Here is a 57671-nt window from a genome sequence, read left to right on the forward strand (position 1 = left end):
GCTTGCGCCACAGGCATGCGCCAATTCCTTATTGATTGGGCCTGACTCCCAGGAAGAGGTGAACTTTTCAGAAAAAATGATAAAATTTTCCTCCAGCGCCTTGAAGAGATCGCGCCCGGTACGCATGCCACCCCACTCAATGGCCCGCCCGCCGATGATAAACATCTCGCTGATTCCATCGCCCAGGCCCGGGCAGAATCCACTCTGCTGAGAAAAGCCCCCCGTTTGTGAACCGGGATGCCAATAAGCCCATCGCAATTGCTTCAGTATATCCGGGATGCCTTTGATGAAAAGAGCGGCGCCGTGAAAATTGCCGGCCGGCCCGGCGTAATCAATGCCGATATATATGTGACCGTGACCGCCGGATGGAAGTGATGTGACCTGGGAGCGCGGCTGAGAGGGCAGGCCAGCCCCTCCTGACGGGGATAGATTCATGACCCGGTCGCCAATCGTCAGGAAAACATATCGCACTTCGGCGGTCAGCAGACGTTCCTTTCGAAGCGACGAGAAGAAGAAAGTCTGACCGCCTTCCCTCTTTTCTTTATAGAAGAATCTTGAATGATGGTCCACATCAACCACCGGGTCGGTCGGCCTGCAGCGCATCACCGTATAGGCGGGCACCGGCCAGCGCTTGCTTTCCGGACAGACCGAGCGAATCAGCGAATTGGTAGCCATCTCCCAGACCATATCGATACGCTTGTCGATAATGGAAAGCTGATGAGCGTAAATTTGCAGAAGAATTTTTAGAATCGGATCCAGCCGGTCCGGAGATTCCGGTATTTCCGGATTCCATACCCGCAGTTCCCGATGCATATCGGAGAAAATCTTCTCCGGCGTCCGTGATTCCTTTGTTGTCATTCCTACATCCTGTTTCGGCAGGCACTAACCTAAATAGAAAGTGGCCTCATATTTCATTTCCTCATTGCCATCGCGGTAGTTGCCGGTGACTTTCACCGCCAGCCCGAGAGTATGAAGAGAACCATCATCCATCGGAAGGAAGGAGATCGATACGTTGTAAAGTCTCTTCTCAAACTTGTCAATGGAATTTCTGAGCCCCCCTCTGACATCGGTCTTGTTGGCCGTCTGCAAATCGGAAAATTCCTTGTCCCAGATATTGCATCCGTATTCGGGACTAAAGGGAATGGTGCCCGGCCGGGTGCTCAACAGAAGGCCGATCGAATAGGTTATCGATTCCTCCAGATTGCACCGCCCCAGATAACCCTCTTTCAGAATAAACGGTAAAGCAAGATAGTCCATTATCTGTTCAATTCAACTTGATGGGTGTTCCCTTTACATTCACCATCATTCCTTCAATATTGGAATTTGCCGAAGCTTTCAGACCCATGTTTATACTTTCGGCATTCAGATCGGTCCCCGCTTTCAAGACCATTTTCTGCTGGCTCTCGATAGTGATATTCTGCCCTTTCAGGCTGATATCTCCCTGGCTTTCAATGCTGATCTTGGGGGGGCTGGAAAGCTCCATCACAATGCTATTCTGACCGCCTTTCATGGCAATCTTTATCTGCTCTTTGCCGGATTCATCCATGATATAGATCTGATTTCCCCCCTTGGTGAGCAGCATCTTAACATCATTCTGGGGGTTATTTGTGTCGGAGTGCGGAGAATTGTCTTTATTGGTCAGGGCGCCCAGGGCGACGGGCAGGTCAGGGTCTCCCCTTTCAAATCCGACCAGGACCTCATCGCCAATCTCCGGCAGACAGAACCAGCCGAGGCTTTTTCCGGCGTGCAGTGTCATGAAGCGTATCCAAAGAGTAGTATTATTGCCGCTCCATGGGAATTTTACTTTGATGCGGCCCATTTTATCCGGGTCGTTATTGTCTACAACCACGGCACTTTGAAGATCTGTTATCTGTTTTGGCTCCAGGAGCGTCCGTGGGGCGGCGATATCCAAGGGAAGACATTCGAAATAATTGGCATATTTGCCGCTTTCGTCAAAATTGTGAACAACACCGGTGACCCAATAGGAGCCATCCAGCTTGTCCATTCCTCTGATCTTGACACAGCGACCAACCATTATCTTGGGTACAATCGAATCGCCCCGGCACAAGATCATTCGCCCCAGAGAGCCGCTTTTCTCATTCTGCAGGATGTCATCGAGCGATTGCGCATCAGGGACATGTTTGGCCCTCAAACTGTAACTGGATTCGGAATAGATATTCTTGGAGGCATCGGGCGAAAGCTTGGACAGATTCCCCAGCGCCGACTGCGCTGGAAGCGATTTCGTATCCTGAGTAAGTGTATTGCTTTGCTCGTAATTATAGACATCGGCATGATAGTCGGTAACACCCGTTCCCAGATTATAGCTAAATGACCCGAGGGTTTCTCTCCAGACCAGTTCTTCAATATCTGCGCCGCTGGCCTTGACCAGCCGAAATTCCTTGCCGTTGTAGAAAGCGTATTTCCCCGCTTCCAAAGCCAGTCGGGTGATAAAGGCGTAGTCGGTTTCATGGTACTGAACGGTGAATTTCATCGTCCCTTTGGTTGACTCGATATTTCCCACGGTGATAGGATAATTGCGCACAATGGCGCCGATTATTTCGCTGGCGCTCTGGTTTTCGAAAAAGGCATATTTCCTGGCTCCGTCGAGAGCAATGGTCGGGCCATATCCTTTGATAATGGCCGTATTGAGTCCGTCGATACTGCTTTCCAGACCAACATCGGTTACAATGCCGATGAATTCCAGTTCGCGGGAAGCATCGACCACGCCGCTGGTCACCTTGATATTGACCGCAATGGATTTGCCCAAAAAGCCGGTATATTTGGCAGGATCGTCAATATCTTTGCTGCCGGAGGCTTTCCCCACCTGCCTCAGCCTGACTTCAACACTATGATGATAATCGATATATTGGGCGAGAGTAACCGAGGAAATATCAAATTCTATTTTTTTATTATCCACGCGGATGGTACAGGCAGCTTCTGTTTGAACTCCGGACATATCGCCTCGCTATAATGTGTTTACCGGGCGGAAATATAAGGCTTCCCGCCCGGCAAAACAAGAATGGTTATTCCTGCCAGCGATTATCTATCTCGGCATCGCCGATTATCAGCTTGTGGCAGGAGATTTCAAAGTATTCATATACCTGATCATCCGGCTGATGCTTGACATGAGGGATATGCTCCTCATAGCGGGTGATGAAGCCTTCTTCCCAGGTCAACTCCTTCATGGTGGCATCATCGGGATTCTTGAATGTGACCTTACCGGCTTTCCAGTTCGGCTTGCTCGAATCCATTGCCCAGCGGGCAATATCGGCCTTTTCGTCCGATTCGCGCGTCACCCGGATAACGCCGGCGTGGGCGCGGTCGGCGGGACGGCCGGTTTCGTCTTTGGCGGTGTACAGTTCATAAGAGATCTCATAAACGTTCTTGTAAACAACACCGTCAATTTCGAGAATTGGTCTCCGTGCCATACTATCTCTCCTTAATCTTTATATTAGTTATAGATTCACACTCCATCTGCCAATACGAAAATCCAAATGCTTTTCCCGGACTCGCCTCCTTTCAAACTTAGGCAATGATCTCCTATTTATCTTTGACATTCGTTTGATTGTCCTGATTCCAGGCGACAAACTCGATATTGAAGGTTCGCGCCGGGTATTTCGGGTTGAGGCTGACTTTAACATCAATTTCCTGGCGCCTGCGCATCTCATCGTCAGCGAAGATGACGACATTATAATCCTGAAGGATATTATCGCCGCCGGTAATCGCCTTCATGAATTTATCGATATCTTTCCGCATGGCATCGATAAATTTCTGATCGATGACGGTAAAGGTTTGTTTGTTGAGATAGTTGCGCATGGTCTTGTAAACGTAGTCATAGGTACGCCGGATGGAATAGACATTAAATGTTTCCTTTGAAAAGAGGGTCGCGGCACCCATGGCGACCGCCGTCCCCTCGAAACTGACCAGGGGATTGACGCCCTTTTCGTTAATCTTGCTGGCGTCCGGCTGGTTGGCTTTGAATCGCAGGTATTTGGCATCGCTGATTTTGCCGTACTTAAAACCGGCCATCGGCTGCTGCATGCCGACGATTGTATCACCCTGATACATTTTTCCCGCCACGGCCGCCGAGGGAGGAGTCCACATATCCTCATCCTCATACTGGTTGGCATTGCGGGCCATCAGGTAGTTGGCGAAAACCGAAACATACTGCTTGTAATTGTCGATGCCCATAAGGTTGGCATAGCTGGGATCCTCCAGCATATCCATGACCTCTTCGAATTTCTCAAAATTCGGCAGGTCGGTCAAAATATGCACTTTGTTGGGGAATCCGAGCTGACGACCAAAGGTATCGATATTCTCGACGCTTCCCAGATAACCGGGGACAACGCACATGGCAAAACATTCCTTGATGCTCCATTCGCGATAAAGCTCCGCAATCGCCTTGGTAAGATTTTCGAATTTCTCCTTATCATTGGGATTGGTAAGCTCTTCGGCGCTGATGTTGGCAAAATAGGCATTTACCTTCTCGTCCGGTTCCTGCTGAGCATTGGCAAAGAATTTGTCGACCGCCCGATAGGTGGTCTCCATTTCCCGGGAAGCTTTATGCACTTTGCGCATATTCTTTTCCAGGTTGGTCTCCAGTTTGGCCGCTTCCTCATTGAGGTTTTTGCGGATATCATCCAAACTGCCGCTCCGGGAAAGGAAATCCATCCAGATTTTGAGACGATGCACGAGAAGTTTCCGCTGTTTGGCAAAGTCGGGTTTGCTCAGGAAGTCTTTTCTCTGGAAATCTTTCTTGGGGTCAAGCCATTCAACGCCGCGCACGAGGTCACCATCGGCGGTCTTGAATGACGGTAGAAGGTTGGCCAGTTTGCTGAAATCGGCAAAGGCATCACCCATAATCGAGGCGAACTCTTCATCGGAGACTTTTTCCACGGCCTCTTTCGGGGCGGCGGCCATTGCTTCGGCCTCCTGCGGTTTCATTTCTCTTTTTTCTTCATCAGCCATTTATGTTCACCTCTTTCCTATTCGCTCAGTAGGTCAATGTAATATTTCGCCACTTTTAACAAAGCCTCTTTCTTTTCCTTGTCTTCCAGAGTCTTCTTAAGGGCGTTGTTTTTCTTCAACTGCTTTTCCAGATCGGACAGCATCTCCTTGCCGTAGTAGACCTGCTGGAGATAGTCATTCTTCTCAATCAACTCCTTGGAGGTGAAATCCTTCATTGATTTGACCTCGAAGTTGGCGTTCACCTGCTGCCCGTCGGTCGATTCCAGTTCCGCCGAGAAAGAGGGGCGGAACTTCTCGAATACTTCCTTGAGATTGTTGCACCGCGTCGGCGTCACATCGGGTTCCTCTTCGCTGTTGAGCCGGGCGGCATAGAGGATCTTATTGGAAGGAAGCAGTTCGACCGGAATGGAATCATCCTTCTGGATTTTTTCGGTCGCGCCGAGAATGAATTTGGCCATTTATTCCTCCGTGTTATAAATTAATTATTGGATTTCTCTGCTAGGCTAAAGACATAAGCATCATCTTTGACATCAATCATAACCTGATCGCCGGGGGCGATTATTCCCGTGATAATATCAACCGACAGGCGGTTAATTATTTCCTTTTCAATAATTCTCTGAATGGGGCGGGCGCCCAGCTCGAAAGTATAGCCATCGACGGCCAGCTTATGCCTGGCTTCGGGGCTGAGTGTCGCTTTAATATCCAGGTCCTTCAGCAGACCGCACAGGGTTTGGAATTCCAGCCCGGCGATAACCTCGATCTGCTCCTGGGAAAAGGAATGATAGATAATGATATCATTGAGACGATTGAGAAACTCCGGACGGAATTTCTTGAATAGGAAAGATCGCACCTCATCCAAATTGACCTCTCGTCCTTCACGGTCGGCTTCCAGGATTTTGTCGGCGGCATAATTGGAGGTGAGCACAACCATAGTATTGGAAAAATCGACCGTTCTCCCCTGCCCGTCGGTCAGACGACCGTCATCCAGAAGCTGCAGCAGGACATTGAAAACATCGGGGTGTGCCTTTTCGGTCTCATCAAAGAGGACTATGGAAAAAGGTTTACGGCGAACCGCTTCGGTGAGAACCCCACCGGCTTCATAACCGACATATCCCGGAGGGGCGCCGATCATCTTGGCCACCGAGTGCGATTCCATGAACTCCGACATATCGAGCCTTACCATGGCGTTTTTGTCATCAAACAGAAATTCCGCCAGGAGCTTGGGCAAATAGGTTTTGCCGGTACCGGTGGGGCCGAGGAAAAGGAAAGACCCCATGGGACGGTTGGGCAGTTTCAGACCGGCTCGCGCTTTACGAACCGCATTGGCGATAGCCGAAATCGCCTTATCCTGACCGATAATTTTGGCCGAAAGGTAAGCTTCCATATTGATGAGACGGTCCTTTTCGGCCGTCATCATCTTGGAGAGCGGAATTCCAGTCCGGCGCGCTACGACGGCGGCAATATCGGCATCAAATATCTTGTGTTCAAGGGTATCAACAACTGCTTTAAGGTCATTGAACATTTGGGTTTTGTCGGCTAAATCCTTCTTGATCTCCGCCAGATTTATCTTCTTGGTAATCATTTTTTGGCTCCTGTCAGAGATTCAACCCGCTGCCCCCAGTGACCCTTAAGGCTTTCAATATTGCGCGTGAAATCATCATAGGCGATCTGGAGTTTGTCAAAATCTTCCTTGTCTTTATCAGGATCTTTACCTTCGCAGGCCTGAATCAATTTCTGGACTTCCTCAATCTGTGCGGCCAATGCCGGAATCTTGACCCTGGCAAACTCTTCTTTGACGCTGAATTCCGAGGCGGCTTCATCAACAATATCGATGGCCACATCGGGGAGATTTCGCTCACTCAAATATCTCTGAGCATACTTGACCGAGGCCACTACTGCCTCATCGGTATAGGTTATCTTGTGATGCTCGGCATACTTGGGGATGACGCCCTTGACAATGCGAACCGCTTCATCAAAATTGGGCGGGGCTACTTTGACCTTCTCAAAGCGGCGATCGAGGGCTTTGTCTTTCTCAAGATGCCTAATGTATTCCTCTTCGGTTGTGGCGCCGATGAGACGAATCTGGCCGCGGGCGAGAGCCGGTTTGATGAGATTGGCGGCATCCATGCCGCCCCCGGATCCACCCGAGGCAATAGTATGGATTTCATCGATGAAAAGGATGGTCTTTCCGCCCGATTTAACCACCTCGCTGACCAGAGCCTTGAACCGTTCTTCGAATTCGCCTTTATATTTGGCGCCGGCCACCAGAGAACCCATATCGAGTGACATAACCTTGACGCCCAAAAGGGTTTTGGGGACTTTTCCAGCAATTATCGCCTGGGCGAACCCTTCGACTATGGCGCTCTTGCCTACTCCGGCGCCGCCAACCAAAACGGGGCTGTTTTTGCGGCGGCGAAGCAGTATCTGAATAAGCTGCTGAACTTCTTTCTCGCGACCGATCAGGGGATCGAATTCCCCGGCGGCCGCCTGATTGGTCATATCAATGCAATAGCGAAGCGTCCCGGCAACTTCCCTTTTACCCTCGGCTTCCCCCGATACCCCAGACGGCCCGGTGGTAGTGGCAATTTCCTGTATGGATTTGCTGTCGGCGATCGCCTTATAAATAACCTCTTTACTGATATCGATTTTATCCCGGAGATATGGCGACAATTTCGACCGGGGGTCAAGAATGGCAATAAAAATATGTTCCGGTTCCACCAGAGCATCATATAGCTTGGCTTTTTCCTCGAGCGCCTGAGCAAGAGTATCCTGGACGGCCGGGGCGATGGTCAGACTATCTCTGGCCGTGCTTTTCCGCGGCTGTTCCTTGATAAACTCTTCCACCATTGCTTCTAGATATGCCCGGTTCTTTCCCAACTGATTAAGGATTGTTTCCACCCCGGAGCTCTCATGCCTGATGGCGGCGATGAGAAGATGCTCAATTTCGATTTCGGGATGACGGAAAGCGGCGGCAACCTCACGGGCACTCTTGATAACAGCTCTTGAATCCGACGAGTAGTTGGCGATATCCATAGGAGCCTATATATCCCTCAAAAAGGTTACATGAATCTTCAATTACTGATACAACCTGTTATGGCTAAGTTGCGATATGCCAAAATATTATATCCAAATCCATTTGTTGTCAAGAAGTTTGTTTTCCGATGCCGATTCTGTAAAGCAGCGGCGCCGGAAGGAAGCGATACCCAATGTGAAATCATCACGTGTTCGCTTTCAATTTATCTATATATTCCTGAGTGGCGATTCTTACCGAGCTATACTCTGTCTTATACAATTCCTTGCCGCCCGAATCAAACAGAGTGATCCGGCATTTTATTGTATAATAATCATCTGGCGGGGGCGGTTTGATCATGAAATTGACCTTAGTTTCATCGAGAATCGTTCCGTCGACGTTCAAATTGCGCGCGGTTATCGGAAGATTATTGTTGTCGCTGATCAAATCGTTTGTGAAAAAGCCGACATCAAAGACCTCGACTCTCAATTTCCCCGCGCTTCCATATTTGGTGTAGACATTGATATACATTAGCCCGGAAGCTGGATAGGCGGCATAGAAATCTCCCCGGGTGGCGCTCGGCCCGATGAACGAAACTTGATTGCCATAGGGGCGCCCGAGATTGCCGGCGCTGACAGCGATTTCCTTGAGCAGGATCGGTACCTGCTTAGCAGGAAATGTCACACCGGAGATTGTTTTGTTGAGGGACATATCGTCGATTTTCATAGTAATGTCATCGCTGGGGTCAATTCCAACTTTAATAGTATAGCGAGCACGATCGTCGCGGGCGATTCCAGGCCAAATATCCCACGGGTCATAGATTTCGACATTGGGCGGTTGAAGAAGAGGAAGATTCTTGACCACCCTTCCTTTTTTGGCCACTGAAGTGAGATTGGGGTAAATGGCCTGCACCTGGAGCGAGTTGTTGCTATTATCTTCCTCGAGGATTTCCACAAAAACCGGTGAACCCTCGGCAACGGTCCAGCACTCGGCTCGAAGACAGGAATTGTTGGCGTCAAAATCATTTCTATTGAATGAAAGTTCCAGAGTGAACATCTTCTTAAAATACTCCGAAACAGTGTCCTTGATGGCAATGACTCCGTCCTCGCCCCAATAGGTATCCTCGAGATAATCAATCAATTTAGAATCCAACACAGCGGCCATCACGATTGCCAGAGCGAATGTGAGAACCGCAGCGAAGCCACTTATCCACGAAATATCCATTATTATTCCATAAATACCAAAGCCGGTTATTGCAATGCCGACAACATTAAGACCCATTACATCCCAATCGCGGCTTTTTATTCCTTCGTAGACTTCAAGGAACTGCAGGATTATGGTTGCAATGCCGGCTGCAACGCCCAATCCAATCGCAAGTTTCTTTGCCGCCGCGGCCCGCAATGGCTTATTGCTGTATTCAGCCTGAGTGGCTACGTTGTCAGTTATGGTCTTGGCCAAACCCATCAGATTGCCGTATGCATTCAGGTAATCCTTCCCTTCCGCATTGCGCAAATCAGCGAGTATTTTTACCAATGAAATGAGAAAGGCGCCCATATCGATGGAAAGCCCGATCCAGGCATTATCCAGCGCCTCTTTGCCTTTAATCTTGTCCAGCTCCGCTTTGAAGGCCGGATCGTACCGGGGACTGCCCAGAGTTGTAAATTCATTTAGAATTTCATCGAATTCGTGGGTCGTCCGAAGACGATTCATCATCGCTTCGCCCTTGGTAGCGAAGTATTCGGCTCGCTTCTCAAAGTAATCAGGAATATCAATTTTGAGCTTCTTTTCTAGAAACTTGATCGACTTTGAAAGTTCGGAGCTATTAATTACATCGGGAATTGACTGCACGGATCGATTGGCAATCACTTTCTTAATTTGAATATTGAGGATAGGAAAAGCATTGTAAACGAATTTCCCAACCGGTTCCAGAATCGAATTCACTTTACCGGCATAATCCCATACGTCCGAGAATGCGACATGGCTCTTGACCCAATCCTCGTCAAAAAGGTTCTTGAGGAAACTTTGACCTTGTTCGGTAACAACCAGACGTTCGGTCAACAGGGCAAGGTAATGGTCAATTTCGCGCAGAATAGGCTGATCGGGACTGCTTTGAGGAGGAAGGTGATCAACATCATAATACTGCTTGGCGGTTTCCAGGCTGATCTGGCAGTTACTGTGAAATTGAACCATATGGGTTTCAAAGCTTTGGTCTGTAATGAAATCAATCAGCCGCTGGGCGGCATCGCCTGCCTGCTGTTTCTTCATCTCCATGAATTTCTGCCGCCATACAATCTCCTCATAAATTGCCGTATCCTCGGCAGTCATGGCCGTATCAACGCCCTTCTTGGGACGCATCTCCTTCCAGACCTTACCCTGAAAAGCCTTGGATTGATCGGCATTATCGGCAACCTGCGCCACAAAGTAGGCCATGCGGAGATATTCGGCATGAGCCAGATTCGCCTCGTCAAGGTCACCCAGCGCTTGGAAATAAAGCTCCTTAAACTTGATCGCTTTCTGGATTGGGCATTTGTCCAGAAGAGCGCAGTCGCTCACAATCTTCAGTTTATTGCCGCTAACCGCCGAGATTCCTTCAGCCATAATTTCCCTAATTGCTACCTGTCTGTTGGCTCTGCTGTTGTTGTTGCTGAGGCTCTGAAAATTCCACCTTGCATTCGCCGGGCGGAACATCGGTCACCCGAACATACCCGTTGGCGTCGGTTTTCCCCTTCTTCTGAGTGCCGTCAGGGAGCGTGATCGTGCAATCCCGGTCGGGCAGGGGACGCCCCACCTTGTCAACCACCCGAATTTCCAGCCAGTCCTTGAAAGTCAAAATCCCTGACTCCTGTTTGGTGCCGAATTCCTTCCCTTCCACCTTAATTGTAAAAAAGTATTCCGGGGGGTTATAGTTCTTGCCATATTTCTTCATTTTTTCGTCGGTCGGTATCTGGTCGGTATCTTCGTGATATTCATATTCCCAGAGGAGTTCAATCTTTTTATTCTGAACCGCGGTCGGCAATTCGACGATTTTGTCATGAATGCTATCCCGGTCATATTCATAGACGGTGAGCATGACTTCGGTGCCGTCTTTAACCTGGTCGATGTCGGCCGAGAGAGTCAGGGTATCTCCTCTTCGTGCCTCCTTGGCGCTCCATTTCATGTTAGTGACTTTAATCGCCGGGCGAACCGGTATTCGATTGGAATCACCCTTCACCCCATTCTTGGATAGATCGACCTCGAAAAAGACAAAATCATCAAGCTTGATATCATCGGGGATATCAAATTCACCGATGAATTTATTATTCTTGATTTTATCTTTGATTTTACCCAGGCTTTTCCCGTTGTCGCTCTTGCCGGTGATAGAAATATCGGCTCCCTCGCCGACAAAAGCGGTCAGGACTTCAAAAGGGGCTTTTTCGCCGGCATAGGCGGCGCCGGTCCGCCAGGCGGCCGCAATCAGCGATGACGTCAATTTCTCTTTATGCTCAGAGTCGGCTGCTTTAGTGAATTTTATCGGCACGAATATTTCCTTTACTTCAGTTGGGCTTCAAGCGTTCCATGAAAGAATATAGTATTGGGTCATCTGGCAACACCCCGAATCCTGCATGAGCAATAAGTCGACCCATTAATCCCTTACCAGATTCGAATTTGAAATTATCAAAAGAAATATATCAATCCGTTACAGCCCAAGTCAACCATAATTTCCGGTTATTCGGGCGGCCGAATTGGGGATTTATTTCCCCAATATGGGATCGAAAATGATTCCTTTATCCCAGACCGATCTGCTGCCCGAATAAATTCACTTTTTCTTGTAGTCGGTCGGTACCTCAAATTTAGCGGCATCAATGGTGGCGGCTTCGACTCCCAATACTTCGGTCCCGAACGACATAATGGTGGTCATGCCGTCGGCCGACTTGGGAGCCTGTTTTTTCCCGAACAGGCCGCCGATTTTTCCCATTACCTTGGCTGCCTCCTCGCCCCCCTCACCACTCCCTTCTCCACCAGATTTTTCGACCAGGAATGAAACCTTAATAGGAAATCCGCCAGCCTCTTTGATTTTCTGTGACATTTCCCCGAAATGGGTCGCATATTTGCCGGTCATCTGGGACATTCCCTGCTGTGCCTGGTATTCATCGATGCCGAGGACTTTGGCATAATTGCGGTAGAATTCCTCCATCTCCGCCATCCCGGGGACATCCTTGGCCAGCCAGAAATCATAGGTGATTCGGATCTTATCGGTCGAGTCTTTCTTGTTCACGCCAATTGCTTTCCCGATCACATTCCGGCAGCCGAAGCCATTGACATCCTTGGTCCCATCCGGGGTCAGAATATTGACCGTCCATTCGTAGGTAGTATCGCTGTAATCCTCTTCCCGCCCCCCATACTCTTCCTGAGACTCTTTTGACTGAGCCATCAACTCTTTTAAAGAAGCCAGCGGGGTTTCCTTATAAGTCCTCTTGTCCGGATTAATGTCCCAGAGCAATTCCTTATCAAGGCGGGTTATCTGGATTTCTTCCTTTCCCTTCCCTTTCGCCTTAACGCGTTCGACACTGCAACGGTCGGCCTTGAGATATTCGGTTTCGGTGGCCTCAAAAGCCCCGAAACCCATCACGCCGCCAAAAGTTGATTTCTTTTTAATTACGACATCGGCCTGCGCCGTAAAAACGCAGCCGGCAAAAAGCAATGCGGCCAGCAACCAGTGGATGTTTTTCATTACATCTCCTTTCAAATAGCAGGCTTTCAAAATCAAGCATAGATTTTTTTCAATCTATAATCAAGTTTTTCTTTCAGACCATTCCCGCAGAGAAATATTTTCCCATGACCTCATAAAAAGTACTTGCGATTTATTCAATTAAAGATGTAACTTGGATAAGACCTTGTTGGGAATAGGACTTATACGATTTTCTCAGTTTCTATGCACGATCTTTGCGACATAAATAGTCCCGCTTTCCGGGACCACATTCCTGGAGCCCCATATGCCTGACAATACCGGAGATTCTTTTCGAGAGACCTCCCAGCCCGAGGGAAGCAATGACCCTCTTGGGATTCTCGGCTGGGTAATCGGGGGTAAATACAAAATCCGCGCTTATATCGGCGGCGGAGGGTTTGGTGAGGTTTATGAGGGATTCAATGCCAATCTCCCCGAACAGCGTCTGGTCATAAAATTCTTTAAGAGAGTACAATCACGGGATAAATTCGCCAAGGAAGCCAAAATTCTCTGCCTTCTGGACCATCCCAATATTCTCCGCGTGATCGATTATCTTCCAGAGGAAGGGGCTTTGATTGTCCCCTTTATCGATGGCCGTGACGGGGGGAAAACGCTTAAGGAATCAGGCCCCCTGCGGAAGGATCTCTATCTGCGGGTGGCGCGCACCATGACCGATGCTCTGGCGTATGCCCATGATAAGAAGATTGCGCATCGCGACCTTAAACCGGGGAATATTCTGATCGACAAAAATGAGCATATTTTTCTGATCGATTTCGGTATTGCCAAAGAGATGGGCGGCTCGGCGACGAAAACGGCATATGTGGCGCTGACACCTCTCTTCGCGGCACCGGAAAGACAACGCGGGGATCAGGACTATAATCCATTTCTGAGCGACATATATGAGATGGGTGTGACTCTGTTCAATTTTGCGACCAACGAGATGCCGTATCGCAATCCAAGCAATCCCAACTTTCAGGAATGGGGAGGCCCCGCGATAAAAAAGCTCTCGCCGCAATTGCGACGCATTCTCCGCAAAGCAACTCATCCCGACCCGGCCGAAAGGTACCAGACCGCGGCCCAGATGGCCGAAGAGTTTCGCAGTCTGGAACAGGTCTATGCCCATGCCTCCAAGCCGCGCTATCTGGCCATAGTTGGGGTGATCTTGCTGATCGCGGTGGCGGCCTTTGTCGCCAAACAGATGTTTACCGGCAGCGGTACGGAGCCGCAGGTTTCCCAGACAACCGCCCAGGAAAAGACTAAAGAGGCTCCCAAAATTCCGCCGCCGGAAGAAAAACAGAAACAGGAAATCACGACCCCGGCAAAGAAGACTGAGACGCCTCCCGCGACAACCACCAAGACAGCGGAGGAGAAAGCCGTTCCGGTTGAAAAGCAGGAGGCGGCCAAAACTGAAACACCACCGGTTCCCCAGCTTCCCTCTCTGCTTGTGCATGTAAATCCACAATATAATGTTTCGCTTTTTGTGGACGGCAAGGAACGCAGTCCCGATCGGCGTCTTGAGCTGACCGCAGGAAAACATGAAGTGAAAATTATTCACGCTGACTTCCCAATCGTGATTGATACTATTGATGTTACCGTTGACCGCAGCGCCGAGTACAATCTGACCGCCCGCTATACCGGAGCCCCCAGCGTCAATTTCCGCGTCGGCATTTCACCTTCGGAACTGGCCGACAATATCCTGCAGGTGTCCTTCAATGGCAAGAAGTATCAGTACAAAAACGAGGAACTGCCGATTCTGGACTTCCGCAAAATTGCCGGCACCTGGCAGTTCCGGTTTGATATCTTACCTTCCCGCGGGGGAACCGCGCCTCGAATAGATTCCATAGTCACCTTTCCATACGGCGACGGGCCGCAGGTGCGCTGGAAAGGGACCGGCAGCACAGTAAATTTCGGCGCCGGCGATTGGCGCGACATTGAATCAATAGATATGCTTTTATTCTGGTCAAATCGTTAATTGAATCTTATCTCAGGAGGTTTAATGCAAATCAGGATTCGCTATCTTCGCACGACCGCGTTGATGCTCCTTCTGGCTTACCTTCAGATGGTGTTTTTCCCCATGTGGGGCTTCGCCCAGACGCCCAATTGCGGCTATGACAGTAAAACGCCAACGCTGGAGCACGCACGCAAGAATTTCAAAGGCCTCAACTATAGGTGCGCTGAGGCGGAGTTGAATGACCTGCTCGGACTCCCGGAACTGAGCCTGGAAGACAAATCGAATGCGCATATTCTTCTGGCCGCGGTTTACTACGCCATGCTCAAGGACGACTCGGAAAAGCGCAGTATGGTCATGCAGCAGTTTAAGGCGGCTTTCAAGGCTTACCGCGAGTGGCGGGGTGAGTTGGATATCAAGTCGCCCGAGTTTGTGGAGATGATGAAAGAGGCCCAGCTTGAGGTAGATACTGAAGCGATTGCAACTCCGCCCACGACCACCGAGCCGGAAAAGCCGGCCGAGGATACAACCAAAGCCAAGCCGGCGCCGCCTGTTATCGCCGAAACCAAAGCAGCCAAGACCGGCGGTAAAGCGTGGTATAAGCAATGGTGGGCCATTGGGCTGGGTATCGGTGTAGTTGCCGGGGCCGTTGTTCTTCTCGCAGGAGGCGGCGGCGAAACTACTAAGCCTTTGGACACGCTGCCGACGTTTCCAAATCCGCCCTCAAAAAGGTGATTGGAGAAGGCGAAATGAAATCGGACAGATATCAACGAAATATGCCATATCCCCCAAGGAAAAGGAGTACAAGAATGAACAGAAAATTCTTTATGGTTTTGGCGGCCATGCTGGCTATCGTGTTTGCTTTGAGTTTTAACGCCGCCGCACAGGTGCCGAATACGATCATGTATCAGGGAAGATTAACCGATGCCGCTGGGGCGCCGATTTCCACGGCCACATCGGTTGTGTTTTCAATTTATGCAACCATAGGCGCTGACACCCCGGTCTGGACCGAGACCATAGCTGATGTTGCTCCTGATGTTCAAGGGGTGTTTACCGTTGAACTGGGACTTGTGACACCCCTGCCGGCCAATCTTTTTGACGGCACCAAGAAATATCTGGGCATAAAAGTCGGTGCCGACACCGAAATGAACCCGCGCCAGGTTTTGACCTCCGGGCCGTATTCGCTGAACGCAAATATTGGTGATGGAACGGTCACGACCGCTAAGATCGCCAATGGAGCGGTGCTCGACACCAAATTGGGGACCGGTTCGGTGATCGAGTCCAAGATCGCCAACTATGCGGTGACCACATTAAAGATACTCGACGGCGCCGTAACGTCGGGGAAGATTGCGGATGGAGCCATAAACAGCGCCAAAATAGCCGACTTGAGTGTTGCCACCATCGACATTGCCGACAATGCCATAAATAGTGCCAAAGTGGCTGATGGATCGATCACGACCGCCAAGATTGCGGATGGCACGGTAACCAGCGCCAAAATCGCCGATCTCAGCATCGGCACAATCGATATTGCAGACAATGCTATAACGGGGGCCAAAGTGGCTAATAGCTCACTCGACCATGGTGATATTGGCGACGAAGCGGGTATTAGTAGCATTTATGATGGCACCGATAACTCGCTGACAGGTACTGTAGCAGCCGTGGATTCGGTGTCAATCACCTGTCCATCAGGCGGCTACCTTGTGATAGAAGCAGCGGGGTTTCTCCAAACCTATCATACATTGAACGCCGGCGCGTTTGCACTTCGTGTTTGCCTGTCAACTACTCGGGCATCCATGGATTACACAAATTTCGTCTTATATGAAATACCTACTGGTTCTGCGACAGGAACCTATAACGTGCCCTTCACACTATTAATGACAAGCGTTGTTTCGGCAGGTTCTTATAAGTACTATCTTAATGCAGATGCTTTTTCAGGTGCGGGATATGTGGCCAGTGGCTCAACCGGTCGGATTCATATCGTGGCGACATATTATCCTTCTGCTTATGGCAGTGTTGCCAGCACAAATTCACCGGCACCCTTGAAACCAGGAAACTCTGACGGTTCCACCGAGTAACCTGAAAGAAGGGAAGGTCCAATGAAAGTGCCAAATAAAGCCATGGCGCTGGTGCTCTGCCTGCTCTTTCTTTCCGGCAGTGTATGGGCACAGACTAGCGCCAATTATATATTGCAGGTTGGCGGGCCGGTGGGTGGTGGCGGCAGTGCCGGCAGCAGCGGGTATAATGTAACCGGCGATGTCCCATTAAGTGCCTCGGGCGGCTCCGGTTCGAGTAATTATACGATTGTGGGAGGAATTCTCGGCGCCGCATACCGTGGCGCGGCCTCCTTTTCGGCCATGTACACAGGCAGTGATGAGGAAACCGTTAACATTGCCGCTCGGACTTTGAAAGTAGCTTACAGCGGTGGTACCGGTGCAGTCGCGGGCGTATTTTATTATCGTCTGGGCGGTGATGAGTCTTATTCCAGCGCCGGTATGACAGCAGGTACCGGGGACACCATGCTTTACATCCTGCCGGCCAACTCTCTTACTATCCGCGGTCTGGAGTACTATTTCGAACTGACGCGCAATTCTATTATGGTGTCGCTCCGACATCCAATAGCCCCATATGTCTTTATCACCCGGTTTGATAATACCGTGGGAAAAAGGCCGACCGCTATGCCGAACGCCCAATATCGAATTATCGGGGTTCCGATCGGCTTTTCAACGCGGCAGTCGGTTGATGATGTTTTCCTCGATGATCTCGGCGCCGCCGACAAGAAACAATGGCGGCTGGCCAACTATGACAATACGACCGGGACATATCTGGAGTATCCCGATGCATCTATTGTCACTCCCACCCGGGGATACTGGCTGATTGCCCGGGGCGGTAAGAAATACGGCGCCGCCGGATTCTCTATGCGGCCGAATACGTCTCTTCCTATCCCCGGTGGAATCGGCTGCTACGAAGTGGCGGTAGACTCCGGCTGGAACCTTGTGGCCAATCCTTTTCCATTCAATATCAGTTGGGCAGATGTACGGTTTAAGGATAATGATGTTCTGCAGGATGGCCATCCCGCATCAGTTCTTGATGATTTCGCATACTGGTATTCGGGAACGGCTTATAGTAATGTCGCCACAATTCCGGCATGGGATGGGTTTTTCGTGAAAATCAACAAACGCAACATCAAAATTCTATTCCCATATCGCGTAAGCGGTATTACTCTGATTGACAAACTATTTGCGGGCATGCCATCGGCCGGGGGAACCGCCGGGGCATGGGATATCCAGTTGCAGTTGGCTGTCGGGGATCGTCTGGATGACTGCAATTTTGCCGGAGTAAGAGGTGATGCCTCAACGGGGCCAGACGTATATGATTATTCCGAACCGCCGCCTGCGCCTGAAGGTCCGATGCTTGCCTTCCGCCTCCCGGACGGCGATAAAGGTTTGCACCGTGCTGATTATCGCGCCCCGTTCAGTGACGGCGCGACCTGGGATATTACCATGCTGCCGATGCCGGGGCGTGTCCTGACCCCCGGCGGACTAGGACAGATTCCGGAAGGTATGGAGGCATGGCTGGTTTTGGACAACGGAGCCAAATATAAATTGACCGAGGGTGACGCGATAGGCATCCCCGATGGAGTAAAGTCGGGCCGGTTGCTGGTTGGAACGGAGAAATATCTCGACGAAGAGGACTCTATTTTGATTCCTTATAATTATGCCCTTTTCCAGAATTTCCCCAATCCGTTCAACCCGTCGACAAGTATCAGATTCGCTCTGCCGAAAAGCGGTAAGGTCAGACTGGAGGTTTTTAATCTCCTTGGCCAGAAAGTGAAAACTTTGATTGACGGCGAACTCGAGGCCGGGTATCACAGCGTTTTGTGGGATGGTAACGATAGTCACGGCAAAGCGGCAGCCACCGGCGTATATTTCTATAAGATGACCGCCGGCGCTTTTTCCGAGAATCGCAAGATGCTGCTTCTGAAATAGCGATAAACTGTCTCAGGCCCTGCATGGTCTTAAGGATTCGGATTACTGAAGGGATCGATCATCGGATCGGTCCCTTTCTTTATGGGTAAGTTTACTCTTGAGAAAACAGAATTGCCTTCGTATAATAATGTTGATCTGATTTTAAGGAATTTCGCAGATATGCATGGAGCGAATTAATGAAGCCGGATGAGTCTCCCGATCAGGAGCCGGTTTTGACAAAAGATGCCGCCACCGTGCGCGCCGCCACGGCGATTCTCGACGGCGAATCCAAAAAAGGATTCTTGCGCCGTCTTCTCCCCTTCATGGGCCCGGCTTTTGTTGCCAGTGTGGCCTATATGGACCCGGGGAATTTCGCCACCAATATTCAGGGCGGCGCCAGACTCGGATACATGCTTCTCTGGGTGATTGTGGCCAGCAATCTGATGGCAATGCTCATTCAGACCCTTTCGGCCAAACTCGGTATTGCCACCGGGCTGAATCTGGCCGAGCACTGCCGCGAGCAGTTTTCCCGTCCGGTCGTCCTGGGGATGTGGGTTCTGGCCGAGATTGTTGCCATGGCGACCGACCTGGCGGAGTTTCTGGGGGCGGCCCTTGGTTTCCAGCTTCTTTTTGGCATTCCCCTTTTCTGGGGGGCCATTCTTACGGCCATAGCCACGATGATAATTCTGAGTCTGGAGCGATACGGGTTTCGGCCGCTGGAAGCGGTCATCACCACTCTCGTGGGAGTTATTGCAATCTGTTATCTGGTTGAGACTATTCTGGCCCGTCCCGATTGGGGCGCTATCGCCTATCATGCGGTTGTTCCGCAATTCAGCGGGACAGAGAGCATTCTGCTGGCTTCCGGGATTCTCGGCGCAACGGTCATGCCGCATGTCATCTATTTGCATTCAGCGCTGACTCAGGGGCGAATTGTCACGCGCGATCCGAAACTTCTGAAGCGTCTGTTTCATTTTGAGGTTGTTGATGTCGTGGTTGCACTGGGCGTGGCCGGACTTATCAATGCCGCCATGCTCATTATGGCTGCCTCGACTTTCTTCGATGCCGGATTGAGCCATATTGCCAGTATTGAGGAAGCGCACCTGACCCTGAGCCCCCTTGTCGGGAAAGCCTCGGCATGGGTTTTCGGAATTTCACTTCTCGCCTCGGGATTATCCTCTACGACCGTGGGTACCATGTCCGGGCAGGTGATTATGAAGGGATTTCTCCGCCGTCAGATATCGGTCTGGATTCGCCGCCTGGTGACGATGGTTCCTCCTCTGGTTGTAATAGCCATTGGTCTGGATCCGACACTCACTCTTGTTGTCAGCCAGGTTGTACTTAGTTTTGCCATACCGTTTGCTTTGGTGCCGCTCCTGTTATTTACTTCGCGCAAGGAGATAATGGGGGGCTTGGTAAACTACAAGATTACTACGATTTTGACGGCGGCGGTGGCGGGCTTGATTATTTGTCTTAACCTCTTTCTAATATATCAGACCTTTTTAGGAGGTTGATTTGCATGGCCACGAACGAAAACAAATCATATCCGGAAGCGAACAACAAGAGCATTAAATATTTGGTGCCGCTGGACGGCTCCGGTATGGCCGAATCGGTCATTCCGGTAGTGGAATCACTGGCCAAATCATGCGGAGCCACAGTCATACTGCTGCATGTGATCGAAAAGAAGGCGCCGGCGACAGTCCACGGTGAAAGACATCTCACGGAAGAGGCGGAAGCGGATCGATATCTGAATAGCATAAGTGCAATTTTCCGTTTTTCGGGGGTGGCCGTGGAGAATCATGTTCATGCCAATAAAGAGGGTGATGTCGCCGCCAGCATCGTGCAACATGCCGAAGAGATGAATCCCGACCTGGTGATCATGTGCACTCATGGTCGGGGCGGCCTGAAAGGATTCCTTTTCGGCAGTATCGCCCAGCAGGCGCTGCAAAAGGGAACCTGGCCGATACTTTTGGTTCCTCCGTCCGCGGATGGCAAGAGAGCCGCATTCAAGCCGGCCCGGATTCTGGTTCCTCTTGATGGAACACATCGTCACGAACCGGCACTGGCGCAGGCTTTCCCAATTGCAAACGCCTACAAGGCGGAGATGCACCTGGTGATGGTTATCCCGACTGCGGCCAGGCTTTCGGGCGAGGGGAGCGTGCCGGGAAAATTCATGCCCCGGACCATGAAGGTTGTCCTTGATCTGGCCGAGCAGGGTGCGAATGATTATTTGCGGCAGATAGCGGGCGAGTGCCAAAGTGAAGGAGTAAATATCGTAACCAGTGTCCTTCGCGGAGATGCTGTCCCCAAAGTACTTGATCACGCCGTTGAAATCGCCGCCGATCTGATTGTCATGGCCAGTCATGGAAAATCCGGTCTGAATGCCTTCCTGTCCGGAAGCACGGCTGCCCGTATTGCGGGAAAAGCGGCTCGTCCTCTGCTTCTGGTGCGAACCAGTGATACAGAAAAATCCTGAGAACACGCATCCGATCTGAAACCAGACAGAAAGCCCTCTGCTGCAAATACTGCCTTGCCCGGAAAGTAAAAGCGAGTATATTGTTATATTGATGTGCAGCATATTTGGAATATATTTGCTTTGAAATATGGCCATTCCCAGGGAATCAACCGGTAAATCACTCAGTTGGCGTTTTATCTTAAGGGCACTGAAGTACCGCAATTACCGTCTCTTTTTCGGCGGCCAGGGGATTTCTCTCATAGGAACATGGATGCAGCGGCTGGCGGTCAGTTGGCTGATTTACCGCCTCACCGGCTCTCCGTTCCTTCTGGGGATCGCCGGTTTTGCCAGCCAGATACCGACTTTCATTCTGGCCCCGGTGGCCGGAGTGGTCGCCGATAGATACAACCGGATGCGGATTCTCATCCTGACCCAGACATTGGCGATGTTTCAGGCTCTGATATTGGCGGTCCTGGTTCTTACCAATGCCGTTGAGGTTTGGCATATTATTGCCTTAAGCCTTGCCCTGGGGGTCATCAATGCCTTTGATATGCCCGCGCGGCAGTCACTGGTGGTGGAGATGATTGAAAATCGTGAGGATCTGGGGAACGCCATTGCTCTGAATTCTTCTATGTTCAACGGCGCCCGCCTGATCGGGCCGTCACTGGGCGGGATACTCATTGCGACGGTTGGCGAAGGGATTTGTTTTCTAATCAATGGACTCAGTTTTATTGCCGTGATCATTGCTCTTCTCTACATGAAGATTAACGCCCATCCTGCAGAGAATAAAGGGACACGTTTTTTGCAAGGGCTTAAGGAGGGGTTCGTATACGCGTTCGGCTTCCTGCCGATTCGTTCCATACTACTGCTCCTGTCCCTGGTCAGTTTGATGGGGATGCAGTATGCGGTGCTGATGCCGATTTTCGCCAAAGATATTCTTCACGGCGGCCCCAACACGCTGGGATGCTGCCGATCGGCTTTGGCCTGATGGTGCAGATGGCGGCAAGCAATACGGTGTTGCAGACCATTGTCGATGATGACAAGCGCGGCCGTTTGATGAGCATTTACGCCATGGCCTTCATGGGCGTCACGCCGCTGGGTAGCCTTCTGGCGGGAAGCATGGCCAGCCATTTCGGCGCCCCGGCCACCCTGATTGTGGGAGGGGCGGTCTGTATTTTGGGGGCGGCGGCTTTTGCCCGAGAACTGCCGCGTATCAGGAAACAGATTCGCCCGATTTACCAGAGAAAAGGGATTCTCCCTCTGACAATACCAATCAATGAATCGATTGGGGGGATGCCGGCCCAGCCGGGGCCGGGGGAAAGACCGATATAAAGCTACACCGGCTATTCCGGCGGGTCTGAGGACCCGCGCGGCACAATAAATGTGCAGCGGTGGGGGCCAGGCACCGCGGTAAAATGGGTTTGTCTATTAAATTCTTGTCCCTCCAAAAAATATAATCACTTTCTGCTTATTTGTTGCCGGAAAAGGGCTTGGGTGGTCGGGAGAGGTTTGGTAAAATGGGTTTGTTTCTTCGTTTTTTAAAAGTGTCATTTTGCCCCCTCCGGTAGAAAAAATACAAAAATAGGGTGTTTTGGGAAGTAAGGCCGCTTGGAATTGATCTCTTTTTGTTTTCCGACATATTAATAACCTGAGCATTAGTGGCTCTAATAATGGGGATGGAGGGCAAATCACCATCGATTCGATGTGGATTTTGCAGAGGGTGAGGAAAAGTTCATCCCCAAGCCGTCCGCTCGAAGCGAACGGCCTGGGAATGCCACCCAGCCGTTCACGATGTGGCTGCCGTGGGGGAATGCAACCTCGGCGAGTTTCAGGCTGTCAGGAGAGACTCCCACTGCGAGGGAAGGCGCAAGTGTCGAAACCGCAAGGGTTTCGATCTACCCGACTAGCTTTGTTTCGTACGATACCGCCGGCGAATTGTCCGGGTTATCAAAAGGTCAATCAAACCGATTAGCGGACCACAGATCAAGCCGAGCAGTATCAAAAAGGGCAAACTCAGCTTTTCCATTTGAAAGAAATGATATGGAATAACCAAAGCAAGCCCATATATGATTCCCCTGACCAGGTAGGGCAAATTACCCTGTAGCAATCAATCCTCCTTTGTTGACATTGTTATCTTAACAATTGATCAGCGGCGCAACCAAGCATAGAGCCGAAGGCACTGCCGCCGCAAGCTAAGCCCAAACAACCCAAATATCCGGCGGTAGAGGCAATACAAATAATGCTGGATGCACCGCAACCTGTAATGGCACGTGAAAGACTGCACTTTAGCCATGATTTCCAACGCCACTTTGCGGCCATAGGATAATTAGGGTATAAGTTCATTGAATAGGTGGGCATATAACCATATAGCCAGAGTTGATAATCACCCATGTCCTGCATTTCAAAGCCATCTCTTGCGACGGAAGATAGTAATTGCGACTGGATACACCACCCAATGTCCGGATTGCTGACCTGCGTGACATATGCAGCGATAGTGCTGTCGCCCGGCATCTCCATAGCCAAGATCAATATTTCCACCGATATCAATGAATCTCTGTCCGGATATTCTGCTTCACCTTCGACGATGAAACTGTACTGATATGCCAGACGGAATCCCTGCTCCTCAAAGAATTTGATCTGAGTATTTGCAGGTTCACTTTGTGCCCCCTGCATAAGCCGGGTCGCACCACCGTTGTCCCATGTCACCATGGTGCCTCCGCCTCCCGTGCCATCGGCAAACCAGTCCTGACGATTATGTTTCAGCCAATCACTCTGATTCATTTTACGCGTGCTTTCCATGCCACTCTTGCCACAACTCAGGATCAATGCCACTGCCATTAAGGCAATCATCGATCCAATAAACAACGATCTTCGCCTGCGCATCATGATTTCCTCCTTCATAATAAATAATGATTAAATCTCTTGGCAATATCTAATTGCCATATTTCATTTTTATATTTTCCCATTCTCTCCTTTCCTATGGCGGGTCAAGGCAATTGATCGGACAGATGCCCCATCTCTCGATTTGAACACCGCCCGCCTTTCGGCGGGCGGCTTCCCTGTCAACCCGAATGGAGGTGAGTCCTCTTACCCTGCTCAGGCCGGAGGCACAGAAATGGTTTTGTTCTTTCAGATGCCGAGAGCAGGCTGGAGCCTTGGCCTTAAGCGCTGAACAGCCCGCCCCGGCTATCCTCAATGGTCCGCCAAATTGGGCTCATGACAGACCAGCAATGCTCATATCAAAAGCGATGCCAACCGAAAGCAGGCACGTCGATATCGCGATAATATGTTGAACAATAAAGAATTAGGTTGGTATGTTTGAAGAGAGGGCTATTCCTGAGCCAGGATGCCTGCGTAGTCTACGCAGGCATCCTGGCTCGCGCTGCGCAGACTACGCATCCAAGTTATTCCGAGGCTTGATAATGTATTCGCTGCTGGATAATTACAGATATGACACGATGAGCTGCCCCACCGGCACAATTAGAGAAGCCATTTGACCAGCGTTAGCCCGACACCAATAAGCACGCCACCAGCCGCTACTTTCCTTCGCCCCGTTTCTTCAATCGGCTATCGATTAGTATCGAAACGGTAAGCGCTATATAAATGGCGAAAATAGCGGCTAAGTCATCGCAGAACCCTCTCCTGATGGCGTGCTTAATAAGGAAAAGAACTGGTATGGCAACTATGACACCCAACAAGGTTGAAAGAATGAAACGACCAGTTGCTTTTGCCATTTTCGCATTGCTCCTTTATCAAATAGGATATCACCAAATATTCGAATATTATTCTGGAAACATAATAATATTGTACTAGTCAGCCAGCATGCTAAGCGCACATACCACATATGAGATAGCCACAGCGCTTATAAAGTTAGGACCTAAATGGATGCCAACCTCCCGCCTTTATGATCAATTTCAGCGTTGTTGAGATCAGTCAATATTACACCAATAAATTGCGCCTAATAATGCACCAGACGCCCAAAATCCAATAGCTAATAGATACAATTTATAGCCCTCTGGGGAAAACCAATCCTTCATCTTCCAAACGGGCCTGATATATTTCATACGAATACTTCCGAGCGCAAACGGCGGACAAGATTCAGTACGACGTCTTAAGGCAGGCACTATAGCAATTATACCTGCAATTTCCAATAGCAGTGATAACACAAGCAATAGAATCATATATGTTTCCTGTGCTTAAAGAATCCTACTTTTACTTCATACAAAATATCTATTCATTACCCACATATTCCTTTAATATGGCCGATTCCTTGCATTACGCAATATAATTTAACAATGGCCTCAATCAAAGATGGCGATAAGTACTACGGAAATTGCACATGCCGTCCCTTATTTAAAAGGGAAGTCAAATCCGCCGCTGATGATCAGAAGCACGACTCCTATCATAATACAGGTGTAGCTTGTAAAGTAGAGTTTAACACCTGTCGGCGTAAACCATTCATTTACTTTCCATGGCTGAACCCAATGAATAGGGTTATATGACGGCATTGGTGGCGCATTGGCCGCGCGATGTTTCCGGGCCAGAAATCCGAGCACTAATCCCATCACCAGAAATACTGCACACAACAATAACAGAAAAGTATTCATACCATATCCTCCACTACTCATAATTGTTTCTGATGATCATTTGTCTTATCGCCGTCCTTTTTACAATATTTTCACTAAAACACATACGACCACACCTATTGAACATCCGACACATACTATGTTGGAAAAACCGCCAAATGGGCATTTGAGCACTATACACTCGTAAACCATGTGACAAATGAGTTCCCATGGGATTTCTGTTTCCGGGTACATGGTTTCGCCATGAGGCATTTCAAGCCTGTGTTCGGTATAAATGCGGGAAGCCAATTCCTTGCTCTTAATCAAATCAATTACCAGTTGGGCATCAGAGTTATTGTACAGTGAATTTGATGTGTCGTTAAATTGGTTAAATTCCTCAATGGTCCCGATAATTTCAAGGTCTTGAGCAGCATATTTGGCCAGGTTGCGCTCATTGTAGCGCTCATATGAATATACCTGGTCCCTCAATGATGCAATTCTGCTCACATCATCAGTGGGAAATGCAAATGCCCTGCGCATGCCGTTTAATGTGTAAGTTTCAGTGAAGAGATGCGGCTCTCTTTTCTGTTCGATAACCAGTTCATCAGATTCGGTTTTCTCCGTCACCCAGAAATGCGTGCTGTCGCTGCGATCAAATTCGCACCCTAAGGCCCATTTAAGATGCTCGCGCTCGTCAATCAAGGTGGCACGCCAGCATCGATAGGTCGTAGGAGTGGCATAAGCCTCAATAATCAATTTGCGATTTTGAGGAGACTGGGTGTTCTCATATGCCATTATATTAAAAGTGGCTTTATTAGCTGCAGTGTCAATATTATAGGACAATATATCCACTTTTCCGACCGACAAACTGACGGTGAGCAACGGCGGTTTCTCGCAATCAATTTGTTGCTGCTCTCCGATCGCTTTCATTTGCGTGGCCGAGGTGGCGTTTTTACCACCATCTTTTTCCGTGATCGGCGTTTCATTACAGCCGGTAAGCAATTGCATCATAATGCAAATACTCAATGCGGCGATACAAACCATAGTGGATTTGAGCTTCATGGCAATTCCTCCTTTGTTTAGAGCCATTTCCCGAATTATGCCTAAGCCAAATCCGTACCAAGTTTGGAAGACTATGCCGCCACATTCATAACTCCAATATTGTCATGATGTTAATTATACAAGTCATAGCATTGACTTTAGAACAGCTAAGTTGCACTTGCGTAGTCTACGCAGGCATCCTGGCTCACAGTGCGTAGTCTACGCATCGGAATCATTGCCGATATCGTATTTTCGCATTTGATAGCGCACCCCACCCTCAGTAAGGCCCAGCCGGCGGGCCGCCTCGCGCTGATTCCAATCCGATTCCTGAAGTGTCTTAAGCAGTTTCTCCCTGTCAGTCTGATTCCCTTCAGACAAAAACTCAAGCATCCTGCTTATATCCCCACTGCAGGTCAGGCAGAGACGCCGAACCTCTACCCGCAACTCCCGCACATTCCCCGACCAGGGGCGGGTCTGAAGAATGCTACAGATTTCCTTAAAAGCATCATGATTCCCATCAGACGTAGGATCAAAGCCGCCTTCGGCAAGAAAATGAGAGATTAGAGCCGGGATGTCGTCGCTGCGCTCCGACAGCGGCGGAAGTGAAATCGGTATCTCATTCAGACGGTGATAGAGATCGGCCCGAAACCGGCCGCTGCGAATTGCCTCCTCCAGGTTTTGATTGGTCGCTGCGATCACCCGAATATTCAGTTTGGTCGGCTGCGTGCTCCCCAGCCGACGAACCTCTCTGGTCTCCAAAACCTCCAGAAGTTTCGCCTGAAACTGCGGCGTCGTATCGGCAATCTCATTCAAATAAAAAGTGCCGCCTTCGGCCGTTTCAAACAAACCCGGCTTATCCTGTGGAGCCCCAGTGAATGCCCCTTTCCGATACCCAAACAACTCCGATTCAACCATCCCCTCCGGTATCGCCGCCGCATTCACCGAAACGAATTTGCCCGCCCGCCCCGAACAAAAGTGGATATATTTGGCCAACTGGTCTTTCCCCGTACCGGTCGGCCCGGTCAACAAAACTGTCATCTCTGAGGCGGCAATATTCTCGGCCAACGCCCGGATTTTCCGAGTCGTGGGATGTTCCGCCACAAAAACAGGACACGCCCCGCCGGAGGGACGAGGAGCGGGGCGTGCGGGTGTTACCGTCAACACGGCATTAACTTTCTCTATGTACGGCCGGATATCTTCCGACTCAAAATATTCTTTCGCCAGATAAAGGAGGGCCGCCTTCTCGCCATTGCCATACAATCCGGAGACAGCCGCCAGGTAGCGGGTGGCCGCCAGTTCATACCGGCTGCTTATTTGAGCGAAAAGGTCAATTGCTTTTTTGAACCATTCTTTGGCTTTATCTTTTTCCCCTCTTTGAAGGGCAGTCTGAGCGAACACCCGCCAACAAGCGGCAATTTCGGCCCGCTCGTTGATCTTCTCGGCGACAATTAATGCTTCCTCGGCATATTTCTGGGCCAAATCGTACCTCTTCAGGCCGAGATAAGCATCAGCCAGAAGCCGTTTGGTTTGGGAGATAAGGGCCGACTCGGGGGCGATTTTAAGCGAGAGTTCCAGCCCTGATAGAAGCGCCTTCTCCGCCTCATTGAATTCCCCCGCAAGGATATGTATCCAGCCGAGGAATTCATAATACTGCGCCTTTTCACGCTTTAGATCGCCGGACAATTGTGTCGTCTCAGCTATGAGCTGCTTTGCTGGCCCAATATCACCAACGTGGGCCATGACTAGGGCACAGCGCAATTTATGACGATAGGTGAAATCTGCTGTAGGATTGTGCATATGTGCTGCTGTGCAATTGAATAGTGAAAGTGCGCTTTGCAGTTGGCCCGAAATAAAATATACCATAGCAAGATTATGGGTCAGACTTTTAACTTTTTCCTGGTCATTTGACTGCTGATATAGGTCAATGCATTGCTTGAGAAGATTGATAGAAGCGTCAATTTCGCCGGATAAACCTGCAATAAATGCTAAACGATTTAGTGAGGCTGCAGCGCCTCCGACATCATCGCATCGTTTATAGCTTCCGTACGATTCGAGAAAACATTCGCGCGCTTCGGCATGATTTCCCATCGCGACGTAGACCCTGCCGAGCAGGAATTTGGCTTTGGCGTATCTATCGGTCCGAATACTATACCTGTAATGCCGGATGGCGCTATTGATGATGGGGAGAAGATCATAATCGCCAAGTTGAAGACCTATCTCGGTCTTCAAAATGCAATAATGGGCATAGTCGTCAGGCAACATTGACTTAGCATTGAACTTGGTCAATTCTAAAGAAGCTGCTCCGAAATTCCTGTCTTTCAGGAATTGCTCAATTGCGGAGAATAGAGATATGTATGTCTCTTGTTTCATTTCCCGGCGTAATTACCTTCCAGTAGGAAGGAAAAATAAAGGTTTGATTCGTTATGGCCCTGATAATGTTGATGATTGTATGGCCTTCGTCGCCATTATTTCCGTTATAAATATTGGGCGCTATTCTGCAAGGAGAAGTGGAGTGAGACAGCAAAACATCTTCCCACGGATAATCCCACAAAATCGGATTGTTAATGGGCTGCACATTTCTTATTCTATTGCCGCCATCAGCTAGAACAGGTGGGGAAAACAAAATCCATATCACCGCCCCCAGCAGCAAAGCAAACATTATCTTTTTCATAACTTTCGCCTCTTCCTAAAGGTTTATTAAGGCCACTAAACCTCATCACCGGCGGCCCAAATCGCCGGCATTTATATCTGTGTCGAAACTCCCGACCAAGGGGTCGGGACAGGCGCAGGGGTTTCGACCTATCTTAATCAACGAAAAATCAAATCTTATAGAGAAATATATATAAAGCATATTGCCTATAATGTTTCTCGGGGGAGTAGTCACGCGGTCCTGCGTAGCAATCCTTATGTTTGACAACGCGATGTCAGATAGTGATGGTGACGCACCATCCAATTCCTGCCACGGGTGTTCTTCAAGAGTAGGATCATGGATTGATATCACATTTCTTATTCTATTACCCCCATCAGCAAGAATGGGTGGGGAAAACAACATCCATATCACAGTCCCCAGCAGTAATGCAAACATTATCTTTTTCATAATCATCACCTCATTCAAAAGGTTTATCTTGGCCACTAAACCTCATCACCGGCAATCCAATCCACCGGCATTTATTCTCTGTCGAAACCGCCTACCGCCAGCGGGGTTCGACCTATTGCGCTTCAACATCGCGGGAGGGCCGGGCCAAAAATGCTGAGTCTGAAAACCAGTGTCGCTGATTGCAGGGTAAGGTTGTTGCCACCGGCATTCTCCCATTCGGATTTCTTAGCCTATCTCTATAACTAAGATGATTTTTATTAAGAATTTGTCAAGCAAAAAATCACCTTAAGTGCCTGTCCAGCTTAAAATATAGCCTTTACCCCTGTCAGAACCTGACAGTTGAACTTGGAATTAATCGGCTTTTAAAATCGCGCTTTACTTTTGGGCGGGTTCCGGCGTATCTTGGGGCGGAGTATTAAAGCAAATAGCCTTTTAAACCAAAGGTGTCAAATATGAGACCACAGAATTTAATTGAAAAAATAGCGCAACGTTTCGCGGTCGGCCTCGACCAGGGACATCCGGTGCAGACAGGCGATTATCTTTCCATCCGCCCGGCCTATTGCATGACCCATGACAACACCGGTGCGGTTATCCCCAAATTCGAATCGATTGGAGCGACCAGAATTGCCGACCCGCGCCAGTTGGTTTTCGCGCTCGACCACAATGTGCAGGATACGAGTGAAGAGAATCTGAAAAAATACGCCAAGATTGAAGCGTTCGCCAAGGAACACGGCATAGATTTTTATCCCGCCGGCCGAGGGATTGGACATCAGATAATATGCGAAGAGGGTTACGCCTGGCCGGGGACACTGGTGGTTGCCTCCGACAGCCATTCCAACATGTACGGCGGGCTGGGATGTCTCGGAACGCCGATCGTTCGCACCGATGCCGCCTCTATCTGGGCCACTCGGCGTACCTGGTGGCAGGTTCCGCCGGTAGCTAAAGTGGAATTGATCGGACAGCTTCCGGTGGGGGTGACCGGAAAAGATGTCATTATCACCCTGTGCGGTCTCTATCATAACGATGAGGTCTTGAATCATGCTCTCGAATTCACCGGTGATGGGTTGGCTTACCTTTCCGTAGAACAGCGTCTTACGATTGCCAATATGACGACCGAGTGGGGCGCACTCGCGGGTGTCTTCCCTATCGATGAAGTTACATACGATTATCTCAACAAGCGGGTCGAATATGTCGCCAAGCGAGGACCGGCCGGGGTAGTATCGGATGAGGACGGCGATGGCGCGCATCCGCGGCTCAACGCCCCCCGGATTGCGGCTCTTCGGCGCGATCATACGAAGGCCGATCCCGGAGCTTTTTACGCCAAAGAGCTGACTCTGGATTTATCCATGGTACAGCCTTTTGTCGCGGGACCCAACACCGTCAAAGTGATAACGGCGGTCAGCGATATTCGGAAAAAGAATGTTAAGATAAACAAGGCCTATCTAGTTTCCTGTGTCAACAGCCGCACCGAGGATATTTCCGAGGCGGCGGCCATGGTGCGGGGCAAAAAAGTGGCCGAAGGGGTGGAGTTCTACATTTCGGCCGCCTCGAGTGAAGTTCAGGCGGAAGCCGAGAAGCGGGGCGATTGGCAGGCGCTCATTAAAGCGGGCGCCATTCCACTTCCCTCCGGTTGCGGCCCCTGTATAGGTTTAGGGAAAGGGATTTTGCAGGATAACGAAGTTGGCATCTCGGCCACCAACCGCAATTTCAAGGGGCGGATGGGTTCCAGCAGCGCCCAGGCTTATCTGGCCTCTCCGGCGGTGGTCGCCGCCTCGGCCATAGCAGGCAAAATCGACTTTCCGGGCGATTATCGTTCCAAATTTCCCAAAGGTCAAATACGCAGCGCCCGAAGAGCGGCCGCCGGAACCAGCGAAGTGCAGATAATTGAAGGATTCCAGGAGACAATCGAAGGGGAACTCATTTTCTGTCATCAGGACAATCTCAATACCGACGGTATTTTCCCCGGCAAGTATACTTATATGGATGATTTTACGCCCGAGCAGCAGGCCTCGGTGGTAATGGAAAACTACGACCCGGAATTCGGGAAAATGGTGGAGAAAGGGGATATCCTGGTCGGCGGATTCAATTTCGGAACCGGCAGTTCCCGCGAACAAGCCGCCACGGCACTGAAATATCGCGGCCTGAGTCTGGTGCTGGCCGGCTCTTTCTCTGAGACTTTCAAACGCAATGCACTCAATAACGGGTATCTGGTAATTGAGGCGCCGGAACTGATCGACGACCTGAAAGAGCGACTGGGAACCAAGAGCCTGACAGTCCGCACCGGCATCGAAGCCATGGTTGATTTCCGCCACTCAGTGGTTCAGGCCGACGGTAAGAGATACCGCATAAGCCCGATGGGAGGGGCCGCTCAGGAACTGGTTATAGCCGGCGGGCTGGAAAACTGGGTCAGGGCAAAACTCGAACGATAAGCGGCGTTGAGCGACGTGCAACAGGAAGAGATTGGCTTGCAACCCGACCGGCCACCGGCCGAGATTCCGACCAAACTTCTAAACAAGAATTTTCTGATTCTCTGGCAGGGGCAATTTATCAGCCAGATGGGTAATCAGGTTCATGCGGTGGCAATGATGTTTTGGATCAAGCATGCCACCGGCTCGGCCACATTGATGGGAGCATTGCTGATGCTTGCCAGCCTTCCGGGCGTGCTGTTGGGGCCGCTGGGGGGTACTTTCGCCGACCGGCATTCACGACGTAAGATAATTATTTTCAGCGACCTCTTTGCCGGAGTGGCGGTTCTCTCGCTGGCCATACTGCTGTTTTACCTCCCCACCAGAACCGAATTGATCATTATCTGGCTGAGTTCCGTATCCGTCATTTTGAGCGTAATAACGGCAGCTTTTGGCCCGGCTATCGGAGCCTCCATTCCCGATCTCGTTCCAAGAGATAAGATCGCCGCGGCCAATTCCTGGCGGCAGTCATCATATCAACTCTCATCATTCTTCGGTCAGGGGGCAGGAGGCATTCTATTCAGAGTCCTCGGAGCGCCGGTGCTGTTTCTTTTCGATGGTTTAAGTTATCTGCTCTCGGCGACCTGCTGTCTTTTCGTAAATATTCCGCAGACATTCCCCGAAAAGGCGACCGGTTTCAGGGAAGTCATCCGGGCCTTCAAGAGCGACACTATCGAGGGAATGCACTATGTCTGGAAACGGAAAGGGATGCGCGATCTGTTCTTTGCGGCGACTTTGATAAATTTCTTCTTTTCTCCGTTCGCCACTCTTCTCCCCTTTTATGTCGAGGATAACCTCAAAGCGACTTCGGACTGGTTCGGTTACATGCTGGCCACACTCGGTGTCGGCGCTCTTCTCGGATACTTTTTCGCCGGCTCGGTAAAACCCTCGGGACGGGGCCGAACTATAATATTTGTCAGTTGCCTGATTGGCATTGCCGCTGCCTTTATCGCTTTCGGAATAAACACCGGCACCTATACGGCGCTGTTGTTGATGTTCATATTCGGGTTTCTGAGCGGTACGGTTAATATTTATGTGGCCACTATCCTTCAATCAACGACGCCAAGTGAAATCCGCGGCCGGGTTTTTGGCCTGCTCGGTGCTATTTCGGGCGGTCTAATGCCGATTGGCATGGGTCTGGCCGGGGTGATAGCCGACCTGACAGGCAAGAATATCCCACTCATATTTTCCATTTGCGGTATCATATCGCTGCTTGTAACGATTTTCCTTGCTACTCTAAGGGATTTTCGTGAGTTTGTGGCCTTCGAGCCCGGCAAGGACGACCAATCCGGAAGTACAATAGCACCTGATTCCGTATGACGATTAGAGAATATTTATGTATAGAACATACAATCAGAGAGGAATTATTATGGAGCACTCAATATCACGGCAAATAGCCGAATTCGCGGTCGATTTGCGATACGATGATCTGCCCGAGAAAGTGGTGCACGAAGTCAAACGGTACCTCTATGATTCTATCGGATGCGCCTACGGCGGTTACCATACCAAAGATGTAAATATCCTGCGCGATATTTATCTGGGTATGGGCGGAAGCGGAGAAGCGACCTTGATAGGATTTGGCGACCGGATCCCGGCGGTCAACGCCACGCTGGTAAATTCGCTCATGATACGCGCCCTCGATTTCAACGACATTTATTGGAAAGAGGATCCTTCGCATCCCTCCGATATCATTCCGGCGGCTCTATCCACGGGCGAGATGATGGATGTGTCGATGAAAGATGTCATCACCGCTATTGTCCTGGCGTACGAATTCGAACAGCGTCTCTGTGAATTTGCCGTTCCGGGCGTTCGTGAGCGCAAATGGCATCATGCCACCTTGACCCAATTTGTTTCCCCGATCGTAGCCGGAAAAATACTGGGCCTTACGGTTGACCAGATGGTGCATGCCATCGGCATCAACGGCGCCCATAACCATACGATCGGCTGCCCCACCGCCGGGCAGTTGACCATGATGAAAAATACGGTCGACCCGATGGCGGTGCAATCCGGTGTCTTTGCCGCCCTTATGGCAAAAAAGGGATATACCGGGACAGAGAAGGTTTTCGAGGGCAAAGAAGGGCTGATGGATGTTTTTGGCCCCCAATGGGCGATAGAGAAACTCACGGGGGGACTCGGGGAGAAATATAAAATTCTCGAATGCAGTATGAAAGCATTTCCGACCGAGGCGCTGACCCATACCCATATCACGGCGACTCTGAAAGTGGTCATAGGGCACAATATCAGTTACGATCAGATTGAACGGGTTACCGTGACCACGATCGCCCGCGCCTGCGACATTCTTTTCGACCAACACAAATATCGCCCCCGGTCGCGCGAAACGGCCGACCACTCTCTGCCTTATTGTATCGCCGCCGCCCTGGTCGACCATCAGGTCACCACGCAGTCGTTCTCCGAGGAAAAACTTCAGGATAAGCGGATATGGGAAGTAATCGACAGAATCAAGGGAGAGGCCTCGATGGAGTTCGAAAAGATGTTCCCGGCCAAGCAACCCTCAAAGGTGGTGGTTAGGACCAAGGACGGCCGTGAATTTTCGGAATATCTTGAATATCCCAAAGGGGACCCGCGGGAGCCGATGACCACGGAGGATCTCGAGGCAAAATTTGACGCCCTTTCTTCAAAGCTCCTTTCTCCGGAGCGCCGAAAGGAAATTCGGGAAGTGATTTTTGCATGCGAGAAAATGAAGACGCGGGATTTCATGCATCACCTGACAGTATGATTTATCGAAAAATAAGAAGGCGGTCCATAAATGGGCCGCCTTTCACATCCGGATGATATTTATCGCCGCAGGTCAGATCACAGGATTAATACCAATTTCCCGATCTGATTGCCAAATTCCGATTCGACCACATAGTAATATATGCCGGAAACGGCCGCCTGTGTATTGCGGGTGATCAGGTCCCATTCATCGTGCATACTTCTGGGGGAATCTTTCGGCATATCATGATCGATCTCTCTGACCAGATCGCCGTCAATAGAGAAAATCCTGATTTTGCACTTATGCGGCAGATTTGTAAAATGAATACGGCGCACACGGTCGTCAGCCATTTCCTCCTGGCCTCGTCCCTCAAAGCCTCCGCCTGCCTCTTCACGATAGTTGGCATCGATACGATACGGGTTGGGATAGACGACCACCTCGAGGCCCTTCGATTCAACCAGGCTGCTCTGATACTGGGCATATTCGGCCACCATATTCGCCGAATACTGGCTTTCAAGTGATTCCAGACCGCTGCCGGGAGAGCCGTAATCAAAAGCGGTTACCGTAACATAGTATAACTGCGACGGCAGCAGGTGTTTAATTGAATATTCATATTCATAATATTTGAATTTCCCGTCTTCGGTCAGTTCTTCCGGATGATAAACTCTGGTCGAGTCGAAATTCAGAATGGTCGGAGGATGCTCATCAGGATAAACCTTATGAATCAGAGTGGTGTCGTGCAAATTGGAGACATTCCAGTCCTTCTTAATGAAATAGAAAAACGAATCGCGCCACTCGAAAAGATTGTCGCGGTCAAAGCGCAGCGGGTCGAAATATTCGCCATACAGGGTTCTCAGAGAATCCAGCGAAAAAGGGATATCTTTCAATTCGAAAAATCGCCGAAGCGGATTCCAGATATATTTCTGATAATCGTCAACGTCGCAGGAGGCCACCATGACAAAGTCGGAGGATTTTGGTGAGAGCGATCGGTAAACCCGATATCCCTCGAAATCAACCACCCCGCTGAACACATCTCTTTCTGTCTCCGAACGCAAACCGTTCCAGCGGATGCGCATCTCCCCCTCATTATAACTGTTGATACTTGGGTAGACTTTCAGAACCGGCGCCGGAGGCGGAGAGGCGCCGCGAAAATCGGGGACACCATCCCCCTCATAGAAATTGGTATCGGCCCGCAGATAGACGATGGTTGTTTCAATGACCGGCGAATCCCCGGTAGTATCGATCCGGAGCATCGAGTCTAAAACGCAAATACGATATTTACCCTTATAGCCGTCGCCGTCGGTATCATACCCCGGATTGTCATATATCCATGAGGCCCAAAGAGAATTGCGGCCGAGGTCCTCGAAATTCATGTAGTTATAATAGACTTCCGGAAAACTGGGGTTGAAGAGATTTCTGAACGCATTGCAGTCAGTATAGAGATTTTCGCCGGCGATATAGGCGAGGCTCATCGGAAGAATTTCGCCGGGGGCGATATCGAAGGGGCCCCAGGAGAGAAGATAACGAGTATCATATCCATCGGCAAAATCGGCCGCTTCTTCCGATGGCGGCAGCCAGCCTTCCGCGGTATTATCCTTGGCACTGAATAACTGGTCATAATCAAATTCGACATGCCTCATAACATAATATTTGTTGCGGTCACCTTCCGGAGTCCCCAGAAACCCGCCGAAATCACGGAATGGATCCTCCGGAGTGCCGGCCAATCGGGGACCGAAATCGCTGGCGGCATCACCGTTGGAAATCCACCAGTTGAACGAATATTCGAGAGAATCGGAAGGGGTCCGGATCACCCGCGAACCGGTCAAGGAGGTCAGCGAATTGTTCTCCGAGAAAGGACAGGGGTCACCATTGTCCTGCTTGCCGTCATTATCGGCGATCCAGGCAACATTGATGGTGTCGATAAAACCACATCCAAAAGGAGAAGGAGTAGCCCGCCGGAAACCGCATATATCATCGGCATACCCCGTGGCTCCGCCTGGCGAGTTAGTAACATCGGCATCAACATATACCCCCATACATACTTTTTTCAGCGGCTTGCGTCCGATATTTTTTATGGAATAGTCAAAAAGGACAAAATCCTCGGCATAGGAATAACTCCACGCATATGATCTCTGGGTAACTTCGATATTAAGGGGAATATGCGGGCGGTTGTCATAAGGATCCATCTCGACCAGACTCGGCCGGGTCACGGTATCAGTATATATGGCGATATAATCCTGTTCCGAGACAGCCAGAGAATCGTCCGGATCCGCAATAGAATGATATTCAACCCTTCCTTTCGGCCAGGGATCGGGCCAGAGTTCCTTGGTGAAATGCCAGCCATCGGCTCCAACCGTGACCAGTGTATCACGGTCAACGATGGCACCTATCCAGAAAGCGCCCGCAAAGAGATAATTCAGACGCCCGGGGTAAGGATAGATACAAGAGGGCGCCGGGCCGCCGGTCAGCGGGTCGGCCACTCCCGAAATGAAACCTGTTCCAAAATGCCCCTGATTGGAGACGGTCAGACCAATCTTGCCGATATTGTGCACCCCCACACTGACATACGGCTCATCGGCGGAAATCTTGCCGACAACAGGTAACGGAGAACTTTCGGGAAGAATCGTTCGCGCCGAGGTCATCCAAGGTGATAACCCCCAGATAAAGACCAGTGCAATCAATAGAAATCGCCAGCTATTATATTTTCTCATAAAATTCTTCCCAACCATATATAATTTGCCTGTAAATCAATCCAATGAACTTTCATTCCTCTATCGGATAAGACGACTTTGAAGGGAAATTTAACTAATTGAGGCTTATTTTGCAAGACCGAACAATAACCGGAGGCCGAAAAAACGGCCGGGGCATTGGAGAAGACGGCTCAGCCCCTTTGCAGAATCCGGGAGGAAAGGGCAAAAGAAAGGCAGGCTGATAAGGCCTGCCCGGAAATTGGAAAGTATATTCTATTTTTTGAATCGATAGTAGACGACCATCGCCATCCCAAGGAAAATGACGAATGTCCCCAGCCAGAGGAGGTTAATGCCCGGTTTGATGGAAACATCCAGTATCAGCTGATCCGGCGGAGAAGATTCGGCCAGACCCGGAATGGAAAGGGTCACAGATCCCTCACTGGCGTTAACCCGCTCGAGTATTATATCATAATTCTGCCCGCTGAAAAGCTTGACCGGCTCCGGGATCATATTCGGTCCTCCCTGTTCAGCCGCCAGTGGATTGGAAACCAAACGCGGTGTGACCGTCTCTCTGGTGCCTTTATAATCGACCTCCAGAGTCGCTCCCACCGACATCCCGCCCGAGGTGGCATGGGCGCTCATATCATAATCAACAAATCTGATTATGAAATCCCCCGCGGGGGCCGATTCCCCTTTCCGTAATTGGAGGGCGCCGGCCTGAGGCATTTCCTGAATATCCTGCGGCGAAAGATATAAATCGTAAAAGAGGCCTTTGCGGATATAGGGCTTTTTCATCATCCCTTCCATCCGTTTGGTATAGAAGAATTGAGGCCGGGCATCAATTTTGGTTCCTTTGTCTTCAAGAGTCAGCAGAATTTCATTGTTCGTCTCCTGTATGGAACCGGCCGTACCGTGATAGGTGATGCCGTATTTAAAAGCCGACTGCTTTCCTTCCCGGGGAATTGTGATCTGCTCGCTGGAAGAAAAGGCCGAGGAAGCGAGAATCCCAACCAGCATCAATCCGAACCCAAAATGGCAGAGGTGCCCGCCGACCAGTTCCATTCGGCGCGGAATATACTGGATAATGATAGCGACATGGGAACCGGCGGCGGCTATTGCCGCACCGATAAAAATCAGATATTCGACCGATCTTACCCCCAGAACCAATGCGATAATGATTCCCACCATTCCTACCGCTAAAGCCTGTGAAATCTGTCTGATTAAAGGCCACCCCTGCATGTAAAGAATTATCACGCCCAGATAAATGAAAGCAGTGATTCCTACAGTGAAGCTTAATGCTTTGAGAACGTAAAGCGCCGCAGCCACGATCAAAGCGATTCCAAAAGCAAAAATTGCTTTCGACTTGATATTCTCAATTTTAAATCCGGGTCCGGCCAAGAATGGGCTGAGGGTCAAAAAGAGACTGACGATAATGGCCAGAGGGAACGCAAAAGCGTTATATGTGGCGACATCGGCGGCCGCCGGTGACGAGGTAAGATATCTGGTGATCAAAGGAAGCGATGACCAGAAAAGCACGACCGCACCTATTATCAAAAAGAGCACCATCCCGACAAAGAGCATGAAATCACGGGAAAAAATATTATAGTTGAGCGGGGCGCCAACCTTATCGGGATTCCTCGAAATTAGGAATATGGCCAAAGTCAGGGCAAGAAAGGCCAGAAGAAAACCGACCAGCATGCCATTGATACCGAGGTCGACCAAGGAATGGACCGAAAAATCGGCCAGCACGCCGGAACGAGTTAGAAAAGTGCCATAAATCACCAGGAAAAAAATAGAAGCGGTCAGCAGAAGATTGGCGCGCCGAAGCGCTCCGGAACGGCGCTCGATAAGAAGGCCATGAATCAGGGCAATAGAAATCACCCAGGGGACGAAAGAAGTATTTTCCACCGGGTCCCAGGCCCAGTAACCGCCCCAGCCAAGTGTCTTATAGGCCCAATAGCCGCCCAAGACATTGGCGACTATCAGGGCAAGAGAGGTACTCGCGACATAAGGAAGTGTGATTTTGAGCCACTGCGAGAAATCGCGTTTGACCAGTGCGGCCAGGGCAATAGCAAAGGGAATCCCGGCCATGGCAAAGGCAAGGAACATGACCGGCGGGTGAATCACCATCCAGGGGTCTTGAAGGAGCGGATTGAGCCCGGCCCCTTCAGTAGCGGCAAATTCGAGCGGCCGGAATGGCGATAGACCGAAAACCAGGATACACAAGAGAAATAAATGCACCAGGGAATGGAAAAACATCCCCCAGGTGGAATATCTTCCGGTTCGAGAAAGAATGAAAAATCCGAAAAGGGTGCTCAGGAATAACCAGAGCAGATAGGTTCCCTCCTGCCCGCCCCAGAACGCCGAAAGGAGATAGAAAAATGGGAGGTCGGAGGAAGAGTATTCAAAAACGTACTTTATGGCGAAATTGTGCGTGAAAAAAAGGTAATACAGATATCCCAAAGCAACGGTCGCGAAGGTCATCTGAAGAGCATAAGCTTTGGTTCCAAGATCGGAGAGGTTTCTTTTACCCAGGGCGGTCAACAGAAACGCGACTCCGGAAAGGAGGGTCATGGCAAAGGCCAAGACGAGCGCAAAATCACCCAACTGTCCCGGTGCCATTATCAACCTGCCGATCCCATCGAGTCTTTATTGAGACCCTGATACTTGGAAGGGCACTTGACCAGCAATTTATCGGCGATAAATCCCTCGGAACTCTGTTTCCCCCGCACCACTACCTGAGTCGCCTGTTCGAAATTACCCGGCACCACTCCTTTATAAATAACTTTCATTCTTTCGGAGGTTGAGGCATTTCCGGCGGCGGAATCATATATGGTGAAAATCAGCCGGCGGTTCTCGGCATCAAACTCAACATCATTGAAATCGATATTTCCCACCACCTGAACCGTCTTCCCCATTTTCTTGGCCTCGGCTATTGAGACATATTGCACCGTCGTTTTTAAGAAGGCGGAGGCGCCCCAGAGGACAAAAATCACGATGACTGCGGCTCCGATAATATACTTAGCCTTCATTTTTGCTCCCCAGTTTCTTCACTTTTTTATCCAGGGATAAAAGATAAAGGAATATTCCGACCCAAATGACCAGGGTTACAACCATGACGACATAGTTGGGATTCATTTTAAATATCCTCCAAGAGATTTTCTTCGGCAGCCTTAAAGACCTTCAAAGACAAATTATATATCCATAGAAAGAGAGCCGTAAAGGTCGCCAGCGAAGTGAAAAATATGATGCTGACCATCGGGCCCATCGTGAGTTTGCCGGTTTTATCAACGACCGAATCGGACGGGTGCTGGGAAAAAGTCGGGTAAACTCGGGGCAGAATGAAGATAAGGAAAATCGCCGAAACGGCAAAAATTATCGACAGCACCGCGGAAAGAGTGGCGCGGTTATCCGGGTCGGGCAGCGCCGAGCGGAGAGCAAAGTAAGCGCCATAGATTATCAGAAGGATAAAAATGGAAACCTCGCGGATCTCCGACCAGTTCCAGAATTCACCCCAGGTCGTCTTGGCGAATATCGAACCGGTAATAGCGGCCAGAATCGCAAAGATAAGCCCGAGACGGTTGGCTGTGACCGCTTTCAGATCGAATTTCTTATTTTTCGTCTGCAGGAAGCGGATTGAGAAGAACATCGATATCAGAAAAGCAAGCGAGGCAACCCATGACTGCGGAACATGAAAGTAGAATATCCGGTAGGCATCGGCCGGGCCCAAGGAATTAGCCGGGTCCATTGGTGACGGGGTAGCGAAGGCCATTATAATAACCCCCGACATCGCCAGAAATATCAATATTTTCCACCACATATACTTCATCAAACCGTTTTACGTCCTAAGAGTTCGCCAATCTAATAAAAATAATGGTAAATCCTAATCTTTTTTATCATCTTTCATCATTGCCGCCAGACAAAATCGAACAATAGAAGCGACAGCGTAATCATCACAACATCATAAGTAATAATAAGTTGCATCGGCGGCCAGACCTCTTTATAACCGCCTCCGAGGAAGGCCACTTTTGTGATTTCTATCACAGCCACCAGAAGCGGCATCAACACTGGGAACGACAACACCGTGAAAAGCGCCCCTTTCACGGTTGCCTTGGAAACAATGGCGGCAATGATAGTGGTTGCTCCCGAAAGTCCGATTATCCCCAGAATCACCCCGGTCAGGAAAATCCCCCAATTGGCGGGCGAGGTTTTCAGCAGCACTATAAAAAGAGGGATAATCAAAACGGCCAGAATGCTCAAAAGGATTAAATTGAAAAAGAGTTTGCCGAAAAATATTACGGCCCCTTCGGAGGAAAGTTTAAGAATCATGGCTGTCCCCGATTCTTCCTCCTTGATAAAAACCTGCGCCAGACCCGACATGGCGGCAAAGAAGAGTATTATCCAGAAAAGGGCCGCCATGATCTCTTTGGAGGGTTCCAATGCACCCACCGCGAAAGATATGACGGTCAACGTCACCAGCGCAAACATCAAAATCGCATTCAGGGCGTACCGGGTACGGAACTCGGAAACGATATCTTTGCGGGTGACCGCGATAACTTTAGCCACCCAGCTGACAGAGTTTCTCGGCAAGCGAATACTCCTCCTTTTCATTGGTGGCGATAATAATCAACGACTTTGTGCGGCGTGATTCTATAAGGTCAGAGATCATTTTCTTTCCGGCCTCATCGAGGTTGGAGGTCGGCTCATCGATCATCAGGATGGCCGGATCTTTAAGCAGGGCCACGGCGTACTTGAGACGCTGCATCATGCCTGAGGAATAGGCCGCCACAAAGTCCTCTCCCCGTCCCTTGAGGCCGACCTGAGCCAGAACCTTATCAATCTCCTCATTGGTGACAAGATCGCCGTTGACACGGGCGAAGAAGTCAAGATTTTCGCGGGCGGTCAGAGAGCCATATAGTTTTTCCCCTCGTCCGAGAAAACCACTCTTCCTTTTGTAGGGAATGCAAAACCGATGAGCAGTTTCAGCAGGGTCGATTTGCCGGAGCCGTTCGGGCCGACAATAGCAATCGACTCCCCCTGTTTAAGAGCGAAAGAGATATTTTCGAACACTTTCCTGGAGCCGAACCGCTTGGCCAGATTTTCTACTTCAAGTTTAATCATATTAAGGCTAACAACGACTTACACCAATAAATGTTCCCCAATGCCGATGTCAAGTAAAGAAAGAGAACGGGTATTAGTTCCGATTGGTGATCATGTCGATTGTCAACTGAAAAAGGCTTGCCGAAAGGAATAAGAGTCAATTAACTTGGCACGCATGATGAAAAGCCTTTTGACTATTCTCGCCGCTGCTCTACTTCTGACAACAGGAGAGCTTATTGCGCTTCAAGCACCAGAGGAAAAGGATACTACTCCCGATGTTTTGAAAACCGCGCATGAACTGGCGGGGACAACTTACGCCGGATATAGGTACGGCTCGAATATGAGCAAAAAACAGATTGACTGCACCCAATTCATGCAGAAGGTGCTGGAAAGGATATTGGAGAGAGATTTATCCGAGGCTGAAGCTGAAGCGGTTAATATATCCGGGATTCCGAGCAGATCGGCGGCGCTGGATTCATTTGTCGAGCATAATGACGCCCGGACAAAAGGAGTGGTTTATGCTTTGACTGAGGTAATGAAATTGGGCGAGGAGATCAAACCGGACGATGTTCGCCACGGCGATTTGATACAGTACTGGATAAAGAGCAGGGACGGTCATTATAAGGGACATGCGGCGATTATCGAAAGCTGCTATGTCAGGGATGGAAATCCGGTGGCGCGATTGTTCGGTTCACACAAGACCCTTGGCCGGATTGGAATTGCCGTGGACAAGAGCGGCCGGGTGCTGGAATTAAATTTGATCGGTGAGCGGAGAAGAATCTATATTGTTCGTCTTCTCCGCACTAAACCCGAGTAAATCTTTTCATTTGCGTAGAGACAGCGTCCTGTTGTTCGTTATAGAGAAAGATTGTTCTGTCTGCGCCGGATACAGTAGATTTGCTATTAGAAACTACCCCACCGCATGCGATGACTTCCCGCACCCGTGACAATATTATATCCGTTCGCGTCACCCCACTGCTTGCCACCCTCATACAGTTGCGCGGAGCCGGAATTAAGGAAATCCTCGGCCATCTGTTTGTCACCATGGTGCAGAAGGATAGCATTCAGTTTCGTCTCGGTTCCTATGATACCCAGTTTTGCTCCGAGATAGAGAACACGTAATCTTATTTCCTGGTCCATAATCTGGCGACCCAGTGTTTCAACTACCAGACTATCGCCGATATTTTTCAGAATGTCGTAGATTTGGCGGGCTCTTGATGTATCGATCCAACTGGCCTCGACATCCAGGCAGGAGGCGCCCGAAACAACCAGGCAATTCAGGACGCTGTCTCTGCTGACAGCTTTATTCGAACGTCCCAGTAGTCGGGAAATAGCTTTCAGGGCAGGTTCCTGAAGCCGGCCGCACTCGCTTATCAGAGAATTTTGCATGATGCCGATAAGTTGCTCATCAGTCTCCTGATTGCAGGCCGCGAAGATAAGGGTTAAAGCAAATATTGTTGATAAACATCGATACATGAGATACATCCGGGACTCCTTTCTCGGGGCGTTCATGACTGCAAATCAAAAATACAACATATGATATATTGGCGGCCATAGAAAAATGCGAGAGGACAGAACGATGTTGTCCTGTCCCTACGGAACACGCACAGACAATTTAATGTGGAAACGGATGCTCCAAGGACTTTAGGGAAACAATTTCTCTGCAAAAGCATTGGGGTTTCTAAAAAGAAAAGCGGAGGCCGAATTGATTGACCGGCTTATTCTCAAACGTCGAGATGACCCGCTGGTAATTAATCGACAGACTTGAGACAACCGGCTTGACGACGCCCAGCTCCATATAATAATCATACTTCTTGTATGACATATTCCAGTTGAAATCGGCGCTGAACTCAAAATCAAATTTGGTCAGAATCTTAAGTGTATTTATCGAGACGACCTGGAGGGTCTTGCCGCGATTGCGGCCGGAATCATCGACATTTTGATAAAGGGATACATTATTGTTCACAGGATAAAATCCGACCACCTTGCTGTCAAATGCCGGAAGAGAGAAGATACTTGTTGATAATGAAAGCACTATGAACACCAGAAAAAAGGCCGCCTTACTCATCAGTTGCTCCTTTTATGACTTACCCGGAAATCCCCACAGAACGTGGGGATCGAATACCAATCTGGAATCTATTTATTTTCGATAAATTCTCTTACGTAATAAACCGAAGTGAGTTTTTCGCCGGTCGCCCGCTGAATCATATCGTTCCAGGGATAGCGCGCGCCTGCAAGAAAGATGTTGTCCACCAGAAATTTCCCGATTCGAGGATCGCCGGCATAGGATTCATCAAAGGGGTCAGGTGAATTCAGTACCTTATGGCCGATCGTTTCGGCCAGCTGGGAGGCGAGCAGTTCGCCCATCAGGTAGTCGTGATAATAGACCGGATAAAGTGCGATATGGATTTTGGAGGCCCAATCGGGCTCATCACGCCCCGCCGGGCAGGTCAACCCCTGATATTTCTGCACCAGGTCCCACCAGAGCTTATTCAGATTCTGGTCGGGATTTTCATAGAGGGCGCGCTCGAACAGCACCATCACCAGAGTCCAGCGGCAGAAAACCAACTGTTCCAGACGATGCATCCGTACAATATCGCCGGCTACTCTGTCGACCTCGGCTGCCGGCACTCCGACCACCTGTTTCAGCCACCGCGGATTGGCGGGCAATCGGCCAAAGAAATTGGCCATTGCTTCGGTGGTGAGGCTGTGGGCGGCACCGCGCAAAAGCCACGGCCCCTGATGATCGCCGTAATAATCGTATACGGCGTGCCCCAATTCGTGGAGAAGAGTGCCGGTCCAGGAATAATCGGGGCGGACATTGCAGATGATACGAACATCACCGGAGCGGTCGATGTCATAGCTGACGGCGTGCTGGTACTTACCGGGGCGTTCGTACAGATCGCTGTGCGCCAGGATACTGTCCACCGGGAGACCGATTCCGGCAAAGTAGCTGCGGACGATGGCTATGGGGTCTCTGCCTTGATAGAAGGCATCAATATTCACGTTGTATATCGCGGGAGCTTCCTGGAAAAACCGGTTTTGGTAGTGCCAGGGCTGCAATTGACTCTTGGGCACGTTGTATAGAGCGGCCAGCACGGAATCGATCTGACCTTTGAAAATCACAAACGGTGCGCGGGTTAGGGTGTCGAGCTGGTCAAATAGGGCGGCGATTTCGGCCGGGTCCTGCTCGCTGAGCGTAATCTGCATCTCGTAATAATTCTTGAAGCCCAATTTTTGCGCCGCCCGGTTGCGAAGTTTGACCAATTCCAGCAGCTCCGCGGCTACTTCACGGCCGACCAGCTTGCTGGCTTTCCAGGTCTCCTCGAGTTCGGCCGAATTGGTTGAGTGCCTGAGAATGGAGTCGACCTCATTATCGCTTAAGGTTTGTGCGCCGACTTTGACGCGGAAGGTGTTGAATTTCTGCTCGATGGCAGTCCCGCGGTTGACCAGTTCCTCAAGGGTTTTTGTATCGATCTGACTTCCGAGATAAGAGAGGTACAGAATGTCTAACTGGCGTTTGAGAAGCGGGTCGGTGATCTGCCCTGATTCCCGGAAGGCCTTGATTCTGGCAAAGGCGGCGGTGTCGGAATAAATCTTGCCGAGGGTGATTTGTATCTGCGCCGATTTTTCGTAGTCGGCGGCGTTACCCGAGATTGAGGCATTATATGAGGAAAGGCTGCTTTCGCGGCTGAGCGGGATTACTTTGGTCTCATAGTCCTTCAGGAAAGAGCGGAAATCCTGCTCGGTGATTTGTGAATCTGTGGCCGGGGTCAGGGCGGCAAAGCCGAATAGAATTGTTATTATGGCCAATAGCGCTGTTATCCTCATATCTCCTCCAATAATCAAAGGTGCAGGCGGTCAAAACCTTTTTGGAACAACAGGGTGGAATGTAAGGGATAAATTTGGGTTTGGCAAGGGGGGGCGGATTGGGGTTATGCCGCAGGGTCACGCCGGACAGGGCAAGCGGTATAAGAGCCGGCGGAACAAAGAAATACAGTTGACTTTGAAAGGGCGGCGGCCCTATCTTAAGCACATGTCCATTTTTTTAGGGGAAGATCAGATCACTCAAGACAAAGAGATAAGTTGTCTTTGCTAAACAAGGAGGTTTGAAGACCATGACACAGAGCAAAAGCATCGTTCTGCTGTTACTTTCGGTATCGTTATTGGCGCTGGCCGGCTGCGGAACCCAGGTTCCCTCGGGACATCGCGCCGTTTTCTACAGCACTTTTGGATCCGGCACGGAGTTCGGACGGATCTATGGCGAAGGCTTCACTTTCCACCTGCCGTGGAACAAGATGTTCGTATACCGCACTCAGATTCAGGAGCAGAAGGAAGACCTTACGGTTCTGTCGTCCGACGGCGCTTCGATCAAAATGGAAGTCTCGATTCTCTATTACCCGGAACCGACAAAGCTCGATTCGCTTCAGGTTACGGTGGGAGAAGGCTACTACTCGGATATCGTAGCGCCCAATATCAGAGGTATCGCCAGGGCTGTCGCCGGTCGCTACAAGCCCGAGGAGATCTATTCCACGAAGCGCGAACAGGTGGCCAGGGAGATTATTGACGAACTGAAGGCATCGGTGGCCAAGAAGTGGATTGTCATCGAAAATGTACTGATTCGCAACGTGCAGATACCGGAAAAGATTTCCGATGCGATCAATTTCAAGCTGACCGCCGATCAGGAGACTCAGCGGATGCAGTTTACCATCGAGAAGGAGCGACTCGAGGCTGACCGCAAGCGGATCGAAGCACAGGGTATTGCCGACTTTCAGAAAATTGTCTCGGCCGGGCTGACATCGTCGTATCTGAAGTGGAAGGGAATCGAGGCCACCGAGCATCTGGCGACCTCGACCAACTCGAAGATCGTGATAGTCGGCAACTCGTCCAATTCCATGCCGGTAATTCTGAGCGCCGACAAGTGAGCTAGCCCGGAAATGTCGAAACCCGCGCTCATTCCGCATTCTGCGGAATTCGGGGGAATTTCGACCTACACCTGTATGTGCGACAATGAGATAGGCGATATTCGCTCTATGGCGTAAATTGGGTTCGTTTCTTCGATTTTTAAAATATCACGGTGGCATGTTTGCGCCAAAGGCCAAGAATGAACAATTTCTGTGCATTATGATGAGCTGTGACAATCTCCTTTTGGCGATCAGACTATTTATGGCCGGGGAATTATTATTCATATATAAGGGGTAGGGCGTAAATCACCATCGAAGTTGTAGTGATTTTGCTTGGGTGACGGTGAAAGGCGATGCTCAAAAATGAGACCCGCTTTAATCCTAATTATGCCCTTGACAATTAAGACGGGGTCTACAACGGCTGTTAGAAAAATGTTAGAAAGAATATTTGTGACCTGTGGATTTCGCGGGATATATTATGAGTTTTGTAAGGCAGGCTATTGAAGCCTGCCTTGCCCTATTTCTGTAGTTGCCTATTTTAGAAGCAGCATTTTGCGGGTCTCAGAAAATTCACCCGCTACAATTCTATAAAGATAGATGCCTGTTGAGACCGACTGACCGTCCTTGCTTCGACCGTTCCAAACAACTTGATAAGTACCGGGCGAAAACTCATGGTCAACCAATCTGGCTATTTCGGCACCCAGCAGGTTATAAACTGCAACGGTGACATGAGATCTTTGGGGAACAGCGAATCCAATTGTTGTGGCCGGGTTGAACGGATTTGGATGGTTCTGAAACAGTGCGAAATCCTCAGGCAATTTGCCGGTGTATATATCAGATATGTCTGTGTAGGTGTTCGGGCCCGACCAGCCACTGGGGCCACAAGCGTTGAAGGATCTAACACGCCACCACAAATCGCCGCCTGGCACAGTGAGTTGTACGCTGCAAGAGCTGATAGTTGTGTCCTTCCACAAGTGCAGAAAGCTTGAAGCACTAGTATCTATCTGGAGACTGTAACCAGAGGCTTGTGAGACACACTGCCAGATGAACGATAAGACGACAGGACCGTGTGCGCCACTGCTTGGAATCATGCTTCCGGGATTCGGATTTGCCGGAATCGTGATGATCGTCACGCAAATCTGGTTGCTGAGGTTGCTTGCCCCACAGCTGTTTTTCGCCAGAACATAGTAGCAGTAAGATCCCCCTGAGGCCTTAGTATAGCATCGCTGCGTTACGTTACCAATGTCCGTCCAGCCGCCACCATTCTCCTGAATCTCGTAACTGGTCGCACCCGCAACCGCACCCCACGATATACAATACTGAACATTCGTACACCCGGACGCAGGCCCCGTAATGAACGGTGGCAGAGGAACAGGATCCACCGTCACGCAATGCTGGTTACTGGAATTACTTTGTCCACAGCTGTTTTTCGCCCGAACATAGTAGCAATAAGATCCCCCTGAGGCCTTAGTATAGCATCGCTGCGTTACGTTACCAATGTCCGTCCAGCCTCCACCATTCTCCTGAATCTCGTAACTGGTCGCACCCGCAACCGCACCCCACGATATACAATACTGAACATTCGTACACCCGGACGCAGGCCCCGTGATGACCGGCGGAATAGGAGGGGGCAAGGGGGAACAACATGACTGCGACGATTTGCTGGAATTGTAGTAACAGCCGTATTGAGCATCAACCTGATAGCAGTGCGACCCGCCGGAGTAGTCATTGTATGGCGGACTGAATGTACCTAAGGTTCCGCCGTCCCGGTAGAGGGTATAGCCAGTCGCTCCGGTGACCGTATTCCAATTAATGCTCACATAACCACATTGCGGAGTACAACTGACTATGGGAACATCTTTTGTATATTCCGCAACATACGTGGCTCCCTGACTCGCAGAGATATCGATCCACTGGTCCATGGTAAGGAGGTTACAGACATCCCACCAACCTAGAAACGTCCTTCCCAAGGCGGGGTTTGAAGCTGCTATCCTGACCGATGCACCTTGGCTATAGCGAAAAGTGGCAGGTGTGTAACCGCCGGATTTTCCATCAGCGTCGGATGGAGTTACGAAGACGTACACGCCATTCTCTGGTACACTGATTACACTAAAAGTAACATTTTGGGGAGGAGTAGTCACCACAACCAATGTCTCTGGGAATGATGACGATTGCCTTGATCTCAACTCGGCGATGCCCGTGGTATATTCGGTTATCGGTCTAATCTCGAAGCCATTGTTGCTTTGGCTACCAGTTACCCAGTTCTTGATGTCATAGAAGTTTGGCGCGTCGACTTGTATGTCGCTCCATCCCGGTAAAAGCGTTGACTGGCCGAGTACTACGGAAGCGCTAGGCTGATTATTCCAGGTTATGGTATATTCGTCCCACGCAGCCGAGACCAAGAGAATATAGGATGACTGGTTGGGATTCGACCCTGCATTGTAAATCTTCAATCTGGCATCTGTTATATATGGTGCTTCTCCTGAAGGAATTACTGACAGATCGAATTTTAAGAACGATCGCAGCCGACCATTATTGACATCGTAGCCCACAAGAAGGGCGATACCACCACCATCATTGGTATTGGGGTATTTGATGGAAACATCGGCGTCAGCGACCGACAAAAGCCTGTAAGTTGTCGCGTGCACCTGCATTGTCAATCCAGGCAAAAACAGGAAACTTACAAGAACCAAGAGACCAATTTTGGTCGAACGTGAACAACATTGCATTTGACTCTCCTTTCCAACGTGCTCCAAACCATGACACGTTACCTTATGCCAATGACATTCCGATATTAGGTTCGTAGACGCCATATATACCGTTCAGCATTGGGCTATTCTGTTAACAGATTGTGAGATGTTATCTACAAGTCAGGCTTAAAGACCCCGAGATCGGAAACGGATTCATCTTGCAGTTTCATCCCGGTTCGTTTAAACATATCCTCTGAACTGTCTAAGTTAGGCCGCGCTTTGCCTAATGTCAAGCGCTTTTCGATATAATTCTCTCCTTATCCTGAGTGTTTCTGTCTTGATTCGCTCCCGTTGCTCCAGGATTTAGGTTGATCAGTATGAATCGTCGAAACCCCCGCTCATTCCGCCTGCGGCGGAATTCGGAGGGCATTTCGGACCGCCCCTGAAATAAACCAAATTTAGTCCTCGATTGTTGGCGCCCGGTGGATTTTTCTCATAATTTGGATATTTCTTGGAGAAAATTTAATCATTTTAACATTTGACTTTTGGGGGGAAAGGGGTATATATTACATATCTTATTGAAGGATTTGAGAATGATAAACGACGTAAAAGAGACCATATCTGATTTAAAGACACGACTTTCCAAACTAGGGAGGTTTCTTTGACCTGGAAGGACGTCGTGAAAAAATTAACAAATTGGAACAGCTGACATCCGCCCAGGATTTTTGGAGCGATAATCAAAAGGCTCAGGCGATCCTGAAGGAAATATCCGAGCACAAAAAATGGATGGAGAGGGTCGGGCGCTATAATGCGGAATTATCCGACCTCGATGAGCTGTTTTCGCTTACCAACGGCGATGAAAACTCGCCCGATGTGGTGGAAATAAAGCATTCGCTCGACCAGATGGTCGGCGAAATGGAGAAGCTGGAATTGACCACGCTTCTTTCCGGCCCGGATGACGCCCGCAACGCCATTTTGACGATCCATCCCGGCGCCGGCGGCACCGAATCGCAGGACTGGGCCGATATGCTGTTCCGGATGTATAACCGCTGGTGTGAAATGAAAGGGTTTAAGGTCTCACTGCTGGATTATCTTTCGGGAGAAGAGGCGGGGCTCAAATCGGCCACGATCGAAATCACCGGCGAATATGCGTTCGGGTATCTCAAAGCGGAATCGGGGGTGCATCGGCTGGTGCGCATCTCCCCTTTTGACGCCAACAGCCGGCGGCACACCTCGTTTGTTTCGGTCTATGTTTATCCCGAGGTGGAGGATACGGTCGCGATTGAAATCAAGGATGATGATATCCGGCTGGATACCTATCGTTCCTCGGGCGCGGGGGGACAGCATGTCAACAAGACCTCCTCGGCGGTGCGGATCACCCATTTCCCGACCGGCATTGTCGTTCAGTGCCAGAACGAGCGCAGCCAGCTAAAAAACCGCGAGGTGGCGTTTCGTATCCTGCGGTCGCGGCTGTATCAGATGCAGCTTGAGGAGAAGAAGAAAAAGCGGGCGGAGGTGGAAAAAACCAAAAAGAAAATTGAATGGGGCAGCCAGATACGGAGTTATGTGTTCCATCCCTACAACATGGTGAAAGACCATCGCACCGATGTGGAGACCTCGAACGTGCAGGCGGTGATGGATGGGAATATCGATATGTTTATCGAGGCGTTTCTGGCCAATCCCGATTTGAATGAGACATAAAATAATAATATTCATCATTGAGTGAACAGGAGTTGTTAGATGTTGTCTGAAATTGGAGGGGGCAAGAATATTCTTGATATAATCAAGGAAAAGGCGCGGGCCAAGAGCAGAAGGGTGGTGCTTCCGGAGGGGACCGAGCCGCGGGTGGTAAAAGCGGCCAAAGCGATTGTGGAACAGAAAATCGCGGGGGTGACCCTTCTGGGTAACAAAGATGAGATCGCCCGGCTGGCCAAAGCCGAAGGGTTGAATCTCGAACTGGTGCGGGTGATCGACCCGAAAAATTCGGAGCTTCTCCCCTCTTTTGCCGCCGAGTTTTATGAACTTCGCAAGGCCAAAGGGATAAGCGAGAGAGAAGCCGAAGAGACGATGAAGAATTACCTGTTTTTCGGCGCCATGATGGTGCGCCGCGACATGGCCGACGGCTCGGTGGCCGGTTCGATCAACACTACCGGCGATGTTCTTCGCGCGGGTATTCAGGTGATTGGTCTGGCGCCGGGGATAAAGACGGTCTCGGGGGCGTTCATGATGACGGTGCCGAAATATCGTGACACGATAAATAAAATATTCATGTATGCCGATTCGGCGGTAGTGCCGAATCCCGACCCGGAGCAGCTGGCCTCAATCGCGGTTTCGACGGCACAGACGATGAAGAATCTGGTCGGCGAGGAGCCGAAAGTGGCGCTGTTGTCGTTTTCGACCAAGGGTTCGGCGAAGCATGAGGATGTCGATAAAGTTCTGGCGGCATTGGAAATTCTGAAAAGGAACTATCCCGATTTGAAAGTGGACGGCGAGTTTCAGGTTGATGCCGCCATCGTGCCGGAGGTGGCCAAATCGAAGGCCCCCGGTTCGGTTATTGCCGGTGATGCCAATGTTCTTATTTTCCCGGATCTCGATGCCGGCAATATTGCCTACAAGCTAACACAGCGGCTGGCCAATGCCATGGCCACCGGGCCGATCATTCAGGGTCTGGCCAAACCATCCAACGACCTGTCCCGCGGTTGTACGGCACAGGATATTGTCGATGTGACCGCTATTGCGATGCTAATGAAAGGATGATCCTATGACCATCAGTAAACTTGCGCGTGAAATCAAAGAATCGCCGACTTTAAAAATGAATGAAGCGGCGGGAAAACTTCGGGACCGCGGCGAACCGGTGATTCATCTCGGGGCCGGGGAGCCGAAAAGCAAGGTGCCTCTCGATGCCATCCTGAGCGCCGCCGCCAAACTGACCACCGCCGATATCCGTTATACCCCGACCGAGGGGATTTCCTCTCTTACGAAAGCAGTGGTACGGTACACCGAGGAAAACTACGGAAAAGCGGTCACCACCAAGAATGTTATTATCTCCAATGGCGCCAAGCATGCCATTTACAATCTCATGGTGACTCTGCTGGACCCGCAGGACGAGGTGATAATTCTCGCTCCGTACTGGGTCAGCTACCCGGAAATTGTCAAGATGTGCTATGGTATTCCGGTGGTTGTCAATCCCGAGGACGGCCGATTCTTTCCCTCGATAGACGATATTATCGAGTCGACCAGTTCCTATACCAAGGCGATAATTGTCAACAGTCCCAATAATCCCTCGGGCGCCATTTATCCTGCGGAGCTGATCGCCCAGATTGTCGAGTTCTGCGAGAAAAAGGGCATTTACCTGATCATGGATGATATCTATCACAAGCTGGTTTTTGACAAGAAGACCGCTGTCTCATGCTATAAATTTGCCAAAGACCAGACCGATTCCTCCAAACTGATTGTGGTCAACGGCGTGTCCAAGATGTATGCCATGACGGGGTTCCGGATCGGCTGGACGGTGGCCAACACCAAGATAATCGGAGCCATGATAAATGTTCAGGCGCAGAATATGTCCTGCCCCTCGGTGGTGCTTCAGGAGGCGGCCGCCGGCGCTCTCAACGTGGTACAGAGCAGTGTTGAAAGCCTGCGTCTCACACTCGAAAACCACCGTAATGTGATGCTCAACGAACTGCGGGCTTTCACCGGCATCAGGACTATCCCGCCCGACGGTACTTTCTATTGTCTTCCGGATTTCCGGGCGTATAGCAAAGACTCAGTGGCGCTTTCGAAGATGCTGTTGGAGAAGGCGCTGGTGGTAACGGTTCCGGGCAAAGAGTTCGGTATGGAGGGTCACCTTCGCCTGAGCTATTGCGGCAGCATGAAGGAGATAACCCAGGGCATCGCCCGTATCAAATGGGCGCTCGACCCCGATTCACCCAATGAGATTTTCATTGGCGACAGAAAATACAGGAGAAACTGGAAATGAGTCACTACATACTTGATATAAAGTCTCCGGCGCTGTCTCAGGCCAAAGACCTCAAGAGTGATTTCGGCCTGGAAAACCTCGGCTTTCGAAATCTGAATAATGTCTACTGGAATCTTCCCACCGAAGCTCTTTATGAAGAAGCGATATTCCGGGGCGAGGGGAAAATTTCATTGATGGGGCCGTTCATTGTCAACACCGGGAAACATACGGCTCGCGCCGCCAACGACAAATTTATAGTGCGGGAGCCTAACAGCGAGGGGAATATCTGGTGGGGACAGTACAACCGTCCTTTCAACTTCGACAAATTCAACGGCGTCTTTCAGCGCCTGCAGGGGTACATGCAGGGGCGCGACCTCTTTGTGCAGGACTGCTACGGCGGCGCCGACCCGAACTATCGTCTGCCGGTGCGGATTATCACCGAACTGGCCTGGCATTCGCATTTCGCGCGGAATATGTTCATTCAGCCGGCCACCAATGATGAGCTGAAGAGGTTTGTACCGGAATTTACCGTGATATCGGTGCCATCATTCCAAGGGTTGCCTGAAATCGACGGCACCCTCTCCCCCACTTTTATTCTCCTCAGTTTCGACCAGAAAATCTGCATTATCGGTGGTTCCGGTTACGGCGGCGAAATCAAGAAATCGGTTTTTACCCTTCTAAACTACCTGCTGCCGCTGGATGGAATTATGACCATGCACTGCTCGGCCAATATGGGAAAAGACGGCGAAACGGCGCTCTTCTTCGGCCTTTCCGGAACCGGCAAGACCACTCTCTCGGCGGACCCGAATCGGCAGTTGATCGGTGATGACGAGCATGGCTGGAGCGATGAAGGGGTATTCAATTTTGAGAACGGCTGTTACGCCAAGGTAATCGAGCTTTCGCCGACGGCGGAACCGCAGATTTATGCCTGCACCCGGAAATTCGGGACAATTCTGGAAAATGTGATTTTCGACCCGGTGACAAGGCTTCTCGACCTGGATGACGACACCCGCACCGAAAACACAAGGGCTTCGTATCCCCTGAGTTTTATCGACAATGCGGTTCCGAGCAAAATGGGGGGACACCCCAAGAATATCCTGATGCTCACCTGCGATGCCTCGGGCGTGATGCCGCCGATCGCCAGGCTGACGCCGGATCAGGCGATGTACCATTTCATTTCCGGATATACCGCCAAGGTGGCGGGCACCGAAATCGGTCTGGGAAAGGAGCCGGAAATAACTTTCAGCGCCTGTTTCGGCGCGCCATTCATGGTGCACCACCCTTACTATTATGCCGAGATGCTTAAGAACAAGATTCTCAAACACGAAGTGAATTGCTGGCTGGTGAATACCGGCTGGACCGGTGGGCCATATGGAATCGGCAAGCGGATGAGTATCCACCATACCCGGGCGCTTCTGAATGCCGCACTGGACGGCAAGCTTCTGAATGTGGAATTCTATACCGATCCGATTTTTGGTTTCCAGGTTCCCAAGAGTTGCGAGGGAGTGCCGGAAAAGGTGCTTAATCCGATCAACACCTGGGATGACCGCGCCTCATACAAGGATAAATATCTCCAGTTGGGGGCGCTGTTTATCGAGAATTTCAAGAAGTTCCGTGATGGCTGCCCGCCCGAGATTGTCGAGGCCGGCCCAAAGAAGAAGGATTTTCCGATTTAAGGGCACTTATAGCCGGATTTTGCGGTGAACTTTCGCCGTCAAAATCTGTTAAACGGAGATGATATAAAGATATTAGACCACCCCGCGGGGTGGTCTAATATTTGGTCAAAGGTCGCAGGAATTGATTTGGGTGCGACCGATATTAAGTGAATGACTGAGTAATAATAGTCCAAGGAGTCGAGTGATATGCCGACTTACCAGTATAAATGCTCCAAGTGCGAATATGAATTTGAAGAGTTTCAGAAGATGACCGACCCGCCTGTGGAAAGCTGCCCCAAATGCATGGGCAAAACCCGCCGGATGGTTACCGGCGGCGCGGGATTTCTTTTTAGAGGCTCGGGATTCTATATCACCGATCATCGTTCCGATGCATACAAGGAATCGAGAAAAAAAGAGGGTGGCGAAATAATTACGGTTAAGCCGACCGAAACTAAGAAAGAAAAGACCGAAGCAGGCCCCAAGAGTGGCGACTGAGAGTCACAGTCGGTTTTTTTCTTCTCTCAAAGAGAAGTATCATCAAAAAGTAATTCTTGATACCGATACCCTTCCGGATTATTTCCGAGACGCCTCGGAAATAAGGGTCAGGCCGCCGGCCATATTCTTCGCCGAAAATGAAAGCGATGTCATTGAGATCACCGATCTTTGTCGCGAAGAGGGAATCCCGATTGTTTTCCGCGGCGCCGGAACCGGATACACCGGCGGGGCGGTGCCGGTGCCGGATGGGTTGCTTTTGTCACTGGAACATCTCAAAAAACTTGAAATTGATGCGGGAAGAAAGATGGCTTTCTGCGGCCCGGGAGTTATTACGATTGATTTGATGAAAGAGGCGGAAAGGCATTCCCTGTTTTATCCCCCCGATCCGGCCAGCTATGATGAATCGTCGCTGGGCGGCAATGTGGCCGAATGCGCCGGAGGCCTCCACTGCAAAAAATACGGGGTCACGAAGGATTATATCATCGGCCTGAGAGGCGTGACCGTGGAAGGTGAAATCCTTAAGACCGGGGTGTACTCGGATGGGGAGCTATTTGACCTGGCCGTCATCCTGACCGGCTCCGAGGGACTTCTGGCGGCAATCACCGAAATCGCGGTCCGGTTGATAGACCTTCCCCCCAAAGGGACCACTATCCTGGCTGCCTTTGATAATCCCGAGAACTCGGCCCGGGCGGTCAGCGAGATAACCCGCTGCGGCATTGTTCCGGCGGTTATGGAGTATATGGATGGCGATGCAATCGCCTGCTCTAACCAGTATGAGAAGGCGATAGAAATCGATAATGCGGCCGCCCTGCTTCTTTTCGAGACGGCCGGGCATGAAGACCAGCTTCAGACGGAGCGGATCATCCATATCTGCCGGATTTTCAAGGCGATTTATCTGAAAAGCGAAGGCGATCCAGAACAGGCGGAAAATCTCTGGAAAATCAGGCGGAATCTCTCGAAGGCGGTCAAGGCGTCGGCGGTCAGGAAAATTTCCGAGGATGTCTGTGTGCCTCCCTCGCGGCTTCCCGAACTGGTCGCTTTTGTGGCCCGCCTAAACGAGGAATATCCGGTCAGGATAAACTCTTACGGCCATGCCGGCGACGGCAATCTACATGTCAATTTTCTGGCGGCGACAGAGGGGGGCAAAGAAGATGAATATATAGACCAGGGGATCAGAAGGCTTTTTGCGACAACCCTTGAACTTGGCGGGACTCTGACCGGCGAACATGGAATCGGCCTGACAAAAA

The 57671-nt window shown here is 50.2% G+C and carries 45 protein-coding genes and 2 pseudogenes (1 of these 47 running past the window's edge); 18 read left to right on the forward strand and 29 right to left on the reverse strand.

The features are described 5' to 3' along the window. The 11 genes from NT002_03695 to NT002_03745 all read right to left on the reverse strand — a co-directional run. Positions 1-858 (reverse strand): hypothetical protein (locus NT002_03695; protein ID MCX6828367.1); only part of this gene is annotated, 858 nt, incomplete at its 3' end. Between the two features lie 24 nt (positions 859-882). Continuing rightward, positions 883-1257 carry a GPW/gp25 family protein gene (locus NT002_03700; protein ID MCX6828368.1) on the reverse strand — a complete coding sequence of 125 codons (375 nt, stop codon included), beginning with the start codon at positions 1255-1257 and terminating at the stop codon, positions 883-885. A 7-nt stretch (positions 1258-1264) separates the two neighbouring features. After that, complete coding sequence (locus NT002_03705; GenBank protein MCX6828369.1) at positions 1265-2956, reverse strand: type VI secretion system Vgr family protein; 1692 nt, start codon at positions 2954-2956, stop codon at positions 1265-1267. A gap of 67 nt (positions 2957-3023) precedes the next feature. Continuing rightward, positions 3024-3428, reverse strand: coding sequence for a type VI secretion system tube protein TssD (gene tssD / locus NT002_03710; protein MCX6828370.1), 405 nt, complete (start codon positions 3426-3428; stop codon positions 3024-3026). A gap of 112 nt (positions 3429-3540) precedes the next feature. Further along, entirely contained in the window at positions 3541-4968 is a 1428-nt protein-coding gene (locus tag NT002_03715) for a hypothetical protein (protein ID MCX6828371.1), read from the reverse strand. 17 nt (positions 4969-4985) lie between these two features. Next, positions 4986-5426 (reverse strand): type VI secretion system contractile sheath small subunit, encoded by a 441-nt coding sequence (locus NT002_03720; GenBank protein MCX6828372.1) that lies wholly within the window; start codon positions 5424-5426, stop codon positions 4986-4988. Positions 5427-5446: 20 nt separating this feature from the next. Continuing rightward, on the reverse strand, positions 5447-6550 hold the full coding sequence (locus NT002_03725) for an AAA family ATPase (GenBank protein ID MCX6828373.1): 1104 nt from the start codon (positions 6548-6550) through the stop codon (positions 5447-5449). Next, on the reverse strand, positions 6547-8001 hold the full coding sequence (locus tag NT002_03730; protein MCX6828374.1) for an ATP-dependent Clp protease ATP-binding subunit: 1455 nt from the start codon (positions 7999-8001) through the stop codon (positions 6547-6549). Before NT002_03730 ends, NT002_03725 begins: the two co-directional genes overlap by 4 nt. Positions 8002-8185: 184 nt before the next feature. Next, positions 8186-10576 (reverse strand): hypothetical protein, encoded by a 2391-nt coding sequence (locus tag NT002_03735; GenBank protein ID MCX6828375.1) that lies wholly within the window; start codon positions 10574-10576, stop codon positions 8186-8188. Positions 10577-10583: 7 nt separating this feature from the next. After that, positions 10584-11495: a carboxypeptidase-like regulatory domain-containing protein gene (locus NT002_03740; protein ID MCX6828376.1), complete on the reverse strand. Its 912-nt coding sequence runs from the start codon at positions 11493-11495 to the stop codon at positions 10584-10586. Positions 11496-11774: 279 nt separating this feature from the next. Continuing rightward, positions 11775-12689, reverse strand: coding sequence for a hypothetical protein (locus NT002_03745; protein MCX6828377.1), 915 nt, complete (start codon positions 12687-12689; stop codon positions 11775-11777). Between the two features lie 262 nt (positions 12690-12951). Between NT002_03745 and NT002_03750 the strand changes: the two genes are divergently transcribed. The 7 genes and pseudogenes from NT002_03750 (at position 12952) to NT002_03780 (ending at position 22380) form a co-directional block, all read left to right on the forward strand. Continuing rightward, a complete protein-coding gene (locus tag NT002_03750) occupies positions 12952-14655 on the forward strand; it encodes a serine/threonine-protein kinase (protein MCX6828378.1) in 1704 nt (567 codons plus the stop codon). A 24-nt stretch (positions 14656-14679) separates the two neighbouring features. Continuing rightward, on the forward strand, positions 14680-15366 hold the full coding sequence (locus NT002_03755) for a hypothetical protein (protein MCX6828379.1): 687 nt from the start codon (positions 14680-14682) through the stop codon (positions 15364-15366). Positions 15367-15440: 74 nt separating this feature from the next. Then, positions 15441-16706: a hypothetical protein gene (locus NT002_03760; protein ID MCX6828380.1), complete on the forward strand. Its 1266-nt coding sequence runs from the start codon at positions 15441-15443 to the stop codon at positions 16704-16706. A 21-nt stretch (positions 16707-16727) separates the two neighbouring features. Then, entirely contained in the window at positions 16728-18617 is a 1890-nt protein-coding gene (locus NT002_03765; GenBank protein MCX6828381.1) for a T9SS type A sorting domain-containing protein, read from the forward strand. 176 nt (positions 18618-18793) lie between these two features. Continuing rightward, positions 18794-20107 (forward strand): Nramp family divalent metal transporter, encoded by a 1314-nt coding sequence (locus NT002_03770; GenBank protein ID MCX6828382.1) that lies wholly within the window; start codon positions 18794-18796, stop codon positions 20105-20107. A 5-nt stretch (positions 20108-20112) separates the two neighbouring features. Continuing rightward, positions 20113-21069: a universal stress protein gene (locus NT002_03775; GenBank protein MCX6828383.1), complete on the forward strand. Its 957-nt coding sequence runs from the start codon at positions 20113-20115 to the stop codon at positions 21067-21069. A 127-nt stretch (positions 21070-21196) separates the two neighbouring features. Next, a pseudogene (locus NT002_03780) lies at positions 21197-22380 on the forward strand (MFS transporter). Between the two features lie 798 nt (positions 22381-23178). Here the strand turns inward: NT002_03780 and NT002_03785 are convergent. The 7 genes from NT002_03785 to NT002_03815 form a co-directional block, all read right to left on the reverse strand. Continuing rightward, the gene (locus tag NT002_03785; GenBank protein MCX6828384.1) at positions 23179-23934 is read right to left on the reverse strand and encodes a hypothetical protein; all 756 of its coding nucleotides are present in this window, start codon (positions 23932-23934) and stop codon (positions 23179-23181) included. Between the two features lie 650 nt (positions 23935-24584). Then, entirely contained in the window at positions 24585-24782 is a 198-nt protein-coding gene (locus NT002_03790) for a hypothetical protein (protein MCX6828385.1), read from the reverse strand. A 615-nt stretch (positions 24783-25397) separates the two neighbouring features. Next, positions 25398-25655, reverse strand: a complete 258-nt coding sequence (locus tag NT002_03795) for a hypothetical protein (protein ID MCX6828386.1) — start codon at positions 25653-25655, stop codon at positions 25398-25400. Between the two features lie 60 nt (positions 25656-25715). Continuing rightward, positions 25716-26675: a hypothetical protein gene (locus tag NT002_03800; protein MCX6828387.1), complete on the reverse strand. Its 960-nt coding sequence runs from the start codon at positions 26673-26675 to the stop codon at positions 25716-25718. Positions 26676-26873: 198 nt separating this feature from the next. Further along, positions 26874-28940 carry a sigma 54-interacting transcriptional regulator gene (locus NT002_03805; GenBank protein ID MCX6828388.1) on the reverse strand — a complete coding sequence of 689 codons (2067 nt, stop codon included), beginning with the start codon at positions 28938-28940 and terminating at the stop codon, positions 26874-26876. 43 nt (positions 28941-28983) lie between these two features. Next, positions 28984-29325, reverse strand: a complete 342-nt coding sequence (locus NT002_03810; GenBank protein MCX6828389.1) for a hypothetical protein — start codon at positions 29323-29325, stop codon at positions 28984-28986. A 45-nt stretch (positions 29326-29370) separates the two neighbouring features. Beyond that, entirely contained in the window at positions 29371-29751 is a 381-nt protein-coding gene (locus NT002_03815; GenBank protein MCX6828390.1) for a hypothetical protein, read from the reverse strand. Between the two features lie 452 nt (positions 29752-30203). On the opposite strand from NT002_03815, the gene lysF reads away from it, so the two are divergent. From lysF to NT002_03830, 3 genes are read left to right on the forward strand one after another with little or no spacing between them, the layout of a single operon-like run. After that, on the forward strand, positions 30204-32180 hold the full coding sequence (gene lysF, locus NT002_03820) for a homoaconitase (protein MCX6828391.1): 1977 nt from the start codon (positions 30204-30206) through the stop codon (positions 32178-32180). Between the two features lie 15 nt (positions 32181-32195). Continuing rightward, the gene (locus NT002_03825; protein MCX6828392.1) at positions 32196-33536 is read left to right on the forward strand and encodes an MFS transporter; all 1341 of its coding nucleotides are present in this window, start codon (positions 32196-32198) and stop codon (positions 33534-33536) included. A gap of 49 nt (positions 33537-33585) precedes the next feature. Further along, positions 33586-34953, forward strand: a complete 1368-nt coding sequence (locus tag NT002_03830) for an MmgE/PrpD family protein (protein ID MCX6828393.1) — start codon at positions 33586-33588, stop codon at positions 34951-34953. Between the two features lie 77 nt (positions 34954-35030). Here the strand turns inward: NT002_03830 and NT002_03835 are convergent, their stop codons facing one another. The 7 genes and pseudogenes from NT002_03835 to NT002_03865 form a co-directional block, all read right to left on the reverse strand. Beyond that, positions 35031-37643, reverse strand: coding sequence for a hypothetical protein (locus NT002_03835; GenBank protein MCX6828394.1), 2613 nt, complete (start codon positions 37641-37643; stop codon positions 35031-35033). Positions 37644-37895: 252 nt separating this feature from the next. Continuing rightward, positions 37896-40244 carry a cytochrome c biogenesis protein CcsA gene (gene ccsA, locus NT002_03840; GenBank protein MCX6828395.1) on the reverse strand — a complete coding sequence of 783 codons (2349 nt, stop codon included), beginning with the start codon at positions 40242-40244 and terminating at the stop codon, positions 37896-37898. A gap of 2 nt (positions 40245-40246) precedes the next feature. Further along, positions 40247-40654 carry a cytochrome c maturation protein CcmE gene (locus NT002_03845; GenBank protein ID MCX6828396.1) on the reverse strand — a complete coding sequence of 136 codons (408 nt, stop codon included), beginning with the start codon at positions 40652-40654 and terminating at the stop codon, positions 40247-40249. Then, positions 40644-40760 carry a CcmD family protein gene (locus tag NT002_03850; protein MCX6828397.1) on the reverse strand — a complete coding sequence of 39 codons (117 nt, stop codon included), beginning with the start codon at positions 40758-40760 and terminating at the stop codon, positions 40644-40646. The genes NT002_03845 and NT002_03850 overlap by 11 nt, the downstream gene beginning before the upstream one ends. Before the next feature lies 1 nt (position 40761). Next, positions 40762-41451 (reverse strand): cytochrome c biogenesis protein CcsA, encoded by a 690-nt coding sequence (gene ccsA / locus NT002_03855; GenBank protein MCX6828398.1) that lies wholly within the window; start codon positions 41449-41451, stop codon positions 40762-40764. Between the two features lie 77 nt (positions 41452-41528). Then, on the reverse strand, positions 41529-42212 hold the full coding sequence (locus tag NT002_03860) for a heme exporter protein CcmB (protein ID MCX6828399.1): 684 nt from the start codon (positions 42210-42212) through the stop codon (positions 41529-41531). Next, positions 42181-42743 (reverse strand): annotated as a pseudogene (locus NT002_03865) (ABC transporter ATP-binding protein). Before NT002_03865 ends, NT002_03860 begins: the two are co-directional and overlap by 32 nt. 145 nt (positions 42744-42888) lie before the next feature. On the opposite strand from NT002_03865, the gene NT002_03870 reads away from it, so the two are divergent. Further along, positions 42889-43539, forward strand: coding sequence for a hypothetical protein (locus tag NT002_03870; GenBank protein MCX6828400.1), 651 nt, complete (start codon positions 42889-42891; stop codon positions 43537-43539). 86 nt (positions 43540-43625) lie between these two features. Here NT002_03870 and NT002_03875 read toward each other — a convergent pair whose 3' ends face one another. The 3 genes from NT002_03875 to NT002_03885 form a co-directional block, all read right to left on the reverse strand. Then, on the reverse strand, positions 43626-44207 hold the full coding sequence (locus NT002_03875) for a hypothetical protein (protein MCX6828401.1): 582 nt from the start codon (positions 44205-44207) through the stop codon (positions 43626-43628). Between the two features lie 196 nt (positions 44208-44403). After that, positions 44404-44790: a hypothetical protein gene (locus NT002_03880; GenBank protein MCX6828402.1), complete on the reverse strand. Its 387-nt coding sequence runs from the start codon at positions 44788-44790 to the stop codon at positions 44404-44406. 68 nt (positions 44791-44858) lie between these two features. Beyond that, a complete protein-coding gene (locus NT002_03885) occupies positions 44859-46553 on the reverse strand; it encodes a M2 family metallopeptidase (protein MCX6828403.1) in 1695 nt (564 codons plus the stop codon). A 287-nt stretch (positions 46554-46840) separates the two neighbouring features. On the opposite strand from NT002_03885, the gene NT002_03890 reads away from it, so the two are divergent. Then, positions 46841-47647, forward strand: coding sequence for a prohibitin family protein (locus tag NT002_03890; protein ID MCX6828404.1), 807 nt, complete (start codon positions 46841-46843; stop codon positions 47645-47647). A gap of 512 nt (positions 47648-48159) precedes the next feature. Here the strand turns inward: NT002_03890 and NT002_03895 are convergent. Then, positions 48160-50355: a DNRLRE domain-containing protein gene (locus NT002_03895; protein MCX6828405.1), complete on the reverse strand. Its 2196-nt coding sequence runs from the start codon at positions 50353-50355 to the stop codon at positions 48160-48162. A 554-nt stretch (positions 50356-50909) separates the two neighbouring features. Between NT002_03895 and prfB the strand changes: the two genes are divergently transcribed. The 6 genes from prfB to NT002_03925 all read left to right on the forward strand — a co-directional run. Further along, positions 50910-52017 (forward strand): peptide chain release factor 2 gene (gene prfB / locus NT002_03900; protein MCX6828406.1). Its coding sequence is split into 2 segments (ribosomal slippage): positions 50910-50966 and positions 50968-52017, totalling 1107 coding nucleotides; the frame shifts between segments, so codons are not numbered across the junction. 39 nt (positions 52018-52056) lie between these two features. Next, positions 52057-53073, forward strand: coding sequence for a phosphate acetyltransferase (pta, locus tag NT002_03905; protein ID MCX6828407.1), 1017 nt, complete (start codon positions 52057-52059; stop codon positions 53071-53073). A gap of 4 nt (positions 53074-53077) precedes the next feature. Continuing rightward, the gene (locus NT002_03910; protein ID MCX6828408.1) at positions 53078-54295 is read left to right on the forward strand and encodes a pyridoxal phosphate-dependent aminotransferase; all 1218 of its coding nucleotides are present in this window, start codon (positions 53078-53080) and stop codon (positions 54293-54295) included. Further along, positions 54292-55950, forward strand: a complete 1659-nt coding sequence (gene pckA / locus NT002_03915) for a phosphoenolpyruvate carboxykinase (ATP) (protein ID MCX6828409.1) — start codon at positions 54292-54294, stop codon at positions 55948-55950. Before NT002_03910 ends, pckA begins: the two co-directional genes overlap by 4 nt. A gap of 186 nt (positions 55951-56136) precedes the next feature. After that, a complete protein-coding gene (locus tag NT002_03920) occupies positions 56137-56424 on the forward strand; it encodes a zinc ribbon domain-containing protein (GenBank protein ID MCX6828410.1) in 288 nt (95 codons plus the stop codon). Then, positions 56414-57671: the 5' portion of an FAD-binding protein gene (locus tag NT002_03925; GenBank protein ID MCX6828411.1), read on the forward strand. Its footprint extends 110 nt past the window's final position; 1258 of the gene's 1368 nt are visible here — the first part of the coding sequence; it begins with the start codon at positions 56414-56416; its stop codon lies off the right edge, out of view. Before NT002_03920 ends, NT002_03925 begins: the two co-directional genes overlap by 11 nt.

It is taken from the genome of Candidatus Zixiibacteriota bacterium (assembly GCA_026397505.1).
In the GTDB taxonomy this organism is placed as follows: Bacteria; Zixibacteria; MSB-5A5; order GN15; family PGXB01; genus JAPLUR01.

What these genes read in the sequence shown, in the direction of transcription:
- NT002_03700 (MCX6828368.1), bottom strand. Translation starts at nt 1,257, where the DNA reads ATGGACTATCTTGCTTTACCGTTTATTCTGAAAGAGGGTTATCTGGGG.
- NT002_03705 (MCX6828369.1), bottom strand. Translation starts at nt 2,956, where the DNA reads ATGTCCGGAGTTCAAACAGAAGCTGCCTGTACCATCCGCGTGGATAAT.
- tssD (MCX6828370.1), bottom strand. Translation starts at nt 3,428, where the DNA reads ATGGCACGGAGACCAATTCTCGAAATTGACGGTGTTGTTTACAAGAAC.
- NT002_03715 (MCX6828371.1), bottom strand. Translation starts at nt 4,968, where the DNA reads ATGGCTGATGAAGAAAAAAGAGAAATGAAACCGCAGGAGGCCGAAGCA.
- NT002_03720 (MCX6828372.1), bottom strand. Translation starts at nt 5,426, where the DNA reads ATGGCCAAATTCATTCTCGGCGCGACCGAAAAAATCCAGAAGGATGAT.
- NT002_03725 (MCX6828373.1), bottom strand. Translation starts at nt 6,550, where the DNA reads ATGATTACCAAGAAGATAAATCTGGCGGAGATCAAGAAGGATTTAGCC.
- NT002_03730 (MCX6828374.1), bottom strand. Translation starts at nt 8,001, where the DNA reads ATGGATATCGCCAACTACTCGTCGGATTCAAGAGCTGTTATCAAGAGT.
- NT002_03735 (MCX6828375.1), bottom strand. Translation starts at nt 10,576, where the DNA reads ATGGCTGAAGGAATCTCGGCGGTTAGCGGCAATAAACTGAAGATTGTG.
- NT002_03745 (MCX6828377.1), bottom strand. Translation starts at nt 12,689, where the DNA reads ATGAAAAACATCCACTGGTTGCTGGCCGCATTGCTTTTTGCCGGCTGC.
- NT002_03750 (MCX6828378.1), top strand. Translation starts at nt 12,952, where the DNA reads ATGCCTGACAATACCGGAGATTCTTTTCGAGAGACCTCCCAGCCCGAG.
- NT002_03755 (MCX6828379.1), top strand. Translation starts at nt 14,680, where the DNA reads ATGCAAATCAGGATTCGCTATCTTCGCACGACCGCGTTGATGCTCCTT.
- NT002_03760 (MCX6828380.1), top strand. Translation starts at nt 15,441, where the DNA reads ATGAACAGAAAATTCTTTATGGTTTTGGCGGCCATGCTGGCTATCGTG.
- NT002_03765 (MCX6828381.1), top strand. Translation starts at nt 16,728, where the DNA reads ATGAAAGTGCCAAATAAAGCCATGGCGCTGGTGCTCTGCCTGCTCTTT.
- NT002_03770 (MCX6828382.1), top strand. Translation starts at nt 18,794, where the DNA reads ATGAAGCCGGATGAGTCTCCCGATCAGGAGCCGGTTTTGACAAAAGAT.
- NT002_03775 (MCX6828383.1), top strand. Translation starts at nt 20,113, where the DNA reads ATGGCCACGAACGAAAACAAATCATATCCGGAAGCGAACAACAAGAGC.
- NT002_03785 (MCX6828384.1), bottom strand. Translation starts at nt 23,934, where the DNA reads ATGATGCGCAGGCGAAGATCGTTGTTTATTGGATCGATGATTGCCTTA.
- NT002_03790 (MCX6828385.1), bottom strand. Translation starts at nt 24,782, where the DNA reads ATGGCAAAAGCAACTGGTCGTTTCATTCTTTCAACCTTGTTGGGTGTC.
- NT002_03795 (MCX6828386.1), bottom strand. Translation starts at nt 25,655, where the DNA reads ATGAATACTTTTCTGTTATTGTTGTGTGCAGTATTTCTGGTGATGGGA.
- NT002_03800 (MCX6828387.1), bottom strand. Translation starts at nt 26,675, where the DNA reads ATGAAGCTCAAATCCACTATGGTTTGTATCGCCGCATTGAGTATTTGC.
- NT002_03810 (MCX6828389.1), bottom strand. Translation starts at nt 29,325, where the DNA reads ATGAAAAAGATAATGTTTGCTTTGCTGCTGGGGGCGGTGATATGGATT.
- NT002_03815 (MCX6828390.1), bottom strand. Translation starts at nt 29,751, where the DNA reads ATGAAAAAGATAATGTTTGCATTACTGCTGGGGACTGTGATATGGATG.
- lysF (MCX6828391.1), top strand. Translation starts at nt 30,204, where the DNA reads ATGAGACCACAGAATTTAATTGAAAAAATAGCGCAACGTTTCGCGGTC.
- NT002_03830 (MCX6828393.1), top strand. Translation starts at nt 33,586, where the DNA reads ATGGAGCACTCAATATCACGGCAAATAGCCGAATTCGCGGTCGATTTG.
- NT002_03835 (MCX6828394.1), bottom strand. Translation starts at nt 37,643, where the DNA reads ATGAGAAAATATAATAGCTGGCGATTTCTATTGATTGCACTGGTCTTT.
- ccsA (MCX6828395.1), bottom strand. Translation starts at nt 40,244, where the DNA reads ATGGCACCGGGACAGTTGGGTGATTTTGCGCTCGTCTTGGCCTTTGCC.
- NT002_03845 (MCX6828396.1), bottom strand. Translation starts at nt 40,654, where the DNA reads ATGAAGGCTAAGTATATTATCGGAGCCGCAGTCATCGTGATTTTTGTC.
- NT002_03850 (MCX6828397.1), bottom strand. Translation starts at nt 40,760, where the DNA reads ATGAATCCCAACTATGTCGTCATGGTTGTAACCCTGGTCATTTGGGTC.
- ccsA (MCX6828398.1), bottom strand. Translation starts at nt 41,451, where the DNA reads ATGAAGTATATGTGGTGGAAAATATTGATATTTCTGGCGATGTCGGGG.
- NT002_03875 (MCX6828401.1), bottom strand. Translation starts at nt 44,207, where the DNA reads ATGTATCTCATGTATCGATGTTTATCAACAATATTTGCTTTAACCCTT.
- NT002_03880 (MCX6828402.1), bottom strand. Translation starts at nt 44,790, where the DNA reads ATGAGTAAGGCGGCCTTTTTTCTGGTGTTCATAGTGCTTTCATTATCA.
- NT002_03885 (MCX6828403.1), bottom strand. Translation starts at nt 46,553, where the DNA reads ATGAGGATAACAGCGCTATTGGCCATAATAACAATTCTATTCGGCTTT.
- NT002_03890 (MCX6828404.1), top strand. Translation starts at nt 46,841, where the DNA reads ATGACACAGAGCAAAAGCATCGTTCTGCTGTTACTTTCGGTATCGTTA.
- NT002_03895 (MCX6828405.1), bottom strand. Translation starts at nt 50,355, where the DNA reads ATGCAATGTTGTTCACGTTCGACCAAAATTGGTCTCTTGGTTCTTGTA.
- pta (MCX6828407.1), top strand. Translation starts at nt 52,057, where the DNA reads ATGTTGTCTGAAATTGGAGGGGGCAAGAATATTCTTGATATAATCAAG.
- NT002_03910 (MCX6828408.1), top strand. Translation starts at nt 53,078, where the DNA reads ATGACCATCAGTAAACTTGCGCGTGAAATCAAAGAATCGCCGACTTTA.
- pckA (MCX6828409.1), top strand. Translation starts at nt 54,292, where the DNA reads ATGAGTCACTACATACTTGATATAAAGTCTCCGGCGCTGTCTCAGGCC.
- NT002_03920 (MCX6828410.1), top strand. Translation starts at nt 56,137, where the DNA reads ATGCCGACTTACCAGTATAAATGCTCCAAGTGCGAATATGAATTTGAA.